Origin of the sequence: Hoylesella timonensis S9-PR14, assembly GCF_000762405.1 — a bacterium.
GTDB classification, from domain to species: domain Bacteria; phylum Bacteroidota; class Bacteroidia; order Bacteroidales; family Bacteroidaceae; genus Prevotella; species Prevotella timonensis_A.
Window position 1 is genome coordinate 1 of sequence record NZ_JRPQ01000115.1, and the last position, 45,976, is coordinate 45,976.

The following is a 45,976-nucleotide window of genomic DNA, read 5'->3' on the forward strand; positions in this document are numbered from 1 at the left end:
CCTTAGATAGGCTTTATTTTTAGATTTAATGTGGTTATAAGTGAATTTATGAGAGAAAGAGAAAGTTTTGCAGAGGTCTCTATCCATAAAATAGTTGTGCACTTTTGTTTGACAACGTACATGATACAAATCATGATTTAGGCTTGGAAAGTGTCAGATACGTTTATTCATTAATAACAGAAATACGTAATAATATAAGCAAGAAATAACTTGTAATTACGTTTATATAAATATCAACATATAAAATCCTTGTAATTATGAAAAAAGTATTTTACAGCCTAATCCTTTTCTGTGGATTATCTGCATGTTCCTCTGAGAAGGTATCTCTTGAGCCATTAAGAATTTATGATGTCGCAAATTCTACTTGCAAGTCGAGCCTCTCTGCGACAGAAACACGTCCTGATTTCTATTTGGAGAAAGATGCAGTACCAGCAACTTTAAGCATAGAGCTGGGTAAGGATGGCATAGCCCAATGTGTACTGGAAGATGTGAAAGCCAACTGTGCCGTAAGAAATATCTATGTGAACATCGTTAATCAAGATGATCAGATTATCCTTGTTGTGTATCATCATGTCCTTGACGCGCTTGCCGATTGCATTTGCAAATACGATGTTCGTTTTAAGATGAGCAAATTGTCGGCTGGTAATTATAAACTTAAAGTTTACTTTGCCAGACCGAATATGAAATATGAAGATTCTGATATTGCATTCAATGGGCTGCTCAATCTAACTCTGAATAAAAAGGAAAGAGTAGTGCTTAAGTCTGAATTGAGTTTACCAGAGATTTGAAAAACTGATTGAATAGTAAAAGACAAAAACATAACATTCTATAAAGTGTGTCTTTATCGTGATTTCAGCCCTTTTTGATAATCGCATCAAAGAAGGCTATAAACATTCAAGATAGAAGTGCAATTCCTTTAGGTAGTTTGAGTTCACATTCTTCAAAAATAGGCCCACTTTGGTTATTGTTTCAAAGTAGGCTTATTTTTATAAATGGGAAGCTATATTCTAATACTTAGAGAAAGTTCTTATGGCTATCCTCTAATAATCTCTCCAAGTCCGACACCTTATAGAGTATCTTTCCTGCGAATTGCGTGTAGGGAATAATCCTCCTGTCCCGATAGTCCTGCAAGGTACGAGGGCTGATATACAGCCGCTCGCATACTTCCTTGCTCGTTAGGAAATGCTCACCTCTAAACAGCGGTTTGTGTGTCTGTGCCACTTCCTTAATTCTCTTGCTTACTCCGCTGATAGTGGACAGCACCTGCTGCATATCGTCAGCCTCCATATTTAAGTCTCTTACCTGTTCCATATACTTCATGTTTATTTGTTGATTTTAGTTTTATCCGTTTTTCGATTTATCAGATTTGGTTTGGAGCAATTGTTCCACATCCTCACGCTTGTAACAGCACTTATGCCCGATTTGGGAGAAAGGCAACACACCAGTATCCCGATAGTGCTGCAAGGTACGCTTGCTGATATTAAGCAACTTGCATACATCACCGTTGTGCAGCCAATCGGTGTGCCTGCTCTGTTCTCCGAATGCCTTGTGGCAGGTCTCGGCAAGGCTGAGAATCTCGTTCCTCAGCTTTGCCCAGTTTGAATCCGTAATGATAAAATATCCCATAGTTTTATTATTGTTTTGTTTGTATTTCTGTCTTGTTGGTTTAATAAAACCTTTGTCCGTTTTGCGTTTCACCGCATATTTCTGCCTGCAAAAGTAGAGAGTGTTTGCCATACTTCAAAGCACGAGGGAACAGCAGGGAAATAGAGGGAAAAACATGGAAATGGCAAAAGGATTGTCGCTCTCTTTCTTTGTCTCTTTACTCCATTTTATCATATCCTTTTAGCCAACGCAATACGATGCGTATTGTAGCAAATTACCACCTGCCTTTCTTGCATTCTTTACACACTTGTCCTCTTGTTTGGGGCTTAAATCCATACTTTCCAACAGTTTCTTGTCAAAAATCCGTGAGAAATTCATTGCCAATTTGCGCAACATTATGCAAGCACTCCCTGAATGCTTGGAACTTTCCAGTTCTCTTCATAACTTCACTCTCGGAAACCAAACCAAGCAGATAATGAAATCAAACGCAGATAAATGCAATTCAGAGGGCGAAAACAATACGCCCAAGCAAAGGAAGACTTTCTCCAAAAACGGTGAGATAGAAACTTATCTCTCCTCTTATTATGAGTTCAGATACAACACGGTATTGGGAAGAACTGAATACAGGGGCAAGAGCGATGCTCACTTCTTAAAAGTGGGTCGCTATGAAATCAACACGCTCCGCAGGGAACTTGACAACGATGTGGGGATTATCACATCTTCCAACAACCTCTATTCAATTATTGATAGCAGCTTCTCTCCACGTGTCAATCCCATACAGGAGTATTTCAAAAGGTTGCCATTGGTGGATGTAAGCAGCAGTTCTCCCTTTTCACTGAAAGTCATTCCCGAACTGGCAAGTTGCGTAGTTGTTCGCAACTCTGACAAGTGGCTGCCATACCTTACCAAATGGCTCGTGGCAGTGGTCGCCAACGCCATGGACTACCGTGAGTGCCGTAACCATACCTGTCTTGTACTGACAGGTGACCAAGGCAAGTTCAAGACAACATTCCTTGACTTGCTCTGTCCTCCTGCCTTGCATGGTTACAGCTACACGGGCAAGATATATCCGCAGGAGAACGACACGCTTACCTATATCGGGCAGAACCTCATCGTAAACATTGACGACCAACTAAAAGCCCTCAACAAACGTGACGAGAACGAATTGAAGAACCTTATCACCTGCCCGATGGTCAAGTACCGTATGCCCTACGACAAATATGTGGAAGAACACCCACACTTGGCGAGCTTCGTTGCATCGGTAAATGGCAACGACTTTCTTACAGACCCTACAGGAAGCAGACGCTTCCTGCCCTTTGAAGTACTTTCTATAGATATTGAGAGAGCAAAAGCTATCTCGATGGACTATGTTTATGCGGAAGCCAAAGCCTTGTTAAAGTCAGGTTTTCGCTATTGGTTTGATGATGACGAGATTGCCGAACTATATAGGGAGAGTGAAGACTTTCAAGTACAGACTGCAGAGATGGAGCTTTTGTTGCGTTGTTTTGAAAAGCCAACGGAGAATGAAAGTTATTCGTTAATGACCACTACGGAGATACTCACTTATTTGGGTATTTATACTCACCAGCCACTTGTTGCCAAGCGTATGGGTGAAGCCTTGAAGAAAGCAGGATACATAAAGGTGAGCAAACGAAGAAACGGTGGTAGCCCCATCTATGTCTACAAAATTAGGAAAATCTTGCCCTGCCCGCTCCTTCAAACTTGTAGTAGCCAAATGTAGTAGAATATGTAGTATTGTTTTATACTACAAAGTAACACTGATTATCAATCACTTATCACAAAATAGTATGTAGTAAGAAGAAAGATGAAAAAGTTTGGAGGGGGAAAACTTTGGAAACAGTAAAACCATAAAAACAGACAAATATAAATAATTATCATTCAACCCATTAAAGTATCAAAGCAATGAAAGAAGAAGATTTATCACGCATCAAGCAATACCCCATCGTGGAGTATCTTGAAAGGAAAGGCATCAAGCCTGTACGTAGGACATCTTCCTATGCGCTGTACCGCTCACCACTCAGAGAGGAAATGCATCCGAGTTTTAAGGTGGACACAGAGAAGAACCTTTGGATAGACTATGCCGAAGGCAGGGGCGGAAGTATCATCGACCTCTGTATGCGCTTGGAGAGCTGCACGCTATCGGAAGCCATCCGCCGCTTGGGGCAGAACGCTTCCGATAATACAGTATATAGTTCTCACAAAAACTTCGTGCCTAATAATTTACAACCTACGATGGCTGCAAACGAGACAAGGAGACTGATAAGCATATCAGACACCCTGCCTCCACATTTGCAGGAGTATCTTACAAAGGTACGCTGCATTGATTTGGAAAAGGCAAAGCCTTTCCTTAAATGTATCAGCTATGAGATAAGGGGAAGGCGCTATCAAGCCATCGGCTTTGCCAATCAATCAGGAGGGTATGAACTTCGGGATAATGGTTCGTTCAAGGGAACGATAGCTCCGAAGGATATTACTCTGATATTTACGGACAAACAGACAGAACACACAATAGACAAACCACTGCCAGTATGCGTGTTTGAGGGATTTATGGATTTCCTTTCTTTTCTTTCAATGAAAGAGGAGATAGCCAGCCACTGCCTTGTGATGAACTCCGTGAGCAATGTGGCAAGGACTGTCCGCTGTCTGAACGACCGACACCTGACCCATATCCGTGCCTTCCTTGACAATGACGATGCAGGACGGAGAGCCGTGCAAGAATTTGTAAAAGCAGGTTTCAAGGTGGAGGATATGTCCGTACATTACAAAGGCTTCAAAGACCTCAACGAGTTTCATGTCAGTCGTATGTGTAAACAGGAGCAGCAGAAAGTGCAGGAACGGACACGAGTGTCGGTTACGGAGCAAAAGCAAAGTAAGAAATCAAAACAAGTCAAACATAAAATTAGATAGCAAAATGGAAAATAAAACAAAGACAACGGACAAAGATTTTTCATGGCTTTTGGGTGTGGAAGATGAAACAGAGTACGAATCTACTCCACAGAAAGGGACAGAGGTTCCTGAAATAGAAAGACCTACAAACAAGCAGGACACAGAGAACACTACGCACTCTGAACCTGCGCAGCATACAGAGAGTGCAACCGTTCAAAGGCGCATCAGTGCCAAGATGAGAAAGGAAACGCTTGAAGCCTACAAGCAAGCCTACCTTGTCCCAACAAGACTGAGCAACCGGAAGGCGGTCTATCTGAGCCGAGAAACGCAGGAGCGTGCCGACTTCATCGTGCGCAGGTTAGGCGACAGGGGCAGCAACCTTTCAAGTTTCGTGGAGAACATCGTGCGCCTCCATCTGGAAGAGTATGGTGAGGACATAGAAAAATGGAGAAGGTTGTGAGCCACAGAAAAAGGTGAGAGCTTTCTTGAAAAGTGACAAGCTTTCCATCCAAAACCCTCAACCCTTTATTAGAGAATATGACAGCTAATATTTACTCAACATACTGAATGATGAGAACACCACGAACACAGTCAGGCACGGAATACACAGCATTCACTTTGGGGTGGCAATACGCTTTATGCGTAAACAGTCTGTTAGGTAGCATTGCAAGACGTCAGTTTGTACCCACAACTGCGCCCAGCTCCTCTCGTCCTACTATCGGGGAGATAAGACCGTAATCACTCCGTTCTCATCGGTCAGTATTTAGGAATTAAGGTAATAAATCATCTACAATGATAAACTTTCAAGGAAACTTATATGAACAGATATAAAGGAAAAGCTGCCCGATGGCAGCAACAGGATAAAGAAGAACAGCGGATGAACAAAACGGAGTTCATCAAGGTAAGATGTACCAGTGAAGAGAAGAAACGTATCAAATCAAGGGCGGAAAGCACGGGACGGAAATTCTCCGATTATTGTCGGGAAATACTCCTTAACGGAGAAGTAACAGCCGTTCCCAAGATGACAGACAATGAGAGGGAAGCCATTGCCATTCTCCAACATACAGGAAGGTTCTATGGGCAGATTTCCAATCTCATCAAGCTCAAGGACGAGGATTGGCTACATATCACCAAGAACCTTTCGCTATGTGCCAAAGAGGCATTTAAGCGGTTTTACGACCCGCATTTTCGGGTGGATGATGAAATATATAAGGTCTTAAATCTAACAAGAAATGATAGGTAAATGCAAGGCGATAGCGTACGGCAGCACAGCTTTGGACTATATTTTCAGGGAAGGCAAACTCGGTAGTCGGCTTGCCTTTCACAATCTTTGCAGCAGAGAACCAAAGGCAATCTATGAGGAAATGAAAGTGATCAGCGATTACAACAGCCGTTGCAAGAACAAGTTTCTCCGTATCGAAATAGGCATCGCACCGCAGGACGAGAAAAAGCTGCCTGTGTCCGAACTCATGTGGATAGCCCATTTGTTTGCCAAACGAATAGGACTTGACAACCACCAATGGGTGGCAGTAACGCACAAGGACACCGATAATAGACACATTCACATAATTGCTAACCGTATCAGTCTGTATGGAGAAGTCTATGATACCACCTTTGTGAGCAATAGGGCTGCAAGGGTGGCAGAGGAAATCAGCAGGGAGAAAGGCTTGACCATTGCAAAAGAGGTCAAGGCAGAAAGGAAACACCAAAATGAAAAAGCCAGCCCTACAAGAGAGCAAACAAAGCAGCAGGTGCAGAAGATTTGCTACACCTTGCTTGACAAGTACAAAGGAACAGGCGTTACAGGGCATTCTATGTTCCTTTACGAGTTGAACAAAAACGGCATTATTATAGAGCGTATGAAGAACAAGCAGGGCAAAGTATATGGCTTGAAGTTCTCATACGCAGGGCAATCCTTAAAGGCTTCCGAAATCGGCAGGGAGTTCGGCTACCATTCCCTGCAGAAGAACTTTGAAACAACCAACAAGGAAGAATCAAGGAAACCACATCTAACAGTACAAGAGCCTACAGAAAAGAAAGAACAATCTGATACAGGCTACCAACTTGTACCTCCAAGCCGCTCCTCTATCTCACGAGACAATGATACCTCACAAGTGCAGAATCCCATTGGTGCAGTGGCAGACACCATCGTTAGCGCAGCCGATGAAGCGGTGGAAGGGTTAGGCGATTTAATTACACCAAGTACACAAGGCAATGACTTAACCGAAGCTGCATGGCAGCGCAAACTCAGATACCAAGCTAACAGAAAGAAGAAACATGGAAGGGGAATATAAACATAGCATACAAAAAGTGCATAATAAAGAATATCTCATCAAAAACGCTTGCTATTCGGTAACAAAGTATTATCTTTGCAAACAGAATAACAAGCGTTCTTTGTTAGGCAGAAAACAGCGAAGTCAAGTAGCTCGCTCGTTTCCAAATCGTTACCTATTTAGTTATACCAACATGGTAACTTCTTCATTTTCAACGAGTTGTATTTTACGAATCATCTTGGTGAGCTAAAGCATTGTTTCAACAGCACTTTTTTGCCCATTTTCATCACAAATTGATTGAAAAAATCATCGCTACACTTGCTCAATTTTCATAACACATTGTATAATAAGAAGTTATCAAACTTTCTCAAAACTCGCGTATTTGCAGCCAACGGAACGGTTGGTTCAAAATACGCGAGTTATGAAGCGCCTTTTGTTAAATAATTTGACAGTTTATTTTTGCATCACACGCCGCATATATCAGTCATTTTTTCTTGACAGTTATTCTTGTTGATGAATTCAATTTCAGATCACCAAATATGCGAATGAGGACATATAGATGTACGTTTTACGTTGCATGAACAACCTTTACTTGTTGTTTGAACTTTCACATGGCGAAACAAGGAAAAATGTGTAACTTTGCAACATGATTTATCCACACAACTTTGAAAGCAAAATTAGCTTCGACCAAATAAGGGCAATGCTCAAAAACGCATGTTTATCAACCATGGGACAAGAACAGGTTGATAAGATGACTTACTCCACTCGCATAGAAGAAATTAGCCAATGGCTGCAACAAATCTGCGAGTTGCAAAGAGTAATGGAAGAAGAGGAACGGTTTCCGCTACAATATTTCTTCGATATGCGGACAGCTTTGGCACGCATACGATTGGAGAACACACACTTGGAGGAAGAAGAACTGTTTGATTTGCATCGCTCTTTAGACACCATCTTTCGCATGGTGAACTTGCTCAGACAAGGCGAGGATGGAGAAAACTTGTCCGATGAGGCGCCAAATGGTGAGGACACCGACTCGGCACCCATGACTTACCGTTATCCTGTTTTATCGAAGCTAACGGAGAAGGTAACGTTGTTTCCACAAATCCTACAGCGGATTGACCAGATTTTGGATAAATTAGGACATATTCGTGACAATGCCACACCTGCCTTGGCACAAATCCGTATGGAATTGAAGCGAGCCGAAGGGAGCGTTTCGCGCACACTCAATAGCATCTTGCGCACTGCACAGAGTGACGGACTTGTCGACCAAGATGTGGCTCCTACCTTACGTGACGGTAGGTTGGTTATACCTATTGCTCCCGGCATGAAGCGCAAAATAAAAGGAATTGTGCACGATGAGTCGGCAACAGGACGCACCGTATTTATCGAACCTACCGAGGTGGTAGAAGCTAACAATCGTATCAGAGAACTCGAAGCCGAAGAGCGCAAGGAGGTAATACGTATTTTGACAGCCGTGACGCAAAGCATCAGACCACGTATTCCGCAACTGTTGCAGGCATATCGCATGTTGGGAAACATCGAATTTATCTATGCTAAAGCACAATTGGCAAAACAAACAAAAGCCATAGCCCCCACGATTGAAGCACAACCACTCATCGACTGGATAGGTGCAGTGCATCCCTTGTTGCGCCAGTCGTTAGCCAAACAAGGCAAGAAAGTGGTGCCATTGGACATTACACTGACTGCCGAAAAGCGCATCCTCATCATCTCTGGACCGAATGCTGGTGGTAAGTCGGTGTGTCTCAAGACTGCCTGCCTACTGCAATACATGCTACAATGCGGACTGTGCATACCCGTTGGCGAACGTTCGAAGGCAGGGGTGTTTGAACATATCATGATAGATATTGGCGATGAACAAAGCATTGAGAACGATTTGAGTACTTATTCGAGTCATCTGCTGAACATGAAAAACATGATGAAAACGGCAAACGACCGCACACTACTACTGATTGACGAGTTCGGAACGGGCACCGAACCGCAGATAGGGGGTGCCATTGCCGAGGCGGTGCTACAACAGTTTTGCAACAAAAAGGCGTGGGCAATCGTCACCACTCACTACCAAAACCTGAAACATTTTGCCGACTCGCACCCCATGGTGGTGAATGGTGCGATGCTATACGACCGTCACGAGATGCAAGCCTTGTTCCAATTGGCGATTGGACAGCCTGGAAGTAGCTTTGCTATCGAGATAAGTAGGAAGATTGGCTTACCTGAAGAGGTGATTCGTCAGGCATCCGAAATCGTTGGAACAGATTACATCCAAAGCGATAAATATTTGCAAGATATCGTGCGCGACAAGCGATATTGGGAGAATAAACGCCAAACAGTTCGGCTACTCGAGAAAGAATTAGAGAGAAAAACGGCACGATACGAACAGGACATCAAAGACTTGGAACAAGAACGAAAGTTGATTGTCAAGCGTGCCAAGCAGCAAGCGGACGATTTGTTGCAAGAGAGTAACAAACGCATAGAGAATGCTATACGTGAAATAAGGGAACAGCAGGCAGAAAAAGAAGCTACCAAAAAGATACGCCAAGAACTGAAAACCTTTGAAAAGGGGTTGCAACAAGAGACTACAAATGCCAAAAGTGGCGTGATGAGCGATGAAGATTTTGCCAAAAAGGTAGCGCAAATGAAACAGCGCAAGGAGCGAAGAGAGAAACGAAAAAATGATCGTGAAGCACAAAAGCAAAAGGAAGAGCAAGCCAACAAACAGGTTGCTGCAACTAAGAAGAGTGCTGACACCTTTGCTGTGGGCGATGAAGTGCGAATGATTGGACTGACAACGGTGGGAACCATAGTGCAGGTAGAGGGGAAAATGGCTACTGTAGTCTTTGGCGATATGCGCACCAAGGTACGGAGCACCCGATTGGAACATGCGACACAAACATCAACTTCGCCATCTCGTGAAGAACGATTAGGGGCAGTGAAGGTAAGCAGAACAACACGCGACACGATAGACACGCATCGAAAAGCATTTAAGCAAGAGTTAGATGTGCGAGGCATGAGAGGCGACGAGGCGTTGAATGCCGTACAGTATTACATTGATGATGCCATCTTAATGGGAGTGAGTCAGGTGCGCATCCTGCATGGGAAAGGCAACGGTATCTTGCGCCAACTCATTCGTGACTACCTCGCAAGCGTCCCCAACGTGGTGCAATATCGGGACGAGCATGTACAGTTTGGTGGGGCAGGCATCACAGTTGTGGAACTTTGAGAATGATGTCAAAAGAGAACTGGCGCACCTTTCTTCCGTCAAGTCACCAAACCACACAGGAAAAGTAAGCCTCCAAGCAAGCACACATCTGGTTGTTATGCAGCATCAATAAGCACTGTTCAGGAACAAAGCGACACTTTTCACGGCTTCGTGAAAGGCTGTAGGTTGTCCCGGTACGGTAATAAACAGATGAGTTGCTGTGGGATATACCTCATAAATAACAGGGCGATGAAGTTTTTTCAGTCGACATACCAGTTCTTTGGTTTGGTCGAACAAGATATCATGACCTGCTGAAATAAAGAGAGTTGGTGGCAATTGGCTCAACATCTCGTCACTTGCCAATCCTACGGACGCCAGTGGATGGCGCACTTGTTGCCCACCATAGGCTTCATTGAAGGCTTCCAGTAGTTCGGCATCATTGCCATAACCTTTCCCATACGTTGTCCATGAATCGGTGTACTCGGTAAAAAGCTTTGTAACAGGATAAATGGGTATCACTTTGGCAATTCCTTGTACCGACAAAGCCGTTGCCAAAGCCAAGTTGCCACCAGCACTATCACCCCCTATCGCTATTTGTGTAGTATCGCATCCCCACTCTGCGGCATGCTTACGAAGGTATTTTATGGCTCTTTGGCAATCTTCCAAAGGGGCTGGAAAAGGATGTTTGGGGGAGAGTTTGTAATCGAGTGCTGCCACAACACAATTGGCTTCTATTGCGACCGCTGCGCAAAATTGAGCACAACTGTTAATACTTCCAAAGCACCAACCACCACCATGCAGATAAAGCAAAAGGGGACACTTTTCACGCACAGCGTTTTTAGGCATATATATACAAATGTCGGGTGTAGGATAAAAAGCATGCAGCGAATCTGGTAGCTTGCTTGCATGGTTTCTACTCTGTCGTATTTGCTGTAATTGTGTGTCATCTCCATTGATTGCTGCACGTACAGCCAACATTTGAAGATGCTGCAATCCCAGTTTCATATGAGTTAAAAACGCTTGTTGTTCTTGCAACATCTTGTGCTGCAACACAGAATCAACACTTGCACCTTGAACACTTTGAAAAGGTAAAATCATTTGTAATAAGAAGAAAATGTAGGTCAATCGTACTTTCATGAAACACGGTATTGATGATATATGCCAAGGAAACTCTCCCTTGTAACTGCAAAGATACTCATTTTTTGAAAACAATGGCGCTCATCCTACAAATAACCTACCGACTTTTCATCCTTCATTAAGCATTATTGTAAGCTGGAGAAAAGAGCAAAACGCAATGGCTGTCAACAGCAAACGAAAACAGGAGGCGCTGTTAGAACCTCCTGTTGACGACTATCATAATAGCAAATAAAAGATGAACTATTATAAGGTAAGGGCAGCACCAGCCACTATCCAGATTCCTGGTTGTGGCACATTGCCTGCGTCCATGTAGGTTTTGTTCAAGACGTTATTGGCATTGAGGTACACCTTCCAGTTACTTTCGCTCCACGTCAGACGTGCGTCCACCACGCTATAAGGCTTGTACGAGTGAGCCACTCCCTCTCTGTCCTTGTAGCTTCCCATACGGTCGAGATAACGACAAGACACACCTAAATCCAATTTGCCAATGAGATGTAGCTGTGCATCAGCCACCAACTTGTGCTTGAGATATTCTAAGACATATTTGCTGACAATGCCTTTTTCCTCCTTGTGGTCTTGATTGATAAACGAATATCCCAAAGACACTTTCTTCAAGAAGCGCTGTGAAGGCAGAATGTGCAAGAAATTAAAGTCGAAACTGCTCTCAACACCCAACGAATTAATCACGCCAAAGTTGACACTCTTCCACACCAATTCATTTTTTTCATTGCGAGTACCGTCTTGTATCCAGTCTATCAGGTTTTTGTGATGATTGTAATACACGGCAGCCTTGGCATTGATGTAAGGGTTGCCAAACTTGATACCTCCCTCGAGGGCGGACAGTTCCTCTGGTTTGAGGTGTTTGTCTGCCTTGTGACCACCTACAGAATAAAACAATTCCGTCATGGATGGCATGCGCAGTGAGGTGTTGTACGAGGCATAGAGCTTAAAGGCATCACCGATGCGATAGCTCATATCTACCCCTGGATACACACGCATGTTCATGTTCGCCTGACTGTTTTTCACAGCAATCAAGCCCGCTGAGAGGGTGAACCTATTGAGCAGCACGTTATGTTCAAATACAAATTGCGTATTGGTGCGTTGCAATCCGTTGGTGTACTGACGGTCAGTGCCATGAATGGGCTGTGGGTTTTCGAGCTTCTCCCCAAGATTTCCACTCATCAAGTCTTCATGTCTCAGCTCAGCACCGAAGGCTGTTCTACCTCCAACCCAATCAAAGTAGGCATTCAGATTGACACCATACACGTCGGTTCTGTGGTAGTTGAAAGGATATTTGTTAGGCTCTCCACGAAACAACTCAAACCTATCCATGCCTCGGTTCCAATAAACAGACGGGCGAAGATGGAATTTACCTTGCTTGTTTTCGGCTTGTATGGCTGTGAATGTCTTGAAAGTATGCTCAAACTGGTTGTCCCATTTCACGCCATAGAACGTGTTCGAACCAAAATCTTTCAAGCTCATGCCGGCATGCCACTTTACATCAACCCAACTGTCTTGATAGCTTCCTTGATAAAACGACTTGAGCGTACGGTAATCAGCATTCAGGTTTCCTGCCTTGCTACGTGAATAACCATCGCTTCGAGTTGCCGAAAGAGAAAGCTGGTTGTTCCACTTGTCACGGGCGATATTGCCCCTTAGACCTGTGGAGAGATAGCCATACGAGCCACTTTCCATACGAGCTGTGAGTGAAGTGTGGGCTGCTGCCTTGGTGACAATGTTGATGGCACCCAACAAGGAAGATGTGCCATAAACCCGACCTGCTGGGCCTTCCAAGACTTCTATGCGTTCGATTTCGCTCAAATCGACAGGAATGTCGAACGCATTGTGCGCAGTTTGCGCATCGCAGATATTGATACCATTCAACAGAATGGTGACCTGCTCCGAGTTTCCGCCACGAATACCCACATCGGTCAATGCACCCAAGGGTCCTTTCTGGCGGACATCTACCCCTATTGCTAATTTCAATAGGTCATTAACACTTTGTACCGGAGCCGAATCAATATCCTTTCGGCTCAGTACAGTTACCATTCTCGATTGCTGACTAACGGTCAGCGGAGCGCGAGAGCCTGTGACGACTACTTCGCTCAGTTTCACTGCTTGGCTTGTAAGTTGGTCATTGGGCAAGTTACGGCATACACTTACACCGTCTGCCTTTGCGTAAGTCAATGTGCTTACGCTGAGAACACTAATTAAAACTTCTTTACCAAGAGCAGCGAAGAGCGAATATCCTTTGCGGTTAAAATGCTTGAACCACAGCGGATTGCGCTTGTTAAACTGTTCTTTTACCATTGTTATTTATTAAAAAATCGCTGCAAAGGTAAATATTTTTTGCGATTTTTTAATCCTGCAAGTCGAGTTTATTTGGGTTCGTGCGTGCGATAAACCAAATAATCTCCATCAGATTGAATGCTGAACGATGCATCTTCTGCCTCGTTGAGCGTGCCTTCCCACCAACTTTTATACGCATGCGATTGCCACCGCAAGCCCTTATTTTCGATACGCTGACATGAAAAATTAAAAATACTTACTTGCTGTTTGGCAAACGACTCAAAGGTGCAATCGCCATGACAAGGCACAAACGTGCCGTAATCGGTGACCATGACAGGCTGCACACCGTAGGATTGAAAATACCGCAGCAATAAAGAGATGTTTCCCAAAGTATGATCCTCGCGCTTGCCCGTCGCTCCCAAATAGGCGATGCGGCTGTAGTTGCGACTGACACAATAACGGGTGGCCTTGGTAAGGTCGTTGTCTTCCTGCTCATGCTCAACATGCAGCACGTCATGAAATTGTAGTTTGGCTGCATCAGACATCGAATCACCATCGCCAACCACGGCTTCCACCTTATTATGTAACGAGGGATGCAGCAACTCGATGGCACTGTCGCAACACACGATGCGTGGTGCTTGCTGCAAGATTTGAGTGGGAACGGCATGCTGCGGATAATCTCCGCCCGCTAAAACCACCACGTCAAAATTGGTTGATGAGTTGATGAGCTGGTAATTCATGACGCTGCTTGTTTCATCATCGACTTCCACTTAAAGTACCCTAACACGGCAATAACGACATAAAGTCCGTACAATCCTGCCTTGAAAGGAATGCCCTTGTACACATACAGAGCGGTGCAAACCACGTCGACCACTATCCAAAAGAGCCATTGCTCCACATACTTGCGCGCCAAAGCCCATAAGCCTACGAAGCTGAGTGCATTGGTGAAGCTGTCAAGCAGGGGTACATTGCTGTTGGTAAAGCGCACCAACACATAATAAGTGGCGCCCCATGCCAAGGCGAAAAACAAGAAAACAGGCAGATAACGCTTGCCGGGCATGCGCGTAATGGGCACTTCTTGCTTTTTTTGATTGAAGAGTTTGCTACCCCACTTCCATGCAATATATCCGTAAATGGCAGCCAACGTGTAATACACTGCCATGCCCGCATCTCCGTATAAGCCATGCTTCCAATACAAAAACACGTCCATGGCAGGCATCACGATACCCACTATCCACAGCCAAATGCTGGCTTTATATTCCAAATAGATATAGACAAGTCCCAAAATGGTGGTGACTATATCCAACCAATCGAATGTCATGTTATAAAAATAAGCCCACCTCCTTGTGCTTTTCTACGCCAAAGAGGTGGGTAAGATTTGATATTTATCAGAACGTCAATGACAAGTTTGCCATGAAGTTGATAGGAGCCTGTGGCGCAAAGCCAGCCATATACTGTCCGTTTTTGCCATAGGTAGCTACGACGTTGCCTTGTGCATCCTTCTTAAAACTAGGTGCTGCCCAGCCGTTATTGTCGTATTTGGCACTGAAAAGGTTGTAGACGGTACAGCCAACGGTAGCCTCTTTCAAGCCCAACTTGTGATAGGCAAAGGTGTAAGCCACGTTGAGATTGGTGGTAAAGATGCTGCCCAACATCATGCTCACGTCTATATCTTGACCTTTGGCGTCTTTGGTTTGATAGTTTTTCAGACCTGTATTGGTGAGATACTGCTCACCAATATACTGCGTATGAACATTGGCTGACAAACCTTTGTAGTTGAATGAGAAGATGTTGTTGAAGATAAGTTCTGGAGAAAAACTGGTAGGTGTGTCGCCCAAAGAAGCGTGCTTCCCATCTTCCAACTTCACCCTCCAGTCCTTAACACGGTTCTTGCTGAAGGTAGCATTGACGTTCCAAGTGAACCAGTCGACAGGTTGCCAAGCCGATTCCAACTCAATACCCATACGATAGCTGCGACCTGCATTCTTTGTCTTCATCTCACCGATGGCATCCAGTTCGCCAGTGAGCACAAATTCGTTGCTATAATTCATATAATATAGGTTGACACCTGCACTGTACTTGGCACTGGCAAACTGATAACCTATTTCCAAATCGCCTAATTTCTCTGCTTCCAACTTGGTGTCAAGGTTTTGCTCAAAACTGTTACGGGTAGGCTCTTTGTGCGCAATGGCATACGATGCATACACGCGGTTGTTGGAATCAGCCTGATAATTGAGTCCAAACTTAGGATTGAAGAAATTGAACTTTTGGTCGAGATTGAAGACAATCTGCTTTTTATTGTTGTCCCATGCGTCGGAAGGACCCGTCATCTTAACGCCCACATGACGATATTGTAAGTCGGCAAAGGCACTCAAACCCTTTACGAACTCCCAGTTTACCTTTCCGTAAACGTTGCCGTCCACCTTCTTGGTATCGTTGTTGTAATACTCGTTATCAGGCTCCAATGTGGAGGGTCCCATTTGATACACCTTCTTCTTTTTGCCGTTGGCATCTTCTATCTGATAGAAAGGGGCACCCGTCCAAATGACTTTTCCAAAGTGACCGCCCACATATTTGTTCCAACCGCCACCGATGTTGGCTGTCAAACCGCTGTTGTTGTCATAGTTAATGGAACCTACAGCACCATAAAAATCGTTGTCCATCTTCTTTTGGCGAACCAAGTCGCCCAACAACTTGGTGTCTTTAGACAAATGATATTGATACCACTTGCCTTTTCCTTTGTACTGCTCGTAGTATCCGTCGCCCTTGGTATAGTGCAAGGCAACGTTGAGTTTCCATTGGTCTCCAAGCAGTTGACTCCAATGCAGCTGGTAGTTTTGCTGGTGATAGTTATCCGTTTGTCCGTCGTAATATTTCACCTTGCCCTTGGCATCTTTATACTTACCGGCCGAATTGTAGGTGCGTCCGTACAAACTTTGCTCGTATTTGGAAGCGTAGTACCATGCGTGATAAGTACGTTCCACGCCATTGAAGGTGACAAACTTCACCATGGTGTTGTCCGAGAAGTAGCCCGCTTGAATGAAATACGAATTGAGTTTGGTGGAAGCACGGTCCAAATAGCCGTCGCTACCGATGTTGGAAAGGCGTCCTTGTATGCCCCAATGGCCACCGATGAGCCCTGTTCCGAAGCGCAAAGTCTCTTTGTGCGAACCGTAACTACCGCCCGAAAGGTCGATGCCGAAGAATGGTTTGGTACCGATATTCTCGGTCTGCATGTTCAAGGTAGCACCAAAGGCACCCGCACCATTGGTAGACGTACCAGCTCCACGTTGCAGCTGCATGCTCTGCACACTCGAGGCAAAGTCGCTCATGTTCACCCAAAAGAGGTTTGCACTCTCGGCATCGTTCTGCGGAATGCCGTTCACCGTGATGTTGACGCGTGAGGGGTCTACGCCACGCACACGCAGAGAGGTGTACCCAATACCATTACCTGCATCGGAAGTAAAGGTAATTGATGGCAAGGTAGACAACAAGAACGGAATATCCTTGCCATGGTTCATCTGCTTGATTTGCTTTTGTGTCAAGTCCGAATGCGCCATAGGCGTCTTCTTGTTGGCACGAGTAGAAATTACTTGTACATCTTGTAACTCGTAAGTATGCAAGGTGTCAATAGGTTGCACCGCATACACATGGACGGCAGTCATCGCAAACACTGCCCATAAAAACTTTTTCATTGATAAAAATAAGTCATCAATAAATACATAAATAAGGGAGAGAGCAAGTGCAAAGTTTTACAGTTAAAGAACTTCGCCCACTTGGCTTCTTGGTCGATTCCTACGCTGGTATTATCCAGATCAGGTCAGAAGGTTTGTTCTCAGCCCACGAATAAAGTGAGCACCCTTAGCTTACAGTTTGTAAACCGACGGCAAAGGTATGACTTTTCTGTAAGATTTGCAAAAAATAGTTGAAAAAACAAAGGTCGCAATCATTCATTCTTCATGAGCAAGACACGCTACCCATCAAAAAAGCCCATCAGTAACTTACTGACAGGCTCTTGCAGAATGTGGAGCTGGAGGGAGTCGAACCCTCGTCCAAACAGGGAAACCATACGCTTTCTACACGCTTATTCTGGCCTTTAGTTTTCGTGTTATGGCAAGACCCAGACCACCAACCATAACCTTATCCTCTAAAAATTCATTTGCCGAGCGAGGCATCAACAAACTATTTCCGATTTACCTGCACCGCTCAACCCTCAGATTCGGAACCACATCCTTGGAGCGATGTCTCGTCCCATCAACTATTGACGGGATAAAGCCAGTAATCTACTGTACTTCGATTAGGCAGCGAGAGCGTAATTGTTTTCGCCAATTAAATTGTTGCCTGCTAAGATTTAGGAGCCAACAAACCATGCTCCGCGTGCTTACATACCATTTCATCCCGCTGTCAAATCCAGTCAACCCCAAGATGATTTCACTACACCAAAGTGATGAACGTGAAAAAGTGGTAGTATCAAGAAGAAAGTCCACGAAGCTCTACAACTATTTCTTGTGAAGAGCGTTCCAGTCTTTGCCCCTGATTTGCAAAGATACAACTTTTTCATGGTTTTGCAAATAGAACACGAAAAATCTTGCTTTTCAACCTCAATTGATAAGGATTTTTTATTGCCCCACCCTATCTGATCATAAAAAAATATATACCTTTGTAAACAGCTCTTGCATTTTAGAGCAATGTTGTTGAACAACAAATGAAACCAATACAACAAATAAACGAAACAAGACAATGAACGCAAGCGTTCTGCAAATAAAACAAATCTGTCAACATCAACATGTTGTACACCTTTGCCAAATTTGTTTCATTCGGTGAACGCCAGCGTTCATAGATTCCAGCAATCGGATTTGTTTCTTTTGTTCAATTTGTTGTTAAAACAAAAGAACATGATTGTTTTTGACAACAAACGACCAATATAAATGAAAAAGCCATGACCTTTGTATGGATGCAACTGGCGTTGGGCTACTGACAACCTTTGCATTCTTTAATCATTGATACAACCTAAAAATAGTTATAAATTAAAACAATAGTACAATGAAAAAGCTTTTTTTATTCGTCTTTCTCTTTTGGATGAGCTCGCCATTATGGGCTGGCAAGGTGATTACCGACAGTATACACAGCAATGTGCTGGATAGTACGATGACCTACAATGTCTATTTGCCCACAGGATATGAACTGTCATCACAAAAATATCCCATTGTTTACTTGCTGCATGGGCTGTATGGCACTTATAAAGATTGGGCTTCGAAGGCAAATGTGAAAGAAGTAGCCGACGAATTGATAGAAACTCAGGAGGCTGTGCCTATGGTGATTATTATGCCCAATGCAGGAAATCCTGATGTAAGAAATCAGTGGAATGGCTATTTCAATATGCCTGGTTGGAACTATGAAACGTTCTTCTTTACCGAACTGATGCCTGCCGTAGAGAAAAAATATCACACTTACACAGACAAGAATCATCGTGCCATTATGGGACTCTCGATGGGTGGAGGCGGTAGTACGGTGTATTGCCAACGGCATCCCGAGCTTTTCTCGTCATGCTATGCCATGAGTGCTTGGTTAGACAATAAAGAACCAGAGGTTGCCCCACATGGGAAGGACAAATTGTACTATGTTTCTAAATCGGTGCATGACCATTCGGCAATTGATTTCATCACGAACGCTGACGAAACCACGAAACAACAGTTGCGCTCTGTTCGCTGGTTTTTCGACTGCGGAGATGACGATTATTTGGTAGAACTATCCTTTAAGATTCACCAACTCTATGCCAAAGCAGGCATCAAGAGCGAGCTTCGCATTCGCAATGGCGTGCACAATTGGGAATATTGGCACAGCTCATTGCGACTTGCCCTTCCGTTTGCTTCGATAGGTTTTAGAAAGTAACGGTGTAAAAAGGCGGTAACATCCGCTGTTTCGACAGCTGAAGAAGACCAAAAGGCACGCTCTATGAGTGCCTTTTGGCTTTTCCCGGAATCCATTCTACCTCCACATCCTTACTGAAAGTTTGCTGAATAATACCCGTATGTGCCAGTCTATTGCCGGCTGGTAAAAATTTACATTTAATGCGACGAATATGCTGATGGATATTGAAGTCGGCTTGCTGAGCTACCAAATCGCTTTCTACCGTTAGATGAAATCGACCGAAGCCATCTAACACCACCGTCTTTCCATCAGACAGTTGCTGTTTTAGCTCGTCCACCAACTCGGTAATCAAGCCTTGCACTTCGCCTCTTTTGAAGGTAGTGTTCGATTCAATGATGGTTGCCAATTCGTCCGTGTGGATTTCACCTGTCGACACGACCTTGGCATACCATTTACTTTGCTGCACTTTGTTTTTGAATTTTGACTGCATTAGTCTAATCAATATTGACATGGTTTCATGGTTTTAAGTGTTTGACACATGATGATAATAGTAGAAAACAGACTGTTTTGGAGTATAAAACAAGCTGTTTTATCTCACAAAACAAACTATTTTGCACTTTTCATCCTATGAGATACAAAGTTAAAAGCAAAAACATTGATTTGCAAGCATCATCCTTCAATGCAGGGCGCATTCTTCCTTTTTTCAGCGGATATGCCTATCATTTAATGCAGGTGAAACTATATTCAGCGTTTTTTGGACGCAAAAAAGAGGGAAAAGTTGAGAGTTAGTGCACATCTTACGCAGTCTCTTCAATAAATATTGTTACCTTTGCAACATTTAAGCAAAAAAAGAGTTAATAATATAAACGACGGATGAATGGGAAAGTTCTTCAAGATAGAACAGACCTGAACCCTCCTTCACGCTTTGCAGAATAATTGACAAGTTTGTCCAAATGATATTTTTATAACTTTGAACATGATGATAAGAAAAAGTTACACCATTCTTGATATGAAAAGAATCGTTATCTATATCCTCTTTTTAACACTCTGTCCAATCGCTGCTCACGCTCAGTCGAGCATGACAGATGAGCAAATTCTTGAGTTTGTCTTAAAGAAAAATGCCGCTGGCACGTCACAAGCACAGATCGTTACCAAACTGATGCAGAAAGGTGTGAACATACAGCAAATACGAAGGGTGAGGGACAAATATGAACGACAGCGCAAGCAAAGCGGACTGGGCAATGTGGCTGACCAAACCGTTGCTCGGGCAGAGAGCAGGATGCGAGAAGCCAATGGCAACTCACATCAAGCAGCCAAACGATTTAATACCATCAAGAATAAAACAGATAATAGGGAACAACAGTCTGTTCAACGCATTCAAGGACAACCATCATGGAAAGCAGAGTATGACGAAAATAGCGAAGATTTTCAACGGATGCAGAATGAATTGCAGTATATCACACCAACCGACTCCATTGAATGGCTCAAACAGATTTTGAAAAAGCGTGAAGAAGAGAGGCGCAAAGTTTTTGGTCGTGACATCTTCAACAACGAAGAGCTGACCTTTGAACCCAGCATGAACATCGCTACACCGCAAAACTATCGGTTAGGTCCGGGCGATGCTGTTTATATTGACATCTATGGGGCATCCCAAAAATCTATACAAAGCACGGTATCGCCAGATGGCGATGTGAACATTGAGGGCTATGGACCTGTTCAGGTCAGCGGACTGACCATTGCGCAAGCCAATCAACGCCTGCGCACACAACTCGGTGCACGATACAGTAGCAGCAAGGTGCGTCTGACATTAGGACAGAGTCGTACCATTACTATCAATGTCATGGGCGAGGTAATGACGCCAGGAACTTATACCGTTTCAGCCTTTGCTTCAGTTTTCCATGCGCTGTACATGGCTGGAGGAACCAATAACTTGGGAACCCTACGTAACATCAAAATCTATCGCAACAACAAGTTGGTGTCTACTGCCGATGTTTACGACTATATCTTGAATGGCAAAATGAGAGGCAACGTACGCTTGGCAGACGGTGATGTGATCTATGTGGGACCGTACGACTGTTTGGTGAACATCACAGGTAAGGTGAAACGCCCCATGTTTTATGAAATGAAGAGCAACGAAAGCATGGGTACCCTATTGAAATATGCCGGAGGATTTACTGGAGACGCCTACAAAAAGGCGGTACGTGTGTTGCGAAAGACGGGACGTGAATACGCTGTTTTCAATGTGGCAGAGTTTGACATGAACTCTTTTCATGTGGCAGACGGCGACTCGGTATCGGTAGATTCTATCATTCAGCGTTACAGTAACACGGTAGAAATCAAAGGAGCAGTATTCCGCCCTGGCATGTATCAATTGAGTAACGACATCAACAGCGTGCGTACACTGATACAACATGCCGAAGGACTGAAGGAAGAAGCTTTCACCAACCGTGCCATTATTCACCGTTTGAAAACAGATCGCACATTGAAAGTGCTGTCGGTAGACGTGGCAGGCATCATGAACGGCACCACAGCCGATGTGCCTCTTCAAGAAAATGACGTGCTGTTTATTCCCACCAAAGAAGAACAAATGAACCAGCGCACTATCACCATTCATGGCGAAGTACAATATCCTGGCATCTATAACTATGCCGACAACGAGACATTAGAGGATTTCGTGTTGCAAGCAGGAGGTCTAAAAGAAACGGCATCTACCGTAAAAGTGGACGTGGCACGTCGCATCATCAACCCCAAAGCACTTACCACCGACTCGCTCATCGCCAAGACATATACCTTTGCTCTGAAAGACGGATTTGTGATTGACGGCGAACCCGGTTTTGTTTTGCAACCCTATGATGAGGTTTATGTTCGTAAGAGTCCGGGTTATAGTGACCAGAAGAACGTAAGTGTAGAAGGTGAAGTGATGTTTAATGGCGTCTATACCCTGAACAAACGCAACATGCGACTCACCGATTTGCTGGAAGCAGCAGGCGGTGTAACCGATTTGGCATACGTCAGAGGCGCACGACTGGAACGAATACCCAACGATATGGAACGCTCCAGAATGGAGACAGCCTTGAAGATGCAGGAAGAAGAGCTACAACGCCAGCTGCTACAAATGGCAGTAAACAACAATAATCCGGCAGGAATCCAACAATTAGGGCAAAACTCCTCCAACACTCAGCTTAGGAAGTTTGAGATTCCACGCTCGTTCCCTGTAGGTATTGAACTGGATAAGGCTATTGCTAATCCCAACAGCGATGCAAATATTGTACTGCGAGAGGGTGACCGATTAATTCTTCCCCAATACAGTGCGACAGTGAAGATAAATGGTGCCGTGATGTATCCTAACACAGTAGCCTACCAAAAAGGAAAGAAAGCCAAGTACTATATTAATGCAGCAGGAGGATTTGCTCAAAATGCCCGTAAGAGCAACGCTTATATCATCTACATGAACGGTATGGTAAACAAGGTTTCACAAGGAGCAAAAATAGAACCTGGTTGCGAAATTGTAGTTCCCAGCAAGCTATCTCGAAAGATGAGCATTGCAGAAACAATGAGCCTTGGTAGTGGCATCACCAGCATCGCTGCCATGATAGCAACAATTGCAAATATGGTGAAATAAGTTTGTCTGTGATATCAACAATTCATTGATTTGTGCTAAAAAAGAAGTGTGATGAAAGAAGGAAATGAACAAATACATCTCTCCGAAATCGTTCAACGAATCATTCATAAAAAGTGGATCTACACCATTGTTCTGTCCTCTACCTTTGTGGTGGCGTGTTGTTTAATACTTCCTGTGCCCAGATATTATCGAAGTGGAGTGACATTAGCTCCCGAATTAGGAAATGTCAATGGTGGAGGTAGCCTTTCTGACATCGCTGCGTCAATGGGCTTTAACTTGAACAACACAGTTTTGTCGGATGCAATTTCACCTGAACTGTACCCAGAACTCTTAAAATCAAATAGATTTATTCTTCAACTGGTTAACACACAAGTTACAAATATTGAAGGCGATATCAACACCACCTATTATAATTATTTGGACAAGCATCAGAAGCAAAACCCGTTGATGATTCCTCTTTATGCTGTAGAAAAACTCTTCATGAAGAAAGTGCATCCCTCATCGAAAAGCCAGCAGATAGATCCATTTCAACTTACAAAAAGAGAAAATGATATTTTTGGCGCCATTCGGAACAAAATTAGCTGTAGTGTGGACAAAAAAACAAACTTAATCACCATAACAGTAGAAGACCAAGACCCCTTGATAGCTGCAACAATGGCTGATACGGTACGCAACAAACTACAAACGTTTATCACAGAATACCGAACCAGTAAGGCGCGTCACGACATGGATTATTACAAGCAACTAACCATGAAAGCTAAACAAACATACGAAAAGGCGCGCCAAGCATACGGAAGTTATGCAGATGCGAATATGGAAGTTATGCTTGAAAGTTTCAAATCAAAGAAAGACGATTTGGAAAACGATATGCAACTCAAGTTTAATGCCTACAGTACACTGAACACACAGTTGCAGGCTGCCATAGCCAAGGTTCAAGAAAAAACGCCTGTATTTACGGTCGTAACCAGTGCTTCGGTACCATTGAAACCTGCAGGACCTAAACGTATGCTTTTCGTGGCAGGTATGCTATTCTTAGCATTCATCATTACAACCGTCTATGTCTCAAGAGATTTAATTTTCTAAGGTTTCTTAAATAAAGATGACAACCTATCAAGCCAACAATAAGAGGATAGCAAAAAACACGATGTTCTTATATATCAGGATGTTTTTTGTATTGCTGGCCAACCTGTATATCTCACGTATATTGTTAGACACGCTTGGTGTTGTTGACTATGGCATATATATGGTTGTCGCTGGTCTGGTGTCTCTCTTTGGCTTTTTCAACACAACGCTTGCGTCCACCTTGCAACGCTATTACAACTATGAGGGCACTCACAAACGGGAACAAGGTATTCAAGATATTTTTGCAACAGGCTGTATTATCAATCTACTGGTAGCAGTGTTTACCTTTATCTTATTGGAATCGGTTGGCTTATGGTATCTCAATCACTATTTAGTGGTACCTGCCGACCGCATAGAGGCTGCTAAAATACTTTTTCATGCCTCTACCCTTTCGTTGGTTTTGATTATTCTCCAAATCCCAGCCACAGGACTTATCCTTGCCAAAGAAAGAATGGGATTTTACGCAGCGGGTAGTATGATTGACGTCAGCCTAAAGGTAGCAGCAGCTATGGCATTACCTTACATCGGTGGCGAACATATCTCAGTGTACGCATATTTCTTGCTTGGAATTGCCTTCTTTGATTTTTTGCTGTATCATGGATATGCCAAAATGTCTTTCCTTTATATTCACCTAAGTAGAAAGATAAACTGGCAAACCGCCCGTTCGTTGTTGGCATTTACGGGATGGAACATGATGGGCACGCTGGCATTCATGCTTAGAGGACAAGGTATCAGTCTGTTGTTGAACAATTTCTTCGGTCCTATCGTTAATGCCGCACGTGGAATCTCAATGCAAATAAGCAGTGCAGTGGGACAGTTCTCCTCTAATGTGTCAATTGCTTTTGCACCTCAAATATCTAATTCGGTGGCTGCACAAGACCACAGAAGGGCACAATACTTGATGTTTACAGAATCCAAGATATGTTATGCGCTCATGCTGATCTTGGCTACTCCGTTATGTTTGGAGATTGACTATATCCTCAACTTATGGCTTGGCCATCATATTCCGTCCAATACCAACATCTTTTGTGTCTTAATGCTTATCGATGCGTTGATTTGTACGCTTAACACTCCCTGCACACAGATTACATTGGCAACAGGAAAGATAAAACTTTACGAGATTGTAAGTACCACCATTAACCTCTGTCTCATTCCTGTGTGCTATATCTTTCTTAAAATAGGGTATGGAGCAGTGAGTTCTTTTGTTATTACCATTGTCTTTTCAATCATCCTTCAGATAGGATGCCTCATCATCACTCATCAACAATTTAATTTCAAATACGTCAACTACCTTAAGGAGGTACTTTTTCCTTGTCTCGCCATGACTATCCTACTGCCCGTCACCCCTACGCTTATAAAGATAAATATGCACACATCTTTTCTTAGGCTCACCGTGGTCTGCGTTATGGCTTTATTGACTTGCATTCCTATGGTATATTGCATACTCTTAAATCAAAAAGAAAAGATATTGGCGAAAACATTTGTTTTGAAATTGATACAGAGAAATCAAAATAACAGTGTAAACCTATGAAAATTTCGATCATCACCGTGACATACAACAGCAGTAAGACTGTGGACAGAACTATTGAGTCGGTACTGCATCAATCATATCCAAACATAGAGTACTGGGTAATAGACGGCAACTCTACAGATGGCACAGTTGACAAGTTGAAACGATATGAGAACAAATTTGAAAAAAGACGCTATGGAAAGTTTCATTGGATATCTGAGCCAGATAACGGCATCTATGATGCGATGAACAAAGGAATAGAAAAAAGTACTGGTGAAATTGTTGGTATCTTAAACTCTGACGACTGGTTCACAACAAATGACGTGGTTGAAAAGATAGTAAAAGCATTTACAGATGACATAGATGCGGTGTACGGTGATATATACACTGTTCAGAAAGAGACGCCTGATGTTTGTTCCTATCGTTGCAACAGCAGGATTTTTCGACCATATCTCCTAAAATTTGGTTGGGCTCCACCACATCCCTCATTCTACGTTAGAAGATCAATCATCAAAGCATACGGGGCTTATGACCCGACGTACAAAATAGCTGGTGACTTTGAACTCATTGCGCGCTATATTCACCGACATCACATACATACAAAATATATTCCCATGGATTTTGTCACCATGACTACAGGCGGAGCAAGCACCAAAGACGCACAAGCATATAAAGAGGGAATCAGGGAAGTGAGGCAGGCTTGCAAAGAGCTGGGTATTCACACCAATGGTCTGAAACTTTCCATGAAACGCTTCATTTCCATGGTTGCTAACAGAATATAATCAACATGCAGCTAAAAAGGTTAAGATTTATTCAAGTAGATCTCTACATTTGTACAAGCATACTCTGTTTGTACTTTGCTGCATTTGCAAGCCTTTATTCACCCACGGCGAACAAGGTTGGACTCTATGTTGCCATTCCTATGGCTATGCTATTGTGTACGCTCATCAATAGGGGCTTTAGAACAAATCTATACGAAAAAATTTTGTACGCTTTGCTACTTTGGGATTGTGTTGCTTATTTTTGGGCAGATGATAAGGCATTGGCATCAACAGAAGTACACCAAGTCTTGGGAGCAGCTATGATGATCTATGTAGTTTCAATTCTTTCTCGTTATTCCAAATACCAAAAGTTTATTTATTTCACCTATATCATTCTCTATTTAAGTGCGTGGAATTATGCCATTCACAACATATTCACAATGATGGTCAATGACAGCGACCGACTGAATGACGAAGAGCTGAACGCCAATACGATGGCATATTATACGTTTTATGTGTCATATCTATTGTTCATGCTCTGGCAAATTTCTAAAAATAAATGGATGAAACGCACATGGCTCTTCTTGTTTTGGATAATGATTCCAGCTTCTTTTGGCGTTTCGTTGCTCACCGCCTCGAGACAAGTCATGATTATACAAGTTCCGTTATACTCACTTCTCATATACCAACGATACTTCAAAGGGTCATCCATGAGAAAAAAGATGTACTTCAGCCTGGTTGCCTTAACCGTCATGGTTTCCCTATCGGGGAAGATTATAAATACATACGACAACAGTTTCCTTAAAGAACGAGCCGAAAAAAATGTAGCTGACGACAGCAGGATGGAGTTGGTACGAGATGCAACGAAAGTGGCATTGAAAAACATGCCATTGGGCGTGGGTAGTGCAAATTATCAAGGGGTTTCGTCCAGAAGACAAATTTCACACAATTCCTATTTGGAGGCATTCGTGAATATGGGGATTATAGGACTGATCCTATACGCAGCTTTGATGATGTCTTTCACGATTCGTCAATGGAAACGCTATAAACGGTACGATGACAAGATGTACTTTTATTTCTTTACGTTCGGACTAATCTATGTTTTGGACGGTGTTTTTTTCGTATTTTATAATGCTATTTGGCTTATATCCTTTTTCATGCTCGTTGCGGCACACAGCGAAACGTATTACTCTGAACATCATAAAGAATTAAATAAAAGCAATAGAGAAGAACTTTCAACCCATTGCGGGACACAAGAACAAATGCTATAAAATGAAGAAGATTCTTTTAGTTGATACCAAATATAAAGAAGGTGGACCAAAAACCGTTCATCAAAACATCTTGAACTCCTACCTCTCGAAGAAGTACGAGATTAAGGAAATAGGCCTCAACGACAGTGTGCTACATTTCAATCCTATTAAGGGCATCAAGTTCGTACTCGCTTATTGGAAACTTATCAATGCAGAGCATGCCGATGTGGCTCTCGTGCGGGGTTTACAATATATTGGCTTTTTAATGGTTTTGGCTGCAAAACTTTCAAATGTTAAAAAGACAATTGTTTGTGTCCACGGATCTGACTGGGATGTACCAGAAAGAACTTTCAGGAAAATAATTCTTAAATACATTATAGAACCCTTGGAAATAAGAATGGCTGATAGTATTTTTACGGTTTGCCAAGCAGAACAGAAAATTGTGAAACCTTTAAAACTGGCTAAGAAAAGAGCTAACAAAGGTGTAATTTACAATACTTTCCCTAATATTAATATCAATAAGATTACCTCAGGAAAACTCAGAAAAGAACTGAGTATTCCTGAAAATAAAATCATTGTCATCTCTGTTGGGCGTGTTGTTATTAGAAAAGGACATCAATATATTATTGAGACGCTCAAAAATTTCAAAGACTCAGTCTTTGTTTTTGTCATTGTTGGGAGTGGCGATTATCTTCATCACTACGAAGAGCAGTGTAAAGAAGAAATTGCCGAAAGACGTTTATTTCTCCTCGATAATAGAACAGATGTCTACGAGTTGCTCAAAGACAGTGACATCTTCCTGTTTCCCACCCTCAACGAAAACCACTCCATGGCACTGCTCGAGGCCATCAACATGCACTGCACAGCCATCGTAACCAACGTGGGAGGCAATACAGAGACAATAATAGACGGCGAGACAGGAATTGTTATTAGACCTAAAAACACAGCCGATATTGTACGCGCACTTTATCGGATGAAAGATAAAGATGTACGGAAAATATATTGTAACGAAGCCTTCCGCTACGCCAAAGAAAAATTTTCGATAATGAACACATTGGGAAAGCTCGAAGAACTATTTTGAAAATTATTTTAACAAAACCGTAAGCAGATAAAGATTACAAGATGTAGGAAAATTATTATTCGTTCCCTCCTTTCCACCCTATCTTAAATTTACTGACAAATGCCATCTGATTTAAAATAGGTGTTGAATAAAGTTGTGCCAGCATGATGAAAACGACAAAACAAAAAAATCATATTGCAAAGAAAACAGATAACCAAGCTCACACTGCTGTCCGTGTAGTGCACCCTCTGTACAACACTTTTGAATGAATACTATCCTTAATCAAAAAAATATAATTATCTTTGCAATAAGAAAAAAATAGCTAAATAGATAAGTAAACGATAGCACGCAATAAATATTTGTCAGAACTAATAGCGTTACAAAATTTAGAGGTGTACAAATAAAGACAACTCGTTGGAATTATAAAATAAACCACTTATGAACACCGATTTAATTTCTGTCATCATACCCTCTTACAAACCAGACAACTATATTTACAAATGCTTGGAGAGTGTTGCCAGACAGGATATAGACAAACAACGCTACGAAGTTATTATAGTGCTGAATGGATGCAACGAACCTTATCATACTGACATTAAGTTGTTTTTGCAACAAAAGTTTCAGGGAATCAAAACCTTGCTTTTGCAAACTGATGTTGCAGGCGTATCGAATGCCCGCAACATAGGCTTAGACAACGCACAGGGAGAATACATCGCTTTTATTGATGATGATGATATCGTATCAAAGAACTATCTTTCAGAGTTGTACCAAACAAATTGCAAATATCCGCTTCAAATTGTGGCGTGCAATGTAAAAGCATTTTATGATAACAACTTAAATGACACAAAACCCGATTATATTGGCAAATCTTTCTTGAAGAAGAAAAATGAGAAAAAATCAAGTTTGTCAGTGTTACAAGGAAGAAAATTTATGAGTTCTACATGTTGCAAACTAATCCCTAAGGTAATCCTCACAGACATTTGGTTTGACATTGAACTCACACAAGGTGAGGATTCTTTGTTCATGGCAACCATCAGTAACAAGACAAGTGGTATCGTCCTTGCCTCAGAAGAATGCATTTATTATAGGCGAATTAGACAAAATTCATCTTCTCATACGGCCATGAACTGGATGAAGCGTGTACAAATCACGGGAAGTTTACTAAAAAGATATGTGAGACTGCTTTCTACAGGAAAATATAATTTATGTTTCATTGTAACTCGCATGTTAGGCACTGTTAGAGAATACATTTTTTACTACTAACAAAATGGCAAAGATATTATATATCACAAAAGAACATCATTTATACTCCTATGACAAACGAAGTCTCTGCATCGATGGAGTTCCCTTACGGAAGTTCCCTTTGTCTGGGGTGAAATACACCTGTTATCCTATACGAATCTTGAACAGGATGTTCAGACTTGAGCCAAGATGTATGGCAAGAGTCTGTTCAGACCTATTCATTATCGTCTTCCAAAAACGTCTATATGTATACAGCGTAAAGGAAGGCGATTTCAAAGAAATCATACCTTGCAGAAAAGGATTTAGCAATCCTCTTCACCTGTGTTCCATGTATTCGTACGGAGATGACAAAATTTTATGGGGAGATTATGGACAGAATTCCAATCATGAAGAAATTAACATTTACCAATATACGAAGAAAAAGGGATTGACCATCGTCCATACCTTTCCTGCTGGAACAATCCGTCACATTCATAACATTGTATATGACGAATATCATAAGCGTTTCTTCATCTTTACAGGCGATTTTGAGAAAATGGCTGGTATCTACGTGGCAAATACAGATTTCTCTGAAGTAAAGCCGTTTCTTATAGGGGAGCAAGACCATAGGTGCGTGATAGGAAGAGTTTTTCCTCAAGGATTGCTGTACGCTACCGATGCAACGATGCAAGACAACTGTTTATATTTTGTTGACAACCATGACAAAAAGCCGAAAAAGGTGTGCGACTTACATGGCTCTGTAATCTATGGCACCAACCTCAACAACGGATTGGTTATCTCCACCACAGTAGAACCATATCCGTCGGTTTTGGGACATAGGCTTCTTTCCATGTTTGATTACAGACTGGGGAAAGGAATTAAAAGCAAGCATGTTGATGTCCTGTACATCACCAACGACTTACAAGTAAATCGCATTGTTCGTCTCGTGAAGGATATTTGGCCTATGAGACTTTGCCAATATGGCCAGGTGGAGTTTCCTGAGATAGAAGAGGCGGACAAGCAAGCAAATATATTATGTTCGCCCATGGCTGTCAGAAAATACGATGGAAAGTTGTGTGAAATAAAGCTCGATTCCCTTTTGTTTGACATTATCAAATAACGCAACATGAAAATACTTGTTACTTCCATATACTACTATCCTGAAATAGGTGCAGCGCCCTCACGGATTACTAATTTAGTCGAGGCACTACAAGCAAAGGGAAATCAAGTGGACGTACTAACGTCATTGCCAAATTATCCCAAAGGAAAACTTTTTGACGGTTACAGGAACTGCCTGTACATGTCTGAGGCTATCAACAACTGTCATGTCTACAGATACTGGATGTACGCTACTGTCAGCAAGAAGCCTTTGCTGCGAGCTTGGAGTATTCTGTCGTTTGCATTGATGATTTGGGGATTCGCATTCCATTTCAGGCGTATAAGGCGTTATGACCGTATCATTATCCAATGCCCACCATTGCCCGTAGCAACATCTGCAATGTTAATATTTAAATGCTTGTACCGACGTACTACGATTATCAATGTCTCAGACCTGTGGCCTCTATCAGCTGTAGAGTTAGGAGCCATGCGTAAAAATAGTCTTTCATACAAATTGTTCGCATGGATGGAACGTTTCGTCTATAAAAAAGCCGATGGTATCATGGCTCAATCAAATGAATCGATACGGCATATCTCCATGTTCTCTGAGCAAACACCTAAATTTCTCTACAGGAATCTACAGAAATACAAAACCGCTGTGGGCAAACGCCGCAGCAAAGGTAATCTCAAGGTTGTATATGCTGGACTCTTAGGAGTTGCCCAGAATTTACTTGAGATAATACAAGTCATTGATTTCAAGAATATTGGCGTCGAATTGCATTTATACGGAGGTGGGAACCAAGCTAACGTCATTAAACAATACATAGACACACATAACACCAATGTGTTTTATCATGGAGTAGCCCCCAAATCGGAGATGGAAAACATCTTGCGTTCCTATGACGCATCTTTGATTCCCCTGACGGTACATATTAAAGGAGCAGTCCCTTCAAAGCTGTTTGACATCATTCCATTAGCCATTCCAGTATTATTTTGCGGCGGAGGAGAAGGAGCAGAGATTGTGAGGAACTATCAGCTGGGATATGTTTCAGAACCAAGAGATTATCTGTCCTTAGAAGAGAACTTGATCAAACTGTCAAAAATGCCTCCTGAACAATATATTTCTCTCACCGAGAATTGTTGTCACGTTGCACAAGAGCATTTTAATTTTGACGAACAGATGACACGTTTTACTTCTTTTCTGAATAAGTTTAACTAAGAATAATATCAATGACACGACAACAGAAAACCGTCATGCTGGTCTTTGGAACTCGTCCTGAGGCTATCAAGATGGCACCACTCATTAAAGAGTTTCAAAAGGAATCTGATATATTTAACACCTTGGTATGCGTCACTGCCCAACATCGACAGTTGCTTGATCAAGTCATGGATGTTTTCCATCTGACTGCAGACTACGACTTGGATATCATGCAACAAGGACAGGATCTATATGACATCACATCTCGTGTGCTGCTCAGCATGAGAGACGTGTTAAGGCAGGCTCGCCCAAATCTTGTACTTGTTCATGGAGATACCACAACCAGTACAGCCGCTGCACTGGCTGCTTTTTATCAACAAATTCCTGTTGGACACATAGAAGCCGGCTTACGTACCGGCAACATTTACAGTCCATGGCCTGAAGAGATGAACAGACAAATAACAGGGCGCATCGCATCTTATCATTTTGCACCCACTGAAACCAGCAGAGCGAATCTTCTAAAAGAGAATGTACACCCAAGCAACATCTATGTCACAGGAAACACAGTTATTGACGCACTCCACTTGGTGGTGAATGAGTTGAAGTGCGACACGCAACTCGCAAATAGAGAACGGCAGACCCTCATCGGCTGTGGATACGATGTTTCCCGACTGAACGAAGACAAGAAACTGGTTCTCATCACAGGTCACCGTAGAGAAAATTTCGGAGATGGATTCCACAACATCTGCAAGGCAATCAAGATGTTGGTCTTACAACATCCCAATGTTGACTTCGTCTATCCCATGCACTTGAATCCAAATGTACGGAATCCCATACGTCAGGTATTTGGAGAAAACCTGAATGACTTTCAAAACTTATTTTTCATCGAGCCATTAGAATACCTTAGTTTTGTCTATTTAATGGAAAAGTCTTTCCTTGTGCTGACAGACAGCGGAGGTGTTCAGGAAGAAGCGCCCAGCTTGGGCAAACCAGTATTAGTGATGCGCGATACTACCGAACGACCAGAGGCGGTTTTGGCAGGAACTGTAAAACTGGTTGGAGCCAATTACCAAAAAATTGTTGACGGAGTGTCGCAATTGATACTTGATGACCATTCGTACAATCTCATGAGCAAAGCCAACAATCCCTATGGAGATGGACAAGCAAGCAAGCGAATTGTAGAGATTATCAGAAACATATTAGGACAATAAAACACAAATTGATACGTTTTACGAAAATATAGAAACATAAAAGAACAAAGAAAATGAAAGTGTGCTTTATGGGATTAGGCTACATAGGTCTTCCCACCGCTATTATTACCGCTCAAGCTGGTCTTGATGTAATAGGAGTTGATATTAACCAAAAAATTGTCGATACAACCAATCAAGGAAAATTACACATCATAGAACCTATGATGGAAACCATGCTGAAAGATGTAATCTCTGCCAAGAAGTTTTACGCCCGTACAACACCAGTTGTCTCAGATGTTTACTTGATTGTAGTACCGACCCCATTTAACAGCAATCACCAACCAGACATTTCATTTATAGAAAAGGCCACACGCACCATCATACCCCTCCTCAAAGAAGGCGACCTATATATCATCGAGTCGACGTCACCAGTTGGCACAACAGAAAAGATGGAAAGACTTATTTTCAAGGAAAGACCCGAACTGGAAGGAAAGATCTACATCGCATACTGCCCTGAAAGGGTGTTACCTGGCAACATTGTTTACGAACTGATACACAATGACCGAGTGATTGGAGGATATGACCAACAGTCCACTGAAAAAGCGATGAGCTTTTATCGTCATTTTGTGAAAGGGAGTCTTCATCCCACCAATTGTAAAACAGCCGAGTTGTGCAAACTCACCGAGAACTCAAGTCGTGACGTACAAATAGCCTTTGCTAACGAATTGTCAATCATCTGTGATAAGGCTGGTATTGATGTTTGGGAACTAATTGAATTGGCCAACAAACACCCTCGTGTGAACATTCTTCGCCCAGGCTGTGGCGTAGGTGGTCATTGCATTGCTGTTGATCCTTATTTTATCACCTCCAAATTTCCAGAAGAAAGTCAACTTATCGCAACATCACGCAAAATAAACAACTATAAGGCTGAATGGTGTGCAGACAAGATAAAAAAAGCCATTATTGATTTCAAGCTAAAAAACAACAAAATACCCCATGTGGCACTAATGGGTCTTACATTCAAGCCAGACATTGATGACTTAAGAGAAAGTCCTGCCCAACAAATTGTAGGCAACATCATGCAGAACTGTCACGATGCAACTTTGATGGTTTCAGAACCAAACATACAAACGCATTCCATCTTTAAACTTACTCCATATCATGATGCTTTTGAGCAGGCTGACATTGTGGTATTTCTCGTAGCTCACTCTAAGTTCAAAGAGCTTACTAAAAAGCAAGACAAAATCATTTTCGATTTCTGCGGAATAGAACATATAAAAACGGTGTAAAGACGAAAATGTACCTTTACCACAATGATACTTGAATGCCTGCTTTGTGCATTTAATAATGGTGTGCCCATTTGGACACACCATTTTTATTTGTTAGTGGTTGGTTCTAAAAAATTACCACCGTATGTATTCCTTTGAGAAGAGCTTAAAAAGATGGAAAGGGGAATAACAAACTGCTTGTTTGCTTATTCTCTTTTCCAACTTTTTTATGTGGGGCGAGAATGATGCACATTGGCTCGGTATCGCACATGGATTTTACATTGGATTCCAATGTCAAATTGTGTAGGATGTAGCCCTCGCTGTTCTTTGACAAATTTGTTATTGCAAAAAAGGCATGCTCTTACCATGTAGAAAGAGCATGCCTATTGTTAATCGTATGGCGCCAACTTGTGGCACAGAGTGATATTAATACTTCTTGGCACCAAGTATGGTTTCAAGATTTTTCTGTGCCCATGCCTCATCATGCACCTCGAAGAGACGCAGTTCAGACATGTTGAACCAGTCGTTCTTAGTTCCTTGAGTTCCCAATGGATCTTTGTTGCGGCGTGCCAGAGGAACAAACCGCAGATACTCATAGCTCTCGGCAGATTTGATGTGGTTTTCGGCTACGCCCTGCTTTCCACGTCCTTCAGGCAGTTTGTAGGTGATGACGCCCAGGCTGGTCCATGCACCATCGGCATCGGCACCCGAGTTGCTTCCGAATACTTCGGCGCGCTTCACGTCACCACCTCCGTCACCATCTCCACGTCCCATGTAGTCGAAGTAGAACTCGCCAGCCGATGGGTTCGCAAGGTGTATCTGTATGCGGTGTGGCTTTCCATCGGATGAATTCTTTTCCCATTGAGAGTGATAGTATGTGCTTGTATTATTGTCAATCAAACCAGGGATACCTTTTCCATCTGTTGGATGTGTAGCATTGGCAGTAATCATGTCTTCGGTGAGCTTTAACTGAACACTCTCAGACCATTCGTCAGATGTTCCTTTGACAGTTACAGGTTGTTTGGTCTCCATGCCGGTAGGACCGTATGTCTTGATGGTGAACTCATATTCGCCAGCGAACTTGAAGGTGTTCTTGAAGGTGATGGAGTTGTTGTTCATGTCAGTGAGAGTCTTCGTCACCGTCTTACCAATCTTTGCGTTGTGCATGGTGATGACCATCTTGGTATAGTTCACCACTTCGGGCTGATCCCATGTAAGGGTTATCTGTCCCTTCCCAGCCTTGGTCTTGGCATTGACAACATTGAACGGTGGCACAGGTGTAAACTTGCTCTGCTTGATAGTGACAACGTACAACTTGTCGTTGTTTTCGCTCTTCAAGGTAACAGTACCCGTACGTGGCTGGTCACTTAGGTTCATATCAACCTTTCCAGACAGTTCACCATCGGTGTTACCCAGCAACTGTTTATCTGCATGCAACCACGAAGTTGCATTGTCGGACACAGTGATAGTCCACTTGCCGTCTTTCTCGTTTTGCACATAGGGGATGCGTATCTTGCCACCCAAGTCGCCGATTTCGTAACTCGTATTACCGTAGCAAGGGATTACCTTGTATCCTACGCGGCTCTGTATCAAGACAAATTCTTGGGTAGCGTCCCAGTTTTGAGACGATTGCAGGGTCATGGTGCAGTAACGGTCAGCCTTGGTCTTGTTGGGGTCGAGGCGCAGCTTGATGAGCTTTCGTCCCTGTGCATCTTCTTCCAACTTTTGGCTGGCATCGAAGTGTACCCAGCTTGTGGTGTCGGGCACAATGACATGATCAATGTTAAGGTTGGTGGAAACGGGTGCCACGAACTCAGTCTCATTTCCCTCTACGTATGCCATGAATCCATTCTTTCGCATAATGAAACCACCATCTTCAACGAGATTCAGTGTGGCTTCGTGTCCTACCTGTATCACCTGAACATTATACTCTTGGTGTCCGTACTTGACGGTGACCACAGCCTTGCGTGGCTGGTATCCATCGTATGTACCAGCCTTTACAAGTACCTTGTCGTTGGCTTTTTCCACCGTACACCAGTCAGCATTTGCTTCAGCGTTCCAGTTTTCTTTCGCCACGTTGGTTACCACATCGATAGTCCGCTCACCACCTTCGCGCTGGAAGGTGATGAGTGCCTGGCTCTTGTGAGGAACCTCAAGCAGAGACTTGTCAAAGTTCGTCTCATAGTCGGGCGAGCAGGCTGTGAACGTCGCAGTAAGTGTTGCGACCAGCATTGCCGAAGCAATGATTATCTTATTTTTCTTCATTTTTCTAAATGTTTAAGTTTTCTTACAATTGCTCTGCCCTTGGGTTATATTGATGGCGAAGCTTTGCCTTTACTTCCTTGAAAGGACCTGGCTTGTTGGTGCCATCTTTCTGTGGGTTGAGCAGGCGATACTTGTAATGTACACGGAACTCTTTATAATAGGTGGAGTTGCCACCGCCCAATGCAACGAGTTCGTTGAGGTAGAAAGTGTTGTCATATTCACCTATGGGGGTGAGCATCACCACTTCCATTTCATTGGCGTTGTAGGGGGTTACTACCACCTCACGCTTCTTTGGGTCGGTTTGCAGTTGTTTGCCCACAGTAAAGACCACACTCTTCTGCTTGATTTGTGGAGCTGCCTTCTTGTAGTCTCCATAATCCTCATTACCTGCCAACATGCGTACGGAGTTCACCGCAAGCGGGAAAGCTCTGAGCGTATTGGTTGGACGAAAAGTCTGACTGCTGCTCAAGTCAACCACATAGGAGCTGTTGTAGCCGTATGTTATTTGCGTTTTGGTAGAAGCAAACTCGTTCTTCCAATGAATGCGCAGCAACACCTCTTTCTTCTTCTTATTGAACGGTGTGGTAGATTTTGGATCCAGCTTATAGTCCAAGAAGTAGATGCTATCTGGCGACAGCTTGTCAAGGTTCTTGAGCTTGATGGGGAACTTTACCTGTGACTCGCCAGCCTTTATTACACCATTGAGCGCAGGTTCTTCATAGCACTCTTTGGGCAACAGCTTAGCAAAGCGTGTGGAGTCGATGTCATAGTTCGATTTATTGAACACTTTGAACAGTGAGTCGGAGGGTACGATACTCACAGGTACGCTTTCCGAAAGTAGCTGTGAACCACTGACACCTACCACCAATTTGATGCTGGCGCCATTAGCGGATGTCTCTGCCTCCATGGCTACACACTGCCTGTCGTACACGCCATCCGAGTTTTGCAGTAAGTTGATTTCCTTTTTATATTGCTCCTGGTCGAAGTCGTATGTCTCGCACGAGAAGAGCGTAATGCCGACAGCCAGCAGCAACAGTTTATTGATCTTATTGTTCATCATCATTTTGTTTGTCTATGGTTTATGATTATCTTTCCCATCCCCAGTTTTGATCCATCTTGGGCAGCTTGAGCAACTCGTAATGGTTGAGCGGCAAGAATATCATCTTAGGTTTGGCAATACGGTCTCTATAGTTCTGTTCGTCTATCTGCACGATGTTCCAGAAGCCTCCGTTGGAGTTGGTATCATCGCGATCTTTACCTACGTCTAATCCTCGCCAGTTGCTACTATTAGCATCTTCGTCGAGATAGGTTCCCCAACGTCGAGTGTCGAAGTAGCGGTAACCCTCGTTGAACAACTCAACCTGTCGCTCGTTTCTAATCACTTTTTCGAACGCATCCTTATCATTCAAGGTAGAGGCTTCTACACCGGGGAGTCCTACTCGGTAGCGTATCATGTTGAAATACTTCGCCATGAATTCTGCATCACGACTGATGCTTACGTCTACCAGCTCTCCACTGCGGTTCCATGTCTTCACCGTTGGATTGCCCTCAATGTTGTTCATCGCCTCACACAGTTCGAGCAGAACTTCTGCATAACGGATGATAGGATATGGCTTCATCGTTCTCATCACACCATTCGTATTGGGTGCCCATGAGTCGTCTGGGTGTACATACTTCACCGAGGTATATCCTGTGATGTTTACGTCATTAGGATTATTCTGCGCACCAGCCTTACCTGCTATTCCGTCACTGTTGTCGTACCAGAATTGCTTATTGATTTTTGAACCGTCGGCACTGGCAGAGTTCATCTCCCATACACGTCCAGGGAAACCAATGCTTGCGTAGAAACGTGCCGATCGGTTAGCATACATATTTGGAATGCCCGACTTGAGTACGAAAGTAGAGAGGTTTTGTGCCTTCTCTGTGGTGTTCTCAAAATCAGCGTCATACAAGCTGGAGTTAGCTGGCAACTTTCCGTCTGCCATTAAGAAGCAGTCTATCACGCGTTGTGGAACGCTCAGACCACCCCAGCCACCAAGTCCACCGCCCACTGGGAAGCAGTGTTGTGTGTATTCAATAACGCTACCCGAAGCTGCATGAGCCCATATAAACTCGCGGTTCACCATTGGCAATCCCTCACCGTTGAACATGTCGGCAAACGAGTGGTAAGGGTCTATACCTCCCACGCCCTCTGGAAATTCCTTGTTTCGCAACGATTCGTCTACGTTGTCAAGCGGATATGGGAATTGCTTATCAGCCTTTACCGTGTAGAGCTCGTAGTAGTTCATGTCTACCACCTGCTTAGCTGCTGCGGCTGCCACTGCCCAACGATTGGGATCATACTTTTGGTTGATGTAATCGGCACCATCGCTCTTGCGCTTCCAACCACTGAAACAGCGATGCGCACTGTCACCACCGTTAAAGGTTGGCGATGCTTGTAGTAGACGAAGGCGAGCAATCAATGCCAATGCGGCACCCTTGGTTGGACGTGAGAAATAAGCGAGCGACTGATCTTGCGGTTCAGAGATACCCTTTAATGATAGGGCAAACTCGTTACAGATATAGTCTATTGACTCATCGAACGTAGAACGCTCACGGTTGTAGTACTCACTGTCTTTGTCGGTGGGGATAATCTCGTCGCCCACGATGAGCAGCGGTCCCCAGTTCATCAGCAAGTGGTAGTAAGCCCAGCCACGCATGAAGTGTACATAGGCTTTGTATTCACGACGGTCGCCGTCGTTCATGTCTGCCACTTTGTCTACGTTAGCGAGCATCTTGTTGCAACGCTGTATAATCACATACATGTCTTTCCACAAGTACCAGTTGGGGATGTTGGTTTCGTTGATTTTTCCAACAGAGAACTGCGCTCCCCAAAACTCTGAGGTCTGCCACTTCACGGCTATTTCGTCCGAAGCGGTCTCGCCAGGATTCCACGAATGTCCCCAAATATTTCCTTCGTGTGGGAATTCTTGTGGGGTATTCCACAAATATCCTTCTGCGTTCTGCTTGCTGTGGAAGACAGAGTCCTCCTTGAACGTAGCTTGGAAATAATTGTCCACGTCCAGAAAGTCGCAGGATGTAAGCATGCCGCTGGCAGCCATGAGGCCTGCACCAGCTATGGTCATGATGATTTTTTTCATATTGTAATATCGTTTGTATTTCTTAGAAGTTTAGGTAAAGCTGCAAAGCGTATGTCATTGGCAACGGATATACGGCGCCATTAGCCCCAGCCTGCTCGGGGTCGAAGTATTTCACGTTGTCGATAGTGAAGATATTATTCATGACGAATTCGCAGTCTAAAGAAGATAACCCACATGCGGTAATCCATTTCTTGTGGTGCAGCTTGTAGCGCACGCTCAACTCTTGGAATCGGAGGAACGATCCGTCACGCTTCCAGAATGATGACAGTTGAGCATTGTTGCTATTGCCTCCGTACGAGAGTCTTGGGAACTCTGCGTTGGGGTTTTCAGTAGCTGTAGTTCCAGAGTACCAAGCTGGCGTCCAGCGGTTCTTTGGGTTGTTGGCGTGCTTGAGCACATTTCCTATCTCACCGTTGTAGAATGGAATCCATCCAGAGTCATTATAGAGGCCTGAACGATAGTATTCCACCTTGGCAGAACCCTTGAACAGGAATCCAACGGTCAGGTCTTTCCATGTATAATCGGCACCGAATCCGTACATTAACCGTGGCAGCTGATTGCCGTAACTCAATGGCACGCGGTCGTCGTTGTTCACTACGCCGTCACCGTTTACGTCACGATACTTGATATCACCAGGACGTACCTTACCGAACATCTGTTCGGGGCTGGTTTCTATTTCCTCCTTGCTCTTAAAGAGTCCTTCAGCAATAAGACCACGCAAGATATACAATGGCTTTCCGTTCGAACTCTGGTAACCGTATGCGTAGAGAGGTTCCTCAAAATTGTCAACGATATTCTCAGAGAACGTGTAGTTGGCACGTACAGTGAAACTCATGTCCTTGTTGATAGGGTGATGATATGAGATGTTTCCATCAGATCCGTAGCTGTGCATCTTACCCACGTTAGAGAATGGAATGGTAATCATACCTGCATATTCTGGTAAGGTGACGCGCTGGCGGTAGATGTTGTCACGAACATCGTAGAAGAAGTCTACGGTGAAGGCGAGTCTATCCTTGAAGAATTTGCCTTCAATACCCACGTCGCTCTTTCTTGATACCTCCCATTTCAGGTTGTCGGCTCCAATCTGTTTCTCTCGAATACCTAATCCTTGATAGCCCCAGTAGGTGGGTGCCGTATGGTTGATGAGTGTGAGGTAAGGGAAGCGTGTACCTGTAATTTGGTCGTTACCTGACAATCCGTAGCTACCACGTATCTTCAAGAACGAGAACCAAGGCATCGCATCCTTGAACCACTGGTAGTTGGATGGAATCCAACCTGCAGCGATAGATGGGAAGAATCCGAAGCGCTCGCCCTTCTTGAACTGTGCCGAACCCGTGTAACCGAAGTTGGCATCAATGAAGTAGGTGTCTTTATAGCCGTAGTGCAAACGTCCCGAAAGGTTCTGTCTACGAGCGGGAATGGCATTGATGCCCATGGCATCGTTACCCCAATCGGTACCTTTGGTGTCTTCCATGTAGTAGAAAATCAAAGCACCCATGTTATGATCGCCGAAGGTGCGGTTCCAGTTGGCTTTTGCCTCAAGATAGTATTTGCGCCATCCGCTGTTGCTACTGCCGTAAACCATGTCTAGCGCACGACTGTTCAGACTCTTGATGAGTGCACCCTGTGCGCTACGACCCGTGGCGTGATACAAGTCGGGAGCGATGATACGTCGCTCGTTGAAGTCGGTGGTATGGTCCATCATGGCTTGTACCGATGCCTCCAGTCCCTGCAACACACCATTGAACTTTTGCGTGAGCTTCAGCGTTGTCATGTTGCGGGTTGAGTTCTGGTCTTTGTAACCGTAGTAGTTGAGTGCAGCGTAGGGTGAAATCAAGTTGTCTCGCCCGAAAGTAGGTATGGTGCCATCGGAATATTCCACGGGCATCATCAGCGGGTTCATCACGCGTATGTTGTTCCATACTGCATTGGTACCCATACCGCCTGGCGTGGTGTAGTTCACGATGTTTCCGTCAACACCAAAGTACAGGGTGGTGAGCTTAGTGAGGTTCATGTCGATGTTGGCACGATACGTCATCTTACGGTATGTCAACGGCTTCTTGAACACGTTTCCTTTTTGATTGTAAGCAGCGCCCTCGTCTTGGTAACCCAATGACAAGAAGTAGCGTGCGATGTCGCCACCGCCTCGTGCGCTCATATAGTAGTTTTGCTGCAACGACGTTTTCTTCATAATCTCATCGGTCCAGTTCACATCAGGATACAAGTCTCTGTCCAGTCCGTGCTTAATCAAGTCGAGCTGAAGTGGTGTGTACAAATCCGATCACCTGACATGGCACGTGCCTCGTTAGCCAACAGGGCATAGTCGTAAGCACCGAGATACTGTGGTATGCGCTTGATTTGCGACAGCTTTACCGAGGCACGCCCCGTAATGCTGAGCTTACCCATAGCACCACGCTTAGTCGTCACGATGACTACACCGTTTGCACCACGCACACCGTAAACGGCGGTCGCTGATGCGTCTTTCAGAATAGAGAACGACTCTACGTCGTCTACGTCGATGTCATCGAGTTTTCCTTCAATACCGTCAATCAACACCAAGGCTGAGCCGTTGGCACCGAAGGTACTGATACCACGAATCCAGAATTGCGAAAGGTTACGACCTGGCTCTCCTGAGGTTTGCATGGTGATGACACCTGCCACACGTCCACCGAGCATGTTGCTCAGCGACATACCTGGAGCTTTCAATTCCTTGGGGTCGATAGTAGAGATAGCTCCTACCACTGACACTTTCTTTTGTGAACTCAAGCCCGTTACCACCACCTCGTCAACGGTGCTGGCATCTTCTTTGAGCACGAACTTTTGGTCAGCAAGATCTTTGGTCACTAATTTCTCTATGGTTTTCATACCCACAGCCTGTATCACGAGAGTGGCGTTTGGGTCTACCTTAATGGTGAACTTTCCGTCCAAGTCGGAAACAACTCCTCGTCCCGGAACGTTTTTGATGATGATGGTGGCGCCTGGGTACGGTTCGTCCTGTTCGTCAACCACAACTCCCGACACGGTGAATGTCTTGCTCTTGGTTTTGTCGTTGGCATTCTGTGCAAAGCCGTTTGTGACTACAGCGAGTAACAGAGCCAGCGTATAGATAAATTGTTTCATATTGGTTTGATATACTATTATTTCATGGATTTATTCAATCGTCAGCTTGCGAATGCAGCGGTTGCCAGTGTCGGCAACGTACACGATACTACCATCAGCGTTCACTGCCACACCACGCGGATAACGGAACTGTGCCACGTCTGGACCTCCTTCCTTAAATCCAGCCGATCCTGGCAGACCTATGACGGTGGTCACAGTGGCTTTATTGTCAGGTTGGTTGGTATCAATACAACGGATACAGCTGTTCATACTGTCGGCAATGTACATCTTGCCATCGGCAGTGAAACATATCTGTCGTGGATATTTAAACTTGGCATTCTTTAGAAGACCATCCTCCCAGCCGCTACCAGCACTGGTTCCTTCCCAGCATGCGCGTCCAGCATATTTCTCACCGTGATATTCGTTAGGGTCTTTTCCCTCCAACTGATCAATGTCCACGTACCATATCTCGTTGTTGTCGGTCTGGCAAATGAACAGACGGTTGGGCATAACAGGACTGAAAGCGAAGTATGAGTCGCTACCATTGCTGCTTGCTCCATGAATACCAATCTTCTTGAGCAAGATAGTCGCCTTACGTGTCTTAGGATTGATTTTTACCAACTGTCCTTGGTGCATGACAGTATAAAGATTGTGGTCTGTTTTGTTGACTACGAAGCAAAACTTCCAGTTGTGCTCATCAAGTGTCTTTGTATCCTCTGACTTGATGACACGCAATTTCTGTTGTGCGAAATTGGTGGCTTTTTGGTAACGGTAAAAGTCCATACCACCGTCTAAAGGTGCATACATAGCCTCCATCCCCGACTCATTTGAGAAGGCAGGAGCGTTTACCATACCGCAGTCTTCGCCAAGAAACCTCACATTGTTACGTTTTAGCGAGGCTATCAGCACGTTTCCGTCCTTATTCTCATTTTTACTATTCCTTGCCTGACACCCGTCAGCTCGACCCGTGTGATGAGTTCGTTCACAGATGAAAATATTGTCTTCATTGTCCAAGCAAATGTATGCTGGTGCCGACAGCGTAGTAGAAGTCAGCGTACCTGGCACGGTAGCTTGGTTTTCCGAGTTAGGTTGTCCAATGACGGTAGTCACTGCCGTCTGTGTACGATAGATAAACTTGTTGGGAGCTTCGCCAGAAATGGCTTTCTCTCCTTCTCCTCGCATCACCTTGATGGCGATATTGCGCTTGTAGGTGAGTCCTTTAGGCACGGTGCAATAGATTTTCTCACCGTTCGAGGATACCAATCCGCCACGGTGTTCGATGCCGTCCTCGTCTACATACATCACGCGTAGTCCAGCGGTGTCGGTACCGAAGTTACTACCCGAGATAATCATCGATGTGGCAACACCACCCGAGTCGGGATAGAAATCGTCCACTACGATGGGCTTTGATGGATCGAAGGCTGCACCAGCCGTACTGGTGTCTTTGTCACTGCATGCGGCAAATATGGCACATGCAAGTACGCCTACCATTAAAATTTTATTTTTCTTCATCTTGTTATAAAAATAGTTATTTAGTTGTTTTGGTTATTCTTAAGAGTATATGCTCCTCGTATTCTTTTATTTTTACATGCTTATATATAATAAGGTATAAAGAGCATTTGTTTGGTATAGCATTCTGGTTGTAATAGTTTAGATAGATTTTCAGAAAATTATACAGTTTATAACCCCTTTTTTCTGTTGTTTGCAAAAGTAATCCTTTTTTTTTGAAATAAATGGCTTTTTGCAAAAAAAAATGTTTTTCGAACACACAAGGCTTTCATTTAAGCGATATTATTGTAACAACTAATAAAATATTTTGTTTTTGCAACGGAATGGCACGGAGAAGCACGGAGGTACTATAAACAACTGTTGCAAGAATAAAAAAATTGGCACATCGCAATAACGGACTGAAAGCCCCACAAGCGTGTAGTTCAGGGCATTGCTCCGCCATTGTTCATCAGCCCAACTACTGCACAACACGGCTTTTTTATAAAAATACAGCATTGCATATAATATGTTTAACAAAGCAGCGTTATATTATAAAATATTTTAACGAGGTGAAGCAAATTCCTGCCTATATCAAGTATAACAATGACATTCATAACAAACGATTCATTCCAGACGGGATGAATGAGTTTGAACGCAATATCAAACGTTGTGTCGATTTCCTGATAGCACTCGTTGCCATCATTGTTTTCTCACCAGCTTTCTTGTTGTGCTACATCCTTGTTAAACGCGAAGATGGCTGTCCTGCTATCTTTAAGCAGCAACGCATCGGGCGTTTCGGCAGACCTTTCACCATTTATAAGTTTCGAAGTATGTGCATTGATGCCGAGAAAGACGGACCACAATTGTATGGACATGAACATGAACACAGGATGACCAAAATAGGCAGATACCTGCGCACACATCACTTAGACGAACTGCCACAACTGTGGAACGTGGTTAAAGGTGACATGGCTTTCATTGGTCCACGCCCAGAACGAAAATTCTATATTGACCAGATTATAAAACGTGATCCACGATATGTTTACCTCTACCAAATCCGTCCTGGTGTTACCTCGTATGCCACATTGTACAATGGCTACACGGACACCATGGAAAAAATGCTAAAACGATTGGATTTGGATTTGTATTATTTGGAACATCGGTCGTGGTGGTTTGACTTCAAGATTCTCACCAAGACCTTTATCAACATCCTCTTTGGCAAAATTTTTTAGATTTTTGCAACTTCGTCGTATTTATAACACGGCTCTTTCCATTAAAAATGAATTATTTTGTTGTTGTAAACAGCGTAGAAGAAATCAACAACGAAATAAACTCTAAGTTTGCGACATGAAAAAAATAGGATTAAATCTTTTTGCTTACTAAGG

33 protein-coding genes, 1 other RNA gene, 2 pseudogenes and 1 riboswitch are annotated in these 45,976 nt (G+C 43.5%); of the genes and pseudogenes, 22 read left to right on the top strand and 14 right to left on the bottom strand.

Annotated features, from left to right (window positions below):
- The first annotated feature begins 257 nt into the window (after positions 1–257).
- Positions 258–788, top strand: coding sequence for a hypothetical protein (locus HMPREF9304_RS07195; protein WP_036927837.1), 531 nt, complete (start codon positions 258–260; stop codon positions 786–788).
- A gap of 226 nt (positions 789–1,014) precedes the next feature.
- Here the strand turns inward: HMPREF9304_RS07195 and HMPREF9304_RS07200 are convergent, their stop codons facing one another.
- Both HMPREF9304_RS07200 and HMPREF9304_RS07205 read right to left on the bottom strand, forming a co-directional pair.
- Complete coding sequence (locus tag HMPREF9304_RS07200; protein WP_036927890.1) at positions 1,015–1,311, bottom strand: helix-turn-helix domain-containing protein; 297 nt, start codon at positions 1,309–1,311, stop codon at positions 1,015–1,017.
- Positions 1,312–1,322: 11 nt separating this feature from the next.
- Positions 1,323–1,626, bottom strand: a pseudogene (locus HMPREF9304_RS07205) (helix-turn-helix domain-containing protein).
- A 376-nt stretch (positions 1,627–2,002) separates the two neighbouring features.
- Between HMPREF9304_RS07205 and HMPREF9304_RS07210 the strand changes: the two are divergent.
- From HMPREF9304_RS07210 to HMPREF9304_RS07235, 7 genes are all read left to right on the top strand, one after another.
- Complete coding sequence (locus HMPREF9304_RS07210) at positions 2,003–3,346, top strand: virulence-associated E family protein (protein ID WP_036927839.1); 1,344 nt, start codon at positions 2,003–2,005, stop codon at positions 3,344–3,346.
- Between the two features lie 182 nt (positions 3,347–3,528).
- A complete protein-coding gene (locus HMPREF9304_RS07215) occupies positions 3,529–4,533 on the top strand; it encodes a DUF8464 domain-containing protein (RefSeq protein ID WP_036927841.1) in 1,005 nt (334 codons plus the stop codon).
- A 4-nt stretch (positions 4,534–4,537) separates the two neighbouring features.
- Positions 4,538–4,972, top strand: a complete 435-nt coding sequence (locus HMPREF9304_RS07220; protein ID WP_036927844.1) for a DUF3408 domain-containing protein — start codon at positions 4,538–4,540, stop codon at positions 4,970–4,972.
- Positions 4,973–5,079: 107 nt separating this feature from the next.
- Entirely contained in the window at positions 5,080–5,250 is a 171-nt protein-coding gene (locus HMPREF9304_RS14430; protein WP_156104787.1) for a hypothetical protein, read from the top strand.
- 79 nt (positions 5,251–5,329) lie between these two features.
- Positions 5,330–5,755: a plasmid mobilization protein gene (locus HMPREF9304_RS07225; RefSeq protein WP_009752275.1), complete on the top strand. Its 426-nt coding sequence runs from the start codon at positions 5,330–5,332 to the stop codon at positions 5,753–5,755.
- The gene (locus tag HMPREF9304_RS07230; RefSeq protein ID WP_036927846.1) at positions 5,745–6,806 is read left to right on the top strand and encodes a relaxase/mobilization nuclease domain-containing protein; all 1,062 of its coding nucleotides are present in this window, start codon (positions 5,745–5,747) and stop codon (positions 6,804–6,806) included. The genes HMPREF9304_RS07225 and HMPREF9304_RS07230 overlap by 11 nt, the downstream gene beginning before the upstream one ends.
- Positions 6,807–7,431: 625 nt before the next feature.
- A complete protein-coding gene (locus HMPREF9304_RS07235; protein WP_036927848.1) occupies positions 7,432–10,023 on the top strand; it encodes an endonuclease MutS2 in 2,592 nt (863 codons plus the stop codon).
- A gap of 105 nt (positions 10,024–10,128) precedes the next feature.
- Here the strand turns inward: HMPREF9304_RS07235 and HMPREF9304_RS07240 are convergent, their stop codons facing one another.
- The 6 genes from HMPREF9304_RS07240 to ssrA form a co-directional block, all read right to left on the bottom strand.
- A complete protein-coding gene (locus tag HMPREF9304_RS07240) occupies positions 10,129–11,139 on the bottom strand; it encodes an alpha/beta hydrolase (RefSeq protein ID WP_036927851.1) in 1,011 nt (336 codons plus the stop codon).
- A gap of 243 nt (positions 11,140–11,382) precedes the next feature.
- Positions 11,383–13,449 carry a TonB-dependent receptor gene (locus HMPREF9304_RS07245; RefSeq protein ID WP_036927853.1) on the bottom strand — a complete coding sequence of 689 codons (2,067 nt, stop codon included), beginning with the start codon at positions 13,447–13,449 and terminating at the stop codon, positions 11,383–11,385.
- Positions 13,450–13,517: 68 nt separating this feature from the next.
- The gene (locus HMPREF9304_RS07250) at positions 13,518–14,168 is read right to left on the bottom strand and encodes a thiamine diphosphokinase (RefSeq protein WP_036927856.1); all 651 of its coding nucleotides are present in this window, start codon (positions 14,166–14,168) and stop codon (positions 13,518–13,520) included.
- Positions 14,165–14,749 carry a nicotinamide riboside transporter PnuC gene (pnuC, locus tag HMPREF9304_RS07255; RefSeq protein WP_036927858.1) on the bottom strand — a complete coding sequence of 195 codons (585 nt, stop codon included), beginning with the start codon at positions 14,747–14,749 and terminating at the stop codon, positions 14,165–14,167. The genes HMPREF9304_RS07250 and pnuC overlap by 4 nt, the downstream gene beginning before the upstream one ends.
- A gap of 67 nt (positions 14,750–14,816) precedes the next feature.
- Positions 14,817–17,123 (bottom strand): TonB-dependent receptor, encoded by a 2,307-nt coding sequence (locus tag HMPREF9304_RS07260; RefSeq protein WP_036927859.1) that lies wholly within the window; start codon positions 17,121–17,123, stop codon positions 14,817–14,819.
- Between the two features lie 79 nt (positions 17,124–17,202).
- Positions 17,203–17,301, bottom strand: a riboswitch (TPP riboswitch).
- A gap of 149 nt (positions 17,302–17,450) precedes the next feature.
- Positions 17,451–17,850, bottom strand: a transfer-messenger RNA (tmRNA) gene (ssrA, locus tag HMPREF9304_RS14035).
- Positions 17,851–18,471: 621 nt separating this feature from the next.
- Between ssrA and HMPREF9304_RS07265 the strand changes: the two genes are divergently transcribed.
- The gene (locus HMPREF9304_RS07265) at positions 18,472–19,320 is read left to right on the top strand and encodes an alpha/beta hydrolase (protein WP_036927861.1); all 849 of its coding nucleotides are present in this window, start codon (positions 18,472–18,474) and stop codon (positions 19,318–19,320) included.
- Positions 19,321–19,381: 61 nt separating this feature from the next.
- Here the strand turns inward: HMPREF9304_RS07265 and HMPREF9304_RS07270 are convergent, their stop codons facing one another.
- Positions 19,382–19,810 (bottom strand): HU family DNA-binding protein, encoded by a 429-nt coding sequence (locus HMPREF9304_RS07270; RefSeq protein WP_036927863.1) that lies wholly within the window; start codon positions 19,808–19,810, stop codon positions 19,382–19,384.
- A gap of 116 nt (positions 19,811–19,926) precedes the next feature.
- On the opposite strand from HMPREF9304_RS07270, the gene HMPREF9304_RS14670 reads away from it, so the two are divergent.
- From HMPREF9304_RS14670 to wecC, 12 genes are all read left to right on the top strand, one after another.
- Entirely contained in the window at positions 19,927–20,088 is a 162-nt protein-coding gene (locus tag HMPREF9304_RS14670) for a hypothetical protein (RefSeq protein WP_197061653.1), read from the top strand.
- Positions 20,089–20,308: 220 nt separating this feature from the next.
- On the top strand, positions 20,309–22,921 hold the full coding sequence (locus HMPREF9304_RS07275; RefSeq protein ID WP_036927894.1) for an SLBB domain-containing protein: 2,613 nt from the start codon (positions 20,309–20,311) through the stop codon (positions 22,919–22,921).
- A 51-nt stretch (positions 22,922–22,972) separates the two neighbouring features.
- Positions 22,973–24,004, top strand: a complete 1,032-nt coding sequence (locus HMPREF9304_RS07280; protein ID WP_036927866.1) for a GumC domain-containing protein — start codon at positions 22,973–22,975, stop codon at positions 24,002–24,004.
- Positions 24,005–24,020: 16 nt separating this feature from the next.
- A complete protein-coding gene (locus HMPREF9304_RS07285; protein ID WP_052045998.1) occupies positions 24,021–25,574 on the top strand; it encodes a lipopolysaccharide biosynthesis protein in 1,554 nt (517 codons plus the stop codon).
- Entirely contained in the window at positions 25,571–26,335 is a 765-nt protein-coding gene (locus tag HMPREF9304_RS07290; RefSeq protein ID WP_036927869.1) for a glycosyltransferase family 2 protein, read from the top strand. The genes HMPREF9304_RS07285 and HMPREF9304_RS07290 overlap by 4 nt, the downstream gene beginning before the upstream one ends.
- 68 nt (positions 26,336–26,403) lie before the next feature.
- Positions 26,404–27,585, top strand: coding sequence for an O-antigen ligase family protein (locus HMPREF9304_RS07295; protein ID WP_036927871.1), 1,182 nt, complete (start codon positions 26,404–26,406; stop codon positions 27,583–27,585).
- A gap of 1 nt (position 27,586) precedes the next feature.
- Entirely contained in the window at positions 27,587–28,645 is a 1,059-nt protein-coding gene (locus HMPREF9304_RS07300; protein ID WP_036927874.1) for a glycosyltransferase, read from the top strand.
- Positions 28,646–29,062: 417 nt separating this feature from the next.
- On the top strand, positions 29,063–29,887 hold the full coding sequence (locus HMPREF9304_RS07305) for a glycosyltransferase family 2 protein (protein ID WP_052046000.1): 825 nt from the start codon (positions 29,063–29,065) through the stop codon (positions 29,885–29,887).
- A 4-nt stretch (positions 29,888–29,891) separates the two neighbouring features.
- Entirely contained in the window at positions 29,892–30,965 is a 1,074-nt protein-coding gene (locus HMPREF9304_RS07310; protein WP_036927876.1) for a hypothetical protein, read from the top strand.
- Positions 30,966–30,971: 6 nt separating this feature from the next.
- Positions 30,972–32,162: a glycosyltransferase family 4 protein gene (locus HMPREF9304_RS07315; RefSeq protein WP_036927879.1), complete on the top strand. Its 1,191-nt coding sequence runs from the start codon at positions 30,972–30,974 to the stop codon at positions 32,160–32,162.
- An 11-nt stretch (positions 32,163–32,173) separates the two neighbouring features.
- Entirely contained in the window at positions 32,174–33,352 is a 1,179-nt protein-coding gene (gene wecB, locus HMPREF9304_RS07320; protein ID WP_231564489.1) for a non-hydrolyzing UDP-N-acetylglucosamine 2-epimerase, read from the top strand.
- Between the two features lie 53 nt (positions 33,353–33,405).
- Positions 33,406–34,620, top strand: a complete 1,215-nt coding sequence (gene wecC / locus HMPREF9304_RS07325; protein WP_036927882.1) for a UDP-N-acetyl-D-mannosamine dehydrogenase — start codon at positions 33,406–33,408, stop codon at positions 34,618–34,620.
- Between the two features lie 405 nt (positions 34,621–35,025).
- On the opposite strand, the gene HMPREF9304_RS07330 is transcribed toward wecC, so the two are convergent.
- From HMPREF9304_RS07330 to HMPREF9304_RS07350, 5 genes and pseudogenes are all read right to left on the bottom strand, one after another.
- The gene (locus tag HMPREF9304_RS07330) at positions 35,026–36,864 is read right to left on the bottom strand and encodes a BACON domain-containing protein (protein WP_036927884.1); all 1,839 of its coding nucleotides are present in this window, start codon (positions 36,862–36,864) and stop codon (positions 35,026–35,028) included.
- A 22-nt stretch (positions 36,865–36,886) separates the two neighbouring features.
- Positions 36,887–37,927, bottom strand: a complete 1,041-nt coding sequence (locus HMPREF9304_RS07335; RefSeq protein ID WP_052046003.1) for a BT_3044 domain-containing protein — start codon at positions 37,925–37,927, stop codon at positions 36,887–36,889.
- A 22-nt stretch (positions 37,928–37,949) separates the two neighbouring features.
- On the bottom strand, positions 37,950–40,004 hold the full coding sequence (locus tag HMPREF9304_RS07340) for a RagB/SusD family nutrient uptake outer membrane protein (protein ID WP_036927886.1): 2,055 nt from the start codon (positions 40,002–40,004) through the stop codon (positions 37,950–37,952).
- A 22-nt stretch (positions 40,005–40,026) separates the two neighbouring features.
- A pseudogene (locus tag HMPREF9304_RS07345) lies at positions 40,027–43,124 on the bottom strand (SusC/RagA family TonB-linked outer membrane protein).
- A 30-nt stretch (positions 43,125–43,154) separates the two neighbouring features.
- A complete protein-coding gene (locus HMPREF9304_RS07350) occupies positions 43,155–44,615 on the bottom strand; it encodes an IPT/TIG domain-containing protein (RefSeq protein ID WP_036927888.1) in 1,461 nt (486 codons plus the stop codon).
- Between the two features lie 614 nt (positions 44,616–45,229).
- Between HMPREF9304_RS07350 and HMPREF9304_RS07360 the strand changes: the two genes are divergently transcribed.
- Positions 45,230–45,823 carry a sugar transferase gene (locus HMPREF9304_RS07360; RefSeq protein WP_231564490.1) on the top strand — a complete coding sequence of 198 codons (594 nt, stop codon included), beginning with the start codon at positions 45,230–45,232 and terminating at the stop codon, positions 45,821–45,823.
- Positions 45,824–45,976 lie beyond the last annotated feature (153 nt).

What these genes read in the sequence shown, in the direction of transcription:
- HMPREF9304_RS07195 (WP_036927837.1), top strand. Translation starts at nt 258, where the DNA reads ATGAAAAAAGTATTTTACAGCCTAATCCTTTTCTGTGGATTATCTGCA.
- HMPREF9304_RS07200 (WP_036927890.1), bottom strand. Translation starts at nt 1,311, where the DNA reads ATGGAACAGGTAAGAGACTTAAATATGGAGGCTGACGATATGCAGCAG.
- HMPREF9304_RS07210 (WP_036927839.1), top strand. Translation starts at nt 2,003, where the DNA reads ATGCAAGCACTCCCTGAATGCTTGGAACTTTCCAGTTCTCTTCATAAC.
- HMPREF9304_RS07215 (WP_036927841.1), top strand. Translation starts at nt 3,529, where the DNA reads ATGAAAGAAGAAGATTTATCACGCATCAAGCAATACCCCATCGTGGAG.
- HMPREF9304_RS07220 (WP_036927844.1), top strand. Translation starts at nt 4,538, where the DNA reads ATGGAAAATAAAACAAAGACAACGGACAAAGATTTTTCATGGCTTTTG.
- HMPREF9304_RS14430 (WP_156104787.1), top strand. Translation starts at nt 5,080, where the DNA reads ATGATGAGAACACCACGAACACAGTCAGGCACGGAATACACAGCATTC.
- HMPREF9304_RS07225 (WP_009752275.1), top strand. Translation starts at nt 5,330, where the DNA reads ATGAACAGATATAAAGGAAAAGCTGCCCGATGGCAGCAACAGGATAAA.
- HMPREF9304_RS07230 (WP_036927846.1), top strand. Translation starts at nt 5,745, where the DNA reads ATGATAGGTAAATGCAAGGCGATAGCGTACGGCAGCACAGCTTTGGAC.
- HMPREF9304_RS07235 (WP_036927848.1), top strand. Translation starts at nt 7,432, where the DNA reads ATGATTTATCCACACAACTTTGAAAGCAAAATTAGCTTCGACCAAATA.
- HMPREF9304_RS07240 (WP_036927851.1), bottom strand. Translation starts at nt 11,139, where the DNA reads ATGAAAGTACGATTGACCTACATTTTCTTCTTATTACAAATGATTTTA.
- HMPREF9304_RS07245 (WP_036927853.1), bottom strand. Translation starts at nt 13,449, where the DNA reads ATGGTAAAAGAACAGTTTAACAAGCGCAATCCGCTGTGGTTCAAGCAT.
- HMPREF9304_RS07250 (WP_036927856.1), bottom strand. Translation starts at nt 14,168, where the DNA reads ATGAATTACCAGCTCATCAACTCATCAACCAATTTTGACGTGGTGGTT.
- pnuC (WP_036927858.1), bottom strand. Translation starts at nt 14,749, where the DNA reads ATGACATTCGATTGGTTGGATATAGTCACCACCATTTTGGGACTTGTC.
- HMPREF9304_RS07260 (WP_036927859.1), bottom strand. Translation starts at nt 17,123, where the DNA reads ATGAAAAAGTTTTTATGGGCAGTGTTTGCGATGACTGCCGTCCATGTG.
- HMPREF9304_RS07265 (WP_036927861.1), top strand. Translation starts at nt 18,472, where the DNA reads ATGAAAAAGCTTTTTTTATTCGTCTTTCTCTTTTGGATGAGCTCGCCA.
- HMPREF9304_RS07270 (WP_036927863.1), bottom strand. Translation starts at nt 19,810, where the DNA reads ATGTCAATATTGATTAGACTAATGCAGTCAAAATTCAAAAACAAAGTG.
- HMPREF9304_RS14670 (WP_197061653.1), top strand. Translation starts at nt 19,927, where the DNA reads ATGAGATACAAAGTTAAAAGCAAAAACATTGATTTGCAAGCATCATCC.
- HMPREF9304_RS07275 (WP_036927894.1), top strand. Translation starts at nt 20,309, where the DNA reads ATGAAAAGAATCGTTATCTATATCCTCTTTTTAACACTCTGTCCAATC.
- HMPREF9304_RS07280 (WP_036927866.1), top strand. Translation starts at nt 22,973, where the DNA reads ATGAAAGAAGGAAATGAACAAATACATCTCTCCGAAATCGTTCAACGA.
- HMPREF9304_RS07285 (WP_052045998.1), top strand. Translation starts at nt 24,021, where the DNA reads ATGACAACCTATCAAGCCAACAATAAGAGGATAGCAAAAAACACGATG.
- HMPREF9304_RS07290 (WP_036927869.1), top strand. Translation starts at nt 25,571, where the DNA reads ATGAAAATTTCGATCATCACCGTGACATACAACAGCAGTAAGACTGTG.
- HMPREF9304_RS07300 (WP_036927874.1), top strand. Translation starts at nt 27,587, where the DNA reads ATGAAGAAGATTCTTTTAGTTGATACCAAATATAAAGAAGGTGGACCA.
- HMPREF9304_RS07305 (WP_052046000.1), top strand. Translation starts at nt 29,063, where the DNA reads ATGAACACCGATTTAATTTCTGTCATCATACCCTCTTACAAACCAGAC.
- HMPREF9304_RS07310 (WP_036927876.1), top strand. Translation starts at nt 29,892, where the DNA reads ATGGCAAAGATATTATATATCACAAAAGAACATCATTTATACTCCTAT.
- HMPREF9304_RS07315 (WP_036927879.1), top strand. Translation starts at nt 30,972, where the DNA reads ATGAAAATACTTGTTACTTCCATATACTACTATCCTGAAATAGGTGCA.
- wecB (WP_231564489.1), top strand. Translation starts at nt 32,174, where the DNA reads ATGACACGACAACAGAAAACCGTCATGCTGGTCTTTGGAACTCGTCCT.
- wecC (WP_036927882.1), top strand. Translation starts at nt 33,406, where the DNA reads ATGAAAGTGTGCTTTATGGGATTAGGCTACATAGGTCTTCCCACCGCT.
- HMPREF9304_RS07330 (WP_036927884.1), bottom strand. Translation starts at nt 36,864, where the DNA reads ATGAAGAAAAATAAGATAATCATTGCTTCGGCAATGCTGGTCGCAACA.
- HMPREF9304_RS07335 (WP_052046003.1), bottom strand. Translation starts at nt 37,927, where the DNA reads ATGATGATGAACAATAAGATCAATAAACTGTTGCTGCTGGCTGTCGGC.
- HMPREF9304_RS07340 (WP_036927886.1), bottom strand. Translation starts at nt 40,004, where the DNA reads ATGAAAAAAATCATCATGACCATAGCTGGTGCAGGCCTCATGGCTGCC.
- HMPREF9304_RS07350 (WP_036927888.1), bottom strand. Translation starts at nt 44,615, where the DNA reads ATGAAGAAAAATAAAATTTTAATGGTAGGCGTACTTGCATGTGCCATA.
- HMPREF9304_RS07360 (WP_231564490.1), top strand. Translation starts at nt 45,230, where the DNA reads ATGAATGAGTTTGAACGCAATATCAAACGTTGTGTCGATTTCCTGATA.